Source organism: Dactylosporangium sp. NPDC000555 (genome assembly GCF_040300025.1).
Taxonomy (GTDB): domain Bacteria; phylum Actinomycetota; class Actinomycetes; order Mycobacteriales; family Micromonosporaceae; genus Dactylosporangium.
The window spans coordinates 1-55,697 of record NZ_JBEPDB010000027.1; the positions used below are offsets into that span (position 1 = coordinate 1).

General features: G+C 72.4%; 57 protein-coding genes and 1 riboswitch (1 of these 58 running past the window's edge). Of the genes, 16 read left to right on the plus strand and 41 right to left on the minus strand.

Annotation, left to right across the window (positions count from 1 at the left end; all coding sequences use genetic code 11):
* Window positions 1–631: 631 nt before the first annotated feature.
* On the minus strand, window positions 632–1,900 hold the full coding sequence (gene tyrS, locus ABT297_RS18210) for a tyrosine--tRNA ligase (RefSeq protein WP_350550585.1): 1,269 nt from the start codon (window positions 1,898–1,900) through the stop codon (window positions 632–634).
* Between the two features lie 96 nt (window positions 1,901–1,996).
* Between tyrS and ABT297_RS18215 the strand changes: the two genes are divergently transcribed.
* Both ABT297_RS18215 and ABT297_RS18220 read left to right on the plus strand, forming a co-directional pair.
* Window positions 1,997–2,305 (plus strand): antibiotic biosynthesis monooxygenase family protein, encoded by a 309-nt coding sequence (locus tag ABT297_RS18215; protein ID WP_350550588.1) that lies wholly within the window; start codon window positions 1,997–1,999, stop codon window positions 2,303–2,305.
* 248 nt (window positions 2,306–2,553) lie between these two features.
* Window positions 2,554–3,459, plus strand: coding sequence for an NADP-dependent oxidoreductase (locus tag ABT297_RS18220; RefSeq protein WP_350550591.1), 906 nt, complete (start codon window positions 2,554–2,556; stop codon window positions 3,457–3,459).
* A 41-nt stretch (window positions 3,460–3,500) separates the two neighbouring features.
* Here the strand turns inward: ABT297_RS18220 and ABT297_RS18225 are convergent, their stop codons facing one another.
* Complete coding sequence (locus tag ABT297_RS18225) at window positions 3,501–4,289, minus strand: SGNH/GDSL hydrolase family protein (protein ID WP_350550594.1); 789 nt, start codon at window positions 4,287–4,289, stop codon at window positions 3,501–3,503.
* Entirely contained in the window at window positions 4,286–4,657 is a 372-nt protein-coding gene (locus ABT297_RS18230; protein ID WP_350550597.1) for a winged helix-turn-helix transcriptional regulator, read from the minus strand. Before ABT297_RS18230 ends, ABT297_RS18225 begins: the two co-directional genes overlap by 4 nt.
* Window positions 4,658–4,724: 67 nt before the next feature.
* Between ABT297_RS18230 and ABT297_RS18235 the strand changes: the two genes are divergently transcribed.
* The gene (locus ABT297_RS18235; RefSeq protein ID WP_350550599.1) at window positions 4,725–5,336 is read left to right on the plus strand and encodes an NAD(P)-dependent oxidoreductase; all 612 of its coding nucleotides are present in this window, start codon (window positions 4,725–4,727) and stop codon (window positions 5,334–5,336) included.
* Window positions 5,337–5,362: 26 nt separating this feature from the next.
* On the opposite strand, the gene ABT297_RS18240 is transcribed toward ABT297_RS18235, so the two are convergent.
* The 5 genes from ABT297_RS18240 to ABT297_RS18260 form a co-directional block, all read right to left on the minus strand.
* Window positions 5,363–6,118, minus strand: a complete 756-nt coding sequence (locus ABT297_RS18240; RefSeq protein WP_350550601.1) for an ABC transporter permease — start codon at window positions 6,116–6,118, stop codon at window positions 5,363–5,365.
* Entirely contained in the window at window positions 6,115–7,059 is a 945-nt protein-coding gene (locus ABT297_RS18245) for an ABC transporter ATP-binding protein (RefSeq protein ID WP_350550604.1), read from the minus strand. Before ABT297_RS18245 ends, ABT297_RS18240 begins: the two co-directional genes overlap by 4 nt.
* Before the next feature lie 156 nt (window positions 7,060–7,215).
* Window positions 7,216–7,833 (minus strand): PadR family transcriptional regulator, encoded by a 618-nt coding sequence (locus ABT297_RS18250; RefSeq protein WP_350550607.1) that lies wholly within the window; start codon window positions 7,831–7,833, stop codon window positions 7,216–7,218.
* Window positions 7,834–7,895: 62 nt separating this feature from the next.
* Complete coding sequence (locus tag ABT297_RS18255; protein ID WP_350550609.1) at window positions 7,896–8,516, minus strand: hypothetical protein; 621 nt, start codon at window positions 8,514–8,516, stop codon at window positions 7,896–7,898.
* Window positions 8,517–8,596: 80 nt separating this feature from the next.
* On the minus strand, window positions 8,597–9,160 hold the full coding sequence (locus tag ABT297_RS18260) for a hypothetical protein (RefSeq protein WP_350550612.1): 564 nt from the start codon (window positions 9,158–9,160) through the stop codon (window positions 8,597–8,599).
* Between the two features lie 420 nt (window positions 9,161–9,580).
* On the opposite strand from ABT297_RS18260, the gene ABT297_RS18265 reads away from it, so the two are divergent.
* From ABT297_RS18265 to recQ, 3 genes are all read left to right on the plus strand, one after another.
* Complete coding sequence (locus ABT297_RS18265) at window positions 9,581–10,390, plus strand: hypothetical protein (protein WP_350550614.1); 810 nt, start codon at window positions 9,581–9,583, stop codon at window positions 10,388–10,390.
* Window positions 10,391–10,422: 32 nt separating this feature from the next.
* Window positions 10,423–10,614, plus strand: a complete 192-nt coding sequence (locus tag ABT297_RS18270) for a YciI family protein (RefSeq protein ID WP_350550616.1) — start codon at window positions 10,423–10,425, stop codon at window positions 10,612–10,614.
* 98 nt (window positions 10,615–10,712) lie between these two features.
* Window positions 10,713–12,596 (plus strand): DNA helicase RecQ, encoded by a 1,884-nt coding sequence (gene recQ, locus ABT297_RS18275; RefSeq protein WP_350550799.1) that lies wholly within the window; start codon window positions 10,713–10,715, stop codon window positions 12,594–12,596.
* A 32-nt stretch (window positions 12,597–12,628) separates the two neighbouring features.
* Here recQ and asnB read toward each other — a convergent pair whose 3' ends face one another.
* Window positions 12,629–14,551, minus strand: a complete 1,923-nt coding sequence (gene asnB, locus ABT297_RS18280; protein ID WP_350550619.1) for an asparagine synthase (glutamine-hydrolyzing) — start codon at window positions 14,549–14,551, stop codon at window positions 12,629–12,631.
* A 216-nt stretch (window positions 14,552–14,767) separates the two neighbouring features.
* Between asnB and ABT297_RS18285 the strand changes: the two genes are divergently transcribed.
* Window positions 14,768–16,900 (plus strand): transglycosylase domain-containing protein, encoded by a 2,133-nt coding sequence (locus ABT297_RS18285; protein ID WP_350550621.1) that lies wholly within the window; start codon window positions 14,768–14,770, stop codon window positions 16,898–16,900.
* Window positions 16,901–16,960: 60 nt separating this feature from the next.
* Here the strand turns inward: ABT297_RS18285 and ABT297_RS18290 are convergent, their stop codons facing one another.
* The gene (locus tag ABT297_RS18290; protein ID WP_350550624.1) at window positions 16,961–17,839 is read right to left on the minus strand and encodes a C39 family peptidase; all 879 of its coding nucleotides are present in this window, start codon (window positions 17,837–17,839) and stop codon (window positions 16,961–16,963) included.
* Between the two features lie 29 nt (window positions 17,840–17,868).
* Window positions 17,869–18,015: riboswitch (cyclic di-AMP (ydaO/yuaA leader) on the minus strand.
* A 198-nt stretch (window positions 18,016–18,213) separates the two neighbouring features.
* Here ABT297_RS18290 and ABT297_RS18295 point away from each other — a divergent pair.
* The 3 genes from ABT297_RS18295 to ABT297_RS18305 all read left to right on the plus strand — a co-directional run bounded on the left by ABT297_RS18295 (window position 18,214) and on the right by ABT297_RS18305 (window position 21,067).
* A complete protein-coding gene (locus ABT297_RS18295) occupies window positions 18,214–19,311 on the plus strand; it encodes a hypothetical protein (protein WP_350550627.1) in 1,098 nt (365 codons plus the stop codon).
* A gap of 119 nt (window positions 19,312–19,430) precedes the next feature.
* Window positions 19,431–20,582: a L,D-transpeptidase gene (locus tag ABT297_RS18300; protein WP_350550629.1), complete on the plus strand. Its 1,152-nt coding sequence runs from the start codon at window positions 19,431–19,433 to the stop codon at window positions 20,580–20,582.
* Between the two features lie 23 nt (window positions 20,583–20,605).
* On the plus strand, window positions 20,606–21,067 hold the full coding sequence (locus ABT297_RS18305) for a cupin domain-containing protein (protein WP_350550631.1): 462 nt from the start codon (window positions 20,606–20,608) through the stop codon (window positions 21,065–21,067).
* 65 nt (window positions 21,068–21,132) lie between these two features.
* Here the strand turns inward: ABT297_RS18305 and ABT297_RS18310 are convergent, their stop codons facing one another.
* The 6 genes from ABT297_RS18310 to ABT297_RS18335 are packed head-to-tail and all read right to left on the minus strand — an operon-like array spanning window position 21,133 to window position 27,175.
* Window positions 21,133–21,720: a DNA-3-methyladenine glycosylase gene (locus ABT297_RS18310; protein ID WP_350550633.1), complete on the minus strand. Its 588-nt coding sequence runs from the start codon at window positions 21,718–21,720 to the stop codon at window positions 21,133–21,135.
* Entirely contained in the window at window positions 21,717–22,391 is a 675-nt protein-coding gene (locus ABT297_RS18315; protein WP_350550635.1) for a TetR/AcrR family transcriptional regulator, read from the minus strand. The genes ABT297_RS18310 and ABT297_RS18315 overlap by 4 nt, the downstream gene beginning before the upstream one ends.
* Before the next feature lie 7 nt (window positions 22,392–22,398).
* On the minus strand, window positions 22,399–23,952 hold the full coding sequence (locus ABT297_RS18320) for an MFS transporter (protein ID WP_350550638.1): 1,554 nt from the start codon (window positions 23,950–23,952) through the stop codon (window positions 22,399–22,401).
* A 48-nt stretch (window positions 23,953–24,000) separates the two neighbouring features.
* Window positions 24,001–25,170 carry an o-succinylbenzoate synthase gene (gene menC, locus ABT297_RS18325; RefSeq protein WP_502885585.1) on the minus strand — a complete coding sequence of 390 codons (1,170 nt, stop codon included), beginning with the start codon at window positions 25,168–25,170 and terminating at the stop codon, window positions 24,001–24,003.
* Window positions 25,167–26,036 (minus strand): GNAT family N-acetyltransferase, encoded by an 870-nt coding sequence (locus tag ABT297_RS18330; RefSeq protein ID WP_350550641.1) that lies wholly within the window; start codon window positions 26,034–26,036, stop codon window positions 25,167–25,169. The genes menC and ABT297_RS18330 overlap by 4 nt, the downstream gene beginning before the upstream one ends.
* Window positions 26,036–27,175, minus strand: coding sequence for a M20 family metallopeptidase (locus ABT297_RS18335; protein WP_350550644.1), 1,140 nt, complete (start codon window positions 27,173–27,175; stop codon window positions 26,036–26,038). The genes ABT297_RS18330 and ABT297_RS18335 overlap by 1 nt, the downstream gene beginning before the upstream one ends.
* Window positions 27,176–27,260: 85 nt before the next feature.
* Between ABT297_RS18335 and ABT297_RS18340 the strand changes: the two genes are divergently transcribed.
* Window positions 27,261–27,629: a PH domain-containing protein gene (locus tag ABT297_RS18340; protein ID WP_350550647.1), complete on the plus strand. Its 369-nt coding sequence runs from the start codon at window positions 27,261–27,263 to the stop codon at window positions 27,627–27,629.
* A gap of 30 nt (window positions 27,630–27,659) precedes the next feature.
* Here ABT297_RS18340 and ABT297_RS18345 read toward each other — a convergent pair whose 3' ends face one another.
* Complete coding sequence (locus tag ABT297_RS18345; protein ID WP_350550650.1) at window positions 27,660–28,103, minus strand: hypothetical protein; 444 nt, start codon at window positions 28,101–28,103, stop codon at window positions 27,660–27,662.
* Between the two features lie 85 nt (window positions 28,104–28,188).
* Here ABT297_RS18345 and ABT297_RS18350 point away from each other — a divergent pair, with 85 nt between their 5' ends.
* Genes ABT297_RS18350 through ABT297_RS18360 form a run of 3 tightly spaced genes read left to right on the plus strand, consistent with a single transcriptional unit; the run spans window position 28,189 to window position 30,145 of the window.
* Window positions 28,189–28,548 (plus strand): GntR family transcriptional regulator, encoded by a 360-nt coding sequence (locus tag ABT297_RS18350; protein ID WP_350550653.1) that lies wholly within the window; start codon window positions 28,189–28,191, stop codon window positions 28,546–28,548.
* The gene (locus ABT297_RS18355; protein ID WP_350550655.1) at window positions 28,545–29,453 is read left to right on the plus strand and encodes an ABC transporter ATP-binding protein; all 909 of its coding nucleotides are present in this window, start codon (window positions 28,545–28,547) and stop codon (window positions 29,451–29,453) included. Before ABT297_RS18350 ends, ABT297_RS18355 begins: the two co-directional genes overlap by 4 nt.
* Entirely contained in the window at window positions 29,450–30,145 is a 696-nt protein-coding gene (locus ABT297_RS18360) for an ABC transporter permease (RefSeq protein WP_350550658.1), read from the plus strand. Before ABT297_RS18355 ends, ABT297_RS18360 begins: the two co-directional genes overlap by 4 nt.
* 137 nt (window positions 30,146–30,282) lie before the next feature.
* Here ABT297_RS18360 and argH read toward each other — a convergent pair whose 3' ends face one another.
* The 11 genes from argH to ABT297_RS18415 all read right to left on the minus strand — a co-directional run bounded on the left by argH (window position 30,283) and on the right by ABT297_RS18415 (window position 43,896).
* On the minus strand, window positions 30,283–31,746 hold the full coding sequence (gene argH / locus ABT297_RS18365) for an argininosuccinate lyase (protein WP_502885587.1): 1,464 nt from the start codon (window positions 31,744–31,746) through the stop codon (window positions 30,283–30,285).
* Between the two features lie 59 nt (window positions 31,747–31,805).
* Window positions 31,806–32,312, minus strand: a complete 507-nt coding sequence (argR, locus tag ABT297_RS18370; RefSeq protein WP_350550663.1) for an arginine repressor — start codon at window positions 32,310–32,312, stop codon at window positions 31,806–31,808.
* Window positions 32,313–32,325: 13 nt separating this feature from the next.
* Window positions 32,326–33,243 (minus strand): ornithine carbamoyltransferase, encoded by a 918-nt coding sequence (gene argF, locus ABT297_RS18375; protein WP_350550665.1) that lies wholly within the window; start codon window positions 33,241–33,243, stop codon window positions 32,326–32,328.
* A gap of 86 nt (window positions 33,244–33,329) precedes the next feature.
* Window positions 33,330–34,505 carry an acetylornithine transaminase gene (locus tag ABT297_RS18380; RefSeq protein WP_350550668.1) on the minus strand — a complete coding sequence of 392 codons (1,176 nt, stop codon included), beginning with the start codon at window positions 34,503–34,505 and terminating at the stop codon, window positions 33,330–33,332.
* Window positions 34,502–35,386: an acetylglutamate kinase gene (argB, locus tag ABT297_RS18385; RefSeq protein ID WP_350550670.1), complete on the minus strand. Its 885-nt coding sequence runs from the start codon at window positions 35,384–35,386 to the stop codon at window positions 34,502–34,504. Before argB ends, ABT297_RS18380 begins: the two co-directional genes overlap by 4 nt.
* A 27-nt stretch (window positions 35,387–35,413) precedes the next feature.
* Complete coding sequence (argJ, locus tag ABT297_RS18390; protein ID WP_350550673.1) at window positions 35,414–36,589, minus strand: bifunctional glutamate N-acetyltransferase/amino-acid acetyltransferase ArgJ; 1,176 nt, start codon at window positions 36,587–36,589, stop codon at window positions 35,414–35,416.
* 29 nt (window positions 36,590–36,618) lie between these two features.
* On the minus strand, window positions 36,619–37,623 hold the full coding sequence (gene argC / locus ABT297_RS18395; RefSeq protein WP_350550676.1) for an N-acetyl-gamma-glutamyl-phosphate reductase: 1,005 nt from the start codon (window positions 37,621–37,623) through the stop codon (window positions 36,619–36,621).
* Window positions 37,624–37,756: 133 nt separating this feature from the next.
* Complete coding sequence (locus ABT297_RS18400; RefSeq protein ID WP_350550679.1) at window positions 37,757–40,474, minus strand: AAA family ATPase; 2,718 nt, start codon at window positions 40,472–40,474, stop codon at window positions 37,757–37,759.
* Window positions 40,475–40,855: 381 nt separating this feature from the next.
* Entirely contained in the window at window positions 40,856–41,881 is a 1,026-nt protein-coding gene (locus ABT297_RS18405; RefSeq protein ID WP_350550682.1) for an NAD-dependent epimerase/dehydratase family protein, read from the minus strand.
* Window positions 41,882–41,908: 27 nt separating this feature from the next.
* Window positions 41,909–42,688 carry a glycosyltransferase family 2 protein gene (locus tag ABT297_RS18410; protein WP_350550685.1) on the minus strand — a complete coding sequence of 260 codons (780 nt, stop codon included), beginning with the start codon at window positions 42,686–42,688 and terminating at the stop codon, window positions 41,909–41,911.
* The gene (locus ABT297_RS18415; protein ID WP_350550687.1) at window positions 42,685–43,896 is read right to left on the minus strand and encodes a nucleotide sugar dehydrogenase; all 1,212 of its coding nucleotides are present in this window, start codon (window positions 43,894–43,896) and stop codon (window positions 42,685–42,687) included. The genes ABT297_RS18410 and ABT297_RS18415 overlap by 4 nt, the downstream gene beginning before the upstream one ends.
* A gap of 293 nt (window positions 43,897–44,189) precedes the next feature.
* Between ABT297_RS18415 and ABT297_RS18420 the strand changes: the two genes are divergently transcribed.
* Window positions 44,190–44,492 carry a hypothetical protein gene (locus tag ABT297_RS18420; RefSeq protein ID WP_350550690.1) on the plus strand — a complete coding sequence of 101 codons (303 nt, stop codon included), beginning with the start codon at window positions 44,190–44,192 and terminating at the stop codon, window positions 44,490–44,492.
* 52 nt (window positions 44,493–44,544) lie between these two features.
* Here ABT297_RS18420 and pheT read toward each other — a convergent pair whose 3' ends face one another.
* From pheT to ABT297_RS18465, 9 genes are all read right to left on the minus strand, one after another.
* Complete coding sequence (gene pheT, locus ABT297_RS18425; RefSeq protein ID WP_350550692.1) at window positions 44,545–47,019, minus strand: phenylalanine--tRNA ligase subunit beta; 2,475 nt, start codon at window positions 47,017–47,019, stop codon at window positions 44,545–44,547.
* Window position 47,020: 1 nt separating this feature from the next.
* Window positions 47,021–48,115 carry a phenylalanine--tRNA ligase subunit alpha gene (gene pheS / locus ABT297_RS18430; RefSeq protein WP_350550694.1) on the minus strand — a complete coding sequence of 365 codons (1,095 nt, stop codon included), beginning with the start codon at window positions 48,113–48,115 and terminating at the stop codon, window positions 47,021–47,023.
* A gap of 137 nt (window positions 48,116–48,252) precedes the next feature.
* Window positions 48,253–49,017, minus strand: coding sequence for a TrmH family RNA methyltransferase (locus tag ABT297_RS18435; protein WP_350550697.1), 765 nt, complete (start codon window positions 49,015–49,017; stop codon window positions 48,253–48,255).
* 28 nt (window positions 49,018–49,045) lie between these two features.
* The gene (gene rplT, locus ABT297_RS18440; protein ID WP_350550700.1) at window positions 49,046–49,408 is read right to left on the minus strand and encodes a 50S ribosomal protein L20; all 363 of its coding nucleotides are present in this window, start codon (window positions 49,406–49,408) and stop codon (window positions 49,046–49,048) included.
* Window positions 49,409–49,491: 83 nt separating this feature from the next.
* Window positions 49,492–49,686 carry a 50S ribosomal protein L35 gene (gene rpmI / locus ABT297_RS18445; RefSeq protein WP_350550703.1) on the minus strand — a complete coding sequence of 65 codons (195 nt, stop codon included), beginning with the start codon at window positions 49,684–49,686 and terminating at the stop codon, window positions 49,492–49,494.
* A gap of 180 nt (window positions 49,687–49,866) precedes the next feature.
* A complete protein-coding gene (infC, locus tag ABT297_RS18450; RefSeq protein ID WP_350550804.1) occupies window positions 49,867–50,484 on the minus strand; it encodes a translation initiation factor IF-3 in 618 nt (205 codons plus the stop codon).
* A gap of 274 nt (window positions 50,485–50,758) precedes the next feature.
* On the minus strand, window positions 50,759–51,220 hold the full coding sequence (locus tag ABT297_RS18455) for a PH domain-containing protein (RefSeq protein WP_350550706.1): 462 nt from the start codon (window positions 51,218–51,220) through the stop codon (window positions 50,759–50,761).
* 15 nt (window positions 51,221–51,235) lie between these two features.
* Window positions 51,236–52,087, minus strand: coding sequence for an ATP phosphoribosyltransferase (gene hisG, locus ABT297_RS18460; RefSeq protein WP_350550709.1), 852 nt, complete (start codon window positions 52,085–52,087; stop codon window positions 51,236–51,238).
* Window positions 52,088–52,138: 51 nt separating this feature from the next.
* Window positions 52,139–52,402 (minus strand): phosphoribosyl-ATP diphosphatase, encoded by a 264-nt coding sequence (locus tag ABT297_RS18465; protein ID WP_350550712.1) that lies wholly within the window; start codon window positions 52,400–52,402, stop codon window positions 52,139–52,141.
* A 142-nt stretch (window positions 52,403–52,544) separates the two neighbouring features.
* On the opposite strand from ABT297_RS18465, the gene ABT297_RS18470 reads away from it, so the two are divergent.
* Entirely contained in the window at window positions 52,545–53,033 is a 489-nt protein-coding gene (locus ABT297_RS18470; RefSeq protein ID WP_350550714.1) for a hypothetical protein, read from the plus strand.
* A gap of 282 nt (window positions 53,034–53,315) precedes the next feature.
* On the opposite strand, the gene ribH is transcribed toward ABT297_RS18470, so the two are convergent.
* The 4 genes in view from ribH to ribD are tightly spaced (at most 3 nt apart) and all read right to left on the minus strand, a layout consistent with a single transcriptional unit that may run on beyond the window.
* Window positions 53,316–53,792 carry a 6,7-dimethyl-8-ribityllumazine synthase gene (gene ribH / locus ABT297_RS18475; RefSeq protein ID WP_350550717.1) on the minus strand — a complete coding sequence of 159 codons (477 nt, stop codon included), beginning with the start codon at window positions 53,790–53,792 and terminating at the stop codon, window positions 53,316–53,318.
* Window positions 53,792–55,063, minus strand: a complete 1,272-nt coding sequence (locus tag ABT297_RS18480; protein WP_350550719.1) for a bifunctional 3,4-dihydroxy-2-butanone-4-phosphate synthase/GTP cyclohydrolase II — start codon at window positions 55,061–55,063, stop codon at window positions 53,792–53,794. Before ABT297_RS18480 ends, ribH begins: the two co-directional genes overlap by 1 nt.
* A complete protein-coding gene (locus ABT297_RS18485) occupies window positions 55,060–55,659 on the minus strand; it encodes a riboflavin synthase (protein WP_350550722.1) in 600 nt (199 codons plus the stop codon). The genes ABT297_RS18480 and ABT297_RS18485 overlap by 4 nt, the downstream gene beginning before the upstream one ends.
* Window positions 55,660–55,662: 3 nt before the next feature.
* Window positions 55,663–55,697 carry the end of a bifunctional diaminohydroxyphosphoribosylaminopyrimidine deaminase/5-amino-6-(5-phosphoribosylamino)uracil reductase RibD gene (gene ribD / locus ABT297_RS18490; protein WP_350550724.1) on the minus strand. 1,000 nt of this gene lie beyond the right edge of the window, so the window shows 35 of its 1,035 coding nt (coding positions 1,001–1,035); the start codon falls outside the window, past its right edge — the gene reads right to left on this strand; its stop codon occupies window positions 55,663–55,665.

Here is a 55,697-nt window from a genome sequence, read left to right on the forward strand (position 1 = left end):
ACAAACCTCCAAGAGGCCCATGCCACGGGGTAATAATCATTTGGCACTGGCTTAACAAGCACCCTGTTGAGTTCTCAAACAACCAACACACACCGCCGAACTTCACCGTTTCCGGCTTGGCCCGTCCGGGGCATTTCGTTCTGATTCAGTCTAGCAGGTCCGTTTTGCGAGTCAAGTCCGGCTTGCCGCACCTTGTCCCGTTTTGCGGACACACAACAACTCTTCCGGAACCCCGGTCGAGTGTCGTATTCTGTCGGCAGGACGTCCGCTGCGGCTCGCTTCGCGACCCGCGTGCTTCGTCCGTGGTCCCTGCCGGTTGTCTAGCCTACCTGGTGTTCGCCCGGCGTCCAAATCGCGTTCGCCATACGTTTCCCCAGGCACGATCACTACCCGGTCACCCGGCTCGCAATCGATTTGGCCTCGGCAGGCCGTCCGCCGCGGCGCGTCTCGCGCTCCGCTGTCTCGTCCGTTTCCCTGCCGACCGTCTACTTTACTCGGCTTCCCGGTCGCCACCAAATCGATCACTCTCTTCGGCGGCACCCGGCCGAAGCCGGGTGTTGCACGGGCGCGCCGGGCGCCGCAGCGAGGTCAGAAGTTACACGGCGCCCGGCGGCTGCGCCAAATCAAGAGGTCACGCGGGGACGAGCTCGACCCCCGCGAACGTGCGCTTTCCCTTGCGCAGCACCAGGAGTCCACCGGCCAGGGCACGGTCGGCGGGCACGATCTCCTCGGCGTCGGACACCCGCTCGTTGTTCACGTACGCACCGCCCTCGGCCACCGTCCGCCGCGCGTCGTTGCGGCCGGAGGCCAGGCCGGCGGCGATGAACAGGTCGGCGACCGTCGAGCCCGCAGGTGCCGCCACGAGGCCCGCCTCGCTGAGCGCGGCACGTAGCGTCGACGCCGAGAGCTCGCCGAGTGAACCCCGGCCGAACAGCGCCTGGCTCGCCGCGATCACCTGCGCGGTCTCCCCCGGCCCGTGTACGAGCGTGGTCATCTCCTCCGCGAGCCGCCGCTGGCCGATCCGGGCCGCGGGCCGCTCGGCGGTCTCCTTCTCGATCGCCTCGATCTCCTCACGCCCGAGGAACGTGAGCTTGCGCAGCAGCCCGCCGACGAGCGCGTCCTCGAGGTTCACGAAGTACTGGTACAGCGCGTACGGGCTGGTCATCTCCGCGTCCATCCACAGGCTGCCGCCGCCGGTGGACTTGCCGAGTTTCTCCCCCGCCGAGTTCACCAGCAGCGGCGTCGCCAGGAGGTGTACCGAAGCGCCCTCCACCCGATGGATCAGGTCCGTGCCGGCCGTGAGGTTGCCCCACTGGTCGCTGCCGCCCGTCTGCAGCTTGCAGCCGTAACGGCGGTACAGCTCCAGAAAGTCCATGCCCTGCAGGATCTGGTAGCTGAACTCCGTGTAGCTGATACCGGCGTCCGAGTTCAACCGGGCGCTCACCGCGTCCTTGGTGAGCATCTTGTTGACCCGGAAATGCTTGCCGATCTCGCGCAGGAAGTCGATCGCCGACATCGGCGCCGTCCAGTCGTAGTTGTTCACCATCCGGGCGGCGTTGTCGCCGGTGAAGTCGAGGTACGGCTCGATCTGGCCCTTGATCCGTTCGACCCATTCGGCCACCGTGTCCGTCGAGTTGAGCTGGCGCTCCGAGGAGGGCCTGGGGTCGCCGATCAGCCCGGTCGCGCCGCCGACCAGGGCGAGCGGCCGGTGCCCGGCCAGCTGCAGGCGTCGGACGGTAAGCACCTGCAGGAGGTTGCCGATGTGCAGGCTCGGCGCCGTCGGGTCGAAGCCGCAGTAGTAGGTGATCGGCCCCTTCGCCATCTCCGCGCGGAGTTCGTCGAGGTCGGTCGAGAGCGCGATCAGGCCGCGCCACTGCAGATCGTCGAGCACATCGGTCATGGCGCGATTGTCCCACCCTCCCCGGGTCGTCCCCCACCGCGTTACCGGGCCGGAGGGCGACGGGGTTTTGTCATACCCGGCCGCTACGGTTGAGCCATGGCAGTCGTGAAGATCAACGCGATCGAGGTCCCCGAGGGCGCGGGGCCTGAGCTGGAGCGCCGGTTCGCCGCGCGGCAAGGGGCCGTCGAGGGCGCGCCGGGCTTCCTGGGCTTCGAGTTGCTGCGCCCGACCGCGGGTGAGACGCGGTATTTCGTCTACACCAAGTGGGAGTCCGAGGAGCATTTCCAGGCGTGGTCCACCGGACCGGCCCGCGAAGCTCACTCCGGCGAGCGGGCGAAACCGGTGGCGACCGGCTCGAGCCTGCTGGAGTTCGAGGTCGTCCAGCAGGCGGACCCGCGAGCCTGACACCTGGCCGGGGCAAACCCGGAGGTCGTACGGCGGGAGGGGCGCCCTGTGCCTGACCTCCCGGCAACTGGCTGTCGCAGATCCGGCTGACCGACGGCGGCTTCGAGGTCGACGCCCTCCCGTGCGCCTGGCGCGACGACTGGATCGCCGATTACCGCATCCAGTCCTTCGCCGGCTGTCCACGGTGGACGGCCACCGCACGGCGCGCGGGACCGAGCACGAAGCACACACGCGATCCGGGAGCAGATGTGAAGGCGTTGCGGTATTCCGAGTACGGGCCGTCGAGCGTGCTGCGGGTCGTCGACGTGCCCGAGCCGCAGCCGGAGGCCGGGCGTGTCCGTATCGCGGTGCGGGCGGTGGGCGTCAACCCGTACGACTGGAAGGTGCGCAGCGGCCTCTTCGGGGACACGACCCCCAGCCGGCTGCCTGTCGTGCCGCACTCCGACGTGGCCGGGGTGGTCGACGCGATCGGCGAGGGGGTCGAGGGCGTCGCGGTCGGCGACGAGGTGTTCGGGGTCGCCCCGGGCGGGGCCGCGGCCGAGCTCGCGGTGCTGCGGGTGTGGGCGCCCAAGCCCGCGGCGATGCCGTTCGAGGAGGCGGCTGGGCTGCCCAACGTGGTCGAGACGGCCGGGCGCGGGCTCGACCTGCTCGGTCTGCGGAAGGGTCAGACCCTGCTGGTCAACGGCGCTGCCGGCGGTGTCGGCATCGCGGCCGTGCAGCTGGCCGTCGGGCGGGGCGCCACGGTGATCGGCACGGCGAGCGAGCGCAACCATGAGTTCCTGCGCGGGCTGGGCGCTGTTCCGGTCGCGTACGGCGCGGGGCTGCCCGGCCGCGTCCGCGCCGTCGCGGCGGGCGGCGTCGACCTGGCGCTCGACACGGCGGGCCGGGGTGCCGTCGCGGACCTGGTCGCGCTGACGCCGACGCCCGGCGACGTGGTGAGCATCGCCGACTTCGACGCGCCGCGCCTCGGCGCCCGGGTCACGGACGGCTCGGAGGGGCGCGCGTGGCAGACGCTGGCCGAGGTCGCCACCCTCTTCGCCGAGGGTCGCTTCACCATGCCCGTCGAGCGCACGTTCCCGCTGTCCGAGGCCGCGGCCGCCCACGACCTGAGCGAGTCGGGCCACGTGCGCGGCAAGGTCGTGCTGACCCTCTGAGTCCCGCGCCGCGGCAAGGCGGCAGGAGAGCACAGTGCGCGTCAGGCGTCGAGCAGGACCGGGGTCGCGGTGGCGCGCTTGCAGACGCGGTCGTCGCCCGAGGAGCGTCCCAGCAGGTGGCGGCCCGCCCACGGCAGCATGTGGCGGCGCATCCAGGCGAGCTCCGCGCAGACCGTCTCGTGCCGCCGGCGCGGCGGGGCCGCCGGGAGCGGGGCGGTCCAGGCGTCGTCGGTGCCGGGCAGGCCCAGGGAGAAGGCCAGGGCCGCGCCGATGCGCTCGTGCCCGGCGCTGTTGGCGTGCAGGCGGTCGTCGCTCCAGAGGCGCGGGTCGGAGGCGACCGGATACGCGCCGAGGTCGAGCAGGATCGCGCCGCTGTCGGCGGTGGCCTTGCGGATCTGCGCGTTGAGGGCGAGCACCCGGCCCCGCAGCGGCCGGGCCAGCGGCATCACCGGCGTCGGGTCGGGCAGCGTAAAGGTCAGCACGGTCGCGCCCCGCATGACGAGGGCGAGCTGCATCGCGTGGATGTCGCGGGCGACCTCGGCCACGTCGAACGAGCCCCGCATGATGTCGTTCATGCCGGCGACCACGGTGGCCAGGTCGGGCTCGAGGTCGAGGGCGGGCGCCAGCTGCTCGGCCCGGATCCGGGCGGTGGTGCGCCCGCGGATGGCGAGGTTGGCGTACTCCAGGCCGTCCGGCGCCTGCGCGCGGGCGACGTGCTCAGCGAAGCGGTCGGCCCAGCCGCGGTACCCGCCGTCGCCGTCGGGGTCGTCCATGCCCTCCGTGGTGCTGTCGCCGATGGCGACGTAGCGGCGGTACACGCGGGCGTTCATGCGCCGCGCAGCGCGTAGGCGGCGCGGGCCGACTCGACGGCGGCCAGGTGCTCGGCGGCCCAGGCGCGGCAGGCGTCCATCGCCGGGAACAGGGTGCGGCCAAGGTCGGTGATGGCGTACTCGACCCGGGGCGGGATCTCGTCGTACGTCGTGCGGGTGATCATGCCGTCGCGCTCCAGGGCGCGCAGGGTCTCGGCCAGGACCTTGGCCGAGACACGGCGCAGCGGGACGCGCAGGTCGCCGAAGCGGCGCGGGCCGTCCCGCAGGCAGATCAGCACCATGCCCGCCCACTTGTCGCCGATCCGAAACGGCGTCACGGCCGATGGGCAGGCCGGGTCGAACAGGTCCGGCGGGAGGGGGTCGCGCATCGCCCCACCGTAACGCGTGCTTCGGTTACCTTGCAGTTACCGAGGTATCGCGTTCTACGGTCCTGGCATGACTTCAGTGGTGGTGTTCGGGGCGGGCGGACGGGCCGGGCGGCAGATCCTGGCCGAGGCCGGGAGACGGTCGATCGAGGCGACGGCGGTCGTGCGCGACCCGGCGAAATATCCGGATGTCTCCGGTGCGGTCGCCGGTGACGCGACGGACGCCGGGCTCGTGGCGACGGCGGCGCGCGGGCACGACGTGGCGATCTCGGCCGTGTACGGCGCGGACCTCGATCCGGCGGCGTACGGCGAGGCGATGGCGGCGCTGCTGCGCGGCCTGGAGCGCGCCGAGGTGCGACGGCTGCTGCTGATCGGCGTCGCGACGACGCTGCCGGGCGACGGCGGCGTTCGGAGGTTCGAAGAGCCCGGCTTCCCGGCCGAGTGGCGGCCGTTCTCGCAGGCGCGCGCCGACGAGCTGACGGTGCTCGAGCGCTACGACGGCGCCGTGGACTGGGTGGTGTTGACGCCGGCGGCGGAGCTGATCGAGGACGAGGGCAGTTCGGGGTACCGAATCCGGAATTCCGGAACCGCCCTGAGCTACACGGCGCTGGCGAACGCGCTGCTGGACGAGGTGGCGGCCGATCGCCACCACCGCACCCAGCTCGCCATTTCCGGCAGCTAACCGATAATCATAGATCCGAAAGACTCCTACACCGACCGTTGATACGCGCGGAATGTCCGGCCCGACAAGTACACCAGCGCCGCCGCCAGCACCAGCAGCCCGCCACCGTAGGTCAGCGACCGCGGCCAGTCCACCGCGCCGGCCAGCGCCGAGCGGCAGGTCTCCAGCGCCCAGTTCACCGGGTTTCCCCGCGCGACCGCCTGCATCCACCCCGGCATCAGGCCCGGCGCGATGAACGCCGAGGACAGGAACGTCAGCGGCAGCAACAGCAGCGTGTTGAGGCCGATGATCGTCTCGCGCTGGCGGACCAGCATGCCGGCGGTGTTGGACAGGGCGCTGAAGACGACGCCGAGCAGCGCCGAGGAGGCGATGAGCAGCAGGACGCCGCCGATCGGGTAACGCGCGCCGGCGGCCAGGCCGAGCAGCACGATGATGATCGACTGGATGGTGACGCTGAGGGTCTGCTCGACGACCACGGCGTCGAGGATCGCGCCGCGGCGGGCGGGCGTGCTGAGGAAGCGGTTCATCGTGCCACGGTCAATCTCCTCGAGCACGCCCATGCCGGACCACATGCTCGACGAGACCGCGCTCATCACGACGACGCCGGGCACCAGGTACGTGAGGTAGCTCCCGCCGCCGAAGCCGGGCAGGTCCACAACCCGGCGGAAGAGGTTGCCGAACAGGAACAGCCAGATCGCGGGCTGGATGAGCGTCACGAACAGGAACGCGGGCTGCTGGACGAACACCTTGAGCCGGCGCCCGGTCAGGTAGATGAGGTTCACGCCGCCACCTCCATCCGGCGGCCGGCGTGCTTGAGGTACACGTCGTCCAGGCTCGGCCGGGCGACGGTGACCGTGGCGACCCGGATCCCGGCGGCGTCCAGTGCGGCGAGCGCGGCGGGGACGGCGGCCGCACCGTCGTCGGAGCGCGCGGAGAGGCGGTTGCCGTCGAGCGCGACCTCGCGCAGCCCGGGGAGCCCGGTCAGCGCCGTCCGAGCCTGCGGCCCGTCCGGAGTTTCCAGGATTTCGATGTGTACCGCATCCCCGCGCAGCTCCCCCTTGAGCCGGTCGGGCGTCCCCTCGGCGACCACGCGCCCGCCGTCGACGATGACCAGCCGGTCGGCGAGGCGGTCGGCCTCGTCCAGATAGTGCGTGGTGAGCAGGATGGCCATGCCGTCCAGCCGGCGGATCTCGTGCCAGAGCGCGGCCCGGCCCTCGGGGTCCAGGCCGGTGGTCGGCTCGTCGAGGAACAGCACGGCGGGGCGGTGGACGAGCCCCATGGCCACGTCGAGGCGCCGCTGCATGCCACCGGACCAGTCCCGGGTACGCCGGCCGGCGGCCCCGCCGAGGTCGAAGCGCTCGAGCAGCTCGTCGACCCGGCGGCGCAGTTCGGCGCCGCGCAGGCCGAACAGGTGGCCCTGCAGGGTGAGGTTCTCGCGGCCGGTCGCTGCCGGGTCGAGGCCGCAGCGCTGGGCGACGACGCCGATGGCGGCGCGGACCCGCCCCGGGTGCCGGGCCACGTCGTGGCCCATGACCTCGGCGTGGCCGGCGTCGGCGCGGGCCAGGGTGGTGAGGATTTTGACGGTGGTGGACTTGCCGGCGCCGTTGGGGCCGAGCAGCCCGACGATCTCGCCGGGCTCGACGACAAGCGAGAGGTGGTCGAGGGCGCGTACGCCCCGGGGATAGATCTTGACGAGGTCGCGCGCCAGTACGGCAGCGGGCATGACGGTCTCCGTTGATCGGGACCGATCCCACGCAGTTCGCTATCCTGGCGGTTGCAGACAGCCAAGGCCGGCTCGTTCCCGCGGGATCGGTCGAGGTCGTTTTCCCCGGGCCGTGGTGTTCCCGCACCGCGGCCCGGGGTTCTTGCTGTTCGGTTCTTACTGTTCGTGGTGTTCGCGCCAGAGGTCGATCCCCGACAGCGTGCCGGCCTGGATCTCCTCCAGCAGTCCCCGCAGCCAGTCCGCCTCGGCGCGCAGCAGTGCCAGGCCGTACTCCGCCTCGACGGTGAACAGCCGGGGCACCGTCTCGGCGCTCGCCTCCAGCGCGGCCTTCTCGGTCGCGATCTGGAAGTCGAGCATCTCGAGCCGCTTGCGCATCAGGTAGACGGCCTCGTCGGGCGGGAGGATGCCGAGCACGGACAGCCCGGCCCGCAGCCGCGGATACTCCCGCTCGGGGGCGCCGACGATCTCCCGCAGCCAGTCGACGGTCTCCTCGCGACCGGCCTCGGTGATCTGATACACGGTCCGCTCGGGGCGCCGGCCTTCCCGGGCCGTGCGCATCGCCTCGACGAAGCCGTGCTTCTCGAGGTTCTGCACCACGGTGTAGAGCGAACCCCACTGGATCTTGAAGTCCTGCTCCTTGCCGCGGCCCCGCATCTCCGCGGCGATCTCGTAGGGGTGCATCGGGCGGTCGTACAGCGTCGCCAGCACGTGCAGGCCGAGCAGGTTGCCCACCTTGCGGCGCTTCGCCATCGCACCCCCGACATGCTCGCACACGTTTACTCGTGGACGAATATACGCAATACTCGTCCACGAGTAAACACCCGCGAGTGATCCGGTCAGGACTCGGCGGCGAAGGCCTCGAAGCGCTCGGCGACGCCGGTCAGGTCCTCCCGCTCCGACTCCGCGCTGGTCTCGTCGTCGACCGTGGTGGACACCCGCCACCGGCGCTGGGCGGGCACGAACGCGACCCGGATCGAGGCGCCGTCCTCGCGCCAGAGCACCGCCGTGGCGTTGTCCTCGTCGAGCCGGCCGATGAAGTCGCGGATGTCGTCGCCGGTCGGGTGGTGCGCGAGCGAGCCGTCCTCGGTCGTCATGCGCGGCACCGGAAGGCGTAGCAGCCGCCGCGGCTGCCACAGCGCCGCCGGGCGGTGGCGCCCGGGCCGCTGGAAGCACAGCAGCTCGCACTCGCCGGCGAGCTTGTGGATGAGGCGAAGGGTCTCCCCCGGCGCATCGCCATGCAGGGTGAGCAGCACGTGCGTGTCGGTGACGACCACCGGATCGGCCCACAACGCCGGATCGACGCCGGCACGCACCTCGCGGCTGAAGCGTTCCACGCCGGGATCGGCGCCGGCCCATCCGGTGTCGCCCCGCCGCAGCGCCTCGTATCGGTCGACGCCCTGGTCAACCGTGATCGGCCGGGACTCGTACCAGACACCGACCTCGATCAACTCCGTCATGGAAGAACACCGTACGGAACCCCCGGAAACAGGCGCAACTCAGCCACGCATCGTGCCTGGTCCATCACCCGTCCGGCGTTTCATCCACGATCCCCCATCGACTCGGCCATCTTGCGCGCCTCGACCGTTTCGATGAGCCCGGCGGCGTCGTGCGTCGTCACGACGAGCGCGCCGCCCGGGTCGCCGGGCAGGTCGAGCGTGACGACGGTCAGTGGCAGCACCGCGACCCGGCCCCATTCGGTGAAGCGCCCGGCCGGGGCGGCGCGCGCGGCGGCAATGTCGCACCACAGCACGGTCACCGGCGGGTGGCGGCGGGAGGCGGGGCGACGCACACTCAGCGTGAGCCCGTCGGAGCCGGTCGTGACGCGAACCGGCACGCCACCGCCGAACAGCAGCGCGAAGCCGGCCCCGAGCTCCCAGATCACCGCGGCGCGGTGCAGCGGCACATGCCCGAACCAGTGCTCGGCGCCGGCCGCGTGCGCGGCACGCTGACGCCGCCGCGCCCACCACTGGGCGAGGAAGAGGGGTCCGATCGCGGCCGCGGCGAGTCCGGTGAAGGCCAGACCGGCCCGCCACCGCGCGAGCAGCGGCAGCCCGACCGGCACCGCGGCGGCGAGGAACAGCCACCAGCCGCGCCCCCGCACCGGATCCAGCCTACGCGGGCGGACACGTCACATCGGCGGCCCGAACGACGCCGCCGGCCGCGTCCGCAGTGCTCGCCGTGCCCCTCGGCAAGCTGCCCGCGGGCCACATGATCCGCGCGCACATCGGCACCTTCCTCGACACCCGCGCAGGGCGAATATGCGGGCGCGCCGTGACGACGGCCACGAGCGATGGTGGGTTTGGCAGGGTTTCTCCCCGGCCCGTCCGCCGGGTATGGATGGGGGATGCCCTCCGCGACCCCCGTCCGGCTCCTCATGGTGGTCACGTCCGTTGCCGCCGTCCTCGCCACCGCCGGCTGCGGCGCGAATGCGAACCAGCCGGGAGCCAGGCCGCTGTTCGCGTCGCCGCCGCCGTCCAGTGCCGCACCGTCTCCGGCGGCATCAGTGGCATCGGTCGCATCGGTGGCATCGGTACCCGTACCGGCCGGCGTGACCGCGGGCATCGTGATCTACGACCGGCACGACGGCGCGTACGTGCTGCAGCAGAAGGCGAGCTGGCGTTTCCGGTCGGCGTCGCTGGTCAAGCTGCTCATCGCGCTGGACTACTTCTGGGACAAGGGCCCGTCGTACTCCGTGCCGGCCACCGACAGGCCGCAGCTGGAGGTCATGCTGCGCAGCAGCGACGACGAAGCCGCGACCGCGTTCTGGCAGGCGGGTGGGCAGCGCGAGGTGGTGACCCGGATGGTCCAGCGGCTCGGGTTGCGCGACACCGACCCGCCGCCGGCGAGCGAGTCCGGCTACTGGGGTTTCACCGCGACCAGCGCCGGCGACCTGGTCCGTGTCTACCGGTACATCCTCGACCATGCGCCGCGGCCGGTGCGCGAGTTCATCATGAGCGACCTGCACGCCACCACGAACTGCGGCACCGATGGCTACGACCAGTCCTTCGGCATCCCGAGCGCGTTCAAACAGCCGCGCGCCGCGAAGCAGGGCTGGTCGGGCTTCGACGACGACCCCGCCACCCCGTGCGTGGCGAACGCCGAGCCGGCCGGGCTGGCCAAACCCGGCGGCGCCGCGTTCACACCGGCCGCCGAGCCGAACCAGCCCGACATGGGCCAGGTGCTGCACACCACCGGCACCGTCGGCGCCGGCGACCGCTACATCGTCGCGGTGCTGAGCGCCCACCCGGACGGCACGCAGTTCGCGCAGGCCGCCGCCGCCCTGACGAAGATCACCGCAGCCCTGCCGTTGCCGAAGTCGGCGAAGCTCTGACACCCGGGCGAGTCGTGTAGAGATGGGCCGGGGTGGTGCGCGTCCGAGCCGGCGCGCAGACGGTGACCGACGGGCCGTACGTCGAGGCCAAGGAGTTCCTCGCGGGGTTCTACCTGGTCGAGTGCGCCTCGAAGGAGCGCGCGGTCGAGCTCGCGGCCATGATCCCCGACGCGAAGTGGAACGCGATCGAGGTATGCCCGATCGTGTACACCCAGGAGGCATGACGCAGCGTGCCGGCGCGATGGCCGGTCCGTCACCGCGCGGATCGGCCGTCCGTTTCTTGTCGGTGCCGGTCCGTAGAATCGCCGGCGTGGACAGCGAGATGAGTGCGCTCGATGTGTTACGCAGGGTGTTCGGCTACGACGAGTTCCGGGGCAGTCAGCAGGAGATCATCGAGCATGTGATCGGCGGCGGCGACGCGCTGGTGCTCATGCCCACCGGCGGCGGCAAGTCGCTGTGCTACCAGATCCCGGCGCTGGTCCGGCCGGGCACCGCGGTGGTGATCTCGCCGCTCATCGCCCTCATGCACAACCAGGTCGACGCCCTGCGGGAGCTGGGCGTGCGGGCCGGGTTCATCAACTCGACGCTCGACTTCGACCTGCGCCGCACCGTCGAGGCGCAGTTCGCCGGCGGCGAGCTGGACCTGCTGTATCTCGCGCCGGAGGCGCTGGCCTCGCCCGGCACCATGCGGCTGCTCGAGCGCGGCCGGATCGCCCTGTTCGCCATCGACGAGGCGCACTGCGTCTCGCAGTGGGGCCACGACTTCCGCCCCGACTACCTCAACCTGTCGATGCTGCACGAGCGCTGGCCGGACGTGCCGCGCATCGCGCTCACCGCGACGGCGACGACCGCCACCCACCGCGAGATCGCCACGCGGCTCGGGCTGAGCGGCGCCCGGCACTTCGTGTCCAGCTTCGACCGCCCCAACATTCAATATCGCATCGTCGGCAAGCAGGACCCGCGCCGTCAGCTGCTGGAGTTCCTGCGCGGCGAGCACCGCGGCGAGGCCGGCATCGTCTACTGCCTCAGCCGCAACTCGGTGGAGAAGATCGCCGAGTTCCTCAAGGACAACGGCATCGCGGCGCTGCCCTACCACGCCGGGCTCGACGCGCGGACCAGGGCCGACAACCAGGACCGCTTCCTGCGCGAGGACGGCCTCGTCATGGTCGCCACGATCGCGTTCGGCATGGGCATCGACAAGCCCGACGTCCGCTTCGTCGCCCACTTCGACCTGCCGAAGTCGATCGAGGGCTATTACCAGGAGACGGGTCGCGCCGGCCGCGACGGGGAGCCGTCGGTGGCGTGGCTGGCCTACGGGCTGCAGGACGTCGTGCAGCAACGCAAGATGATCGAGACCTCCGAGGGCGACGCCGCTCACCGCCGCAACCTCTCCCAGCACCTCGATGCGATGTTGGCCCTCTGCGAGACGGTCGAGTGCCGGCGCTCGCAACTACTGGCGTACTTCGGCCAGGAGCTCGGCGGCTCGTGCGACAACTGCGACACGTGCCTGGCCCCGCCGGAATCCTGGGACGGCACGATCGCCGCACAGAAGCTGCTCTCGACGGTGTATCGCCTGCATCGCGAGCGCAACCAGAAGTTCGGCGCCGGCCAGTGCATCGACATCCTGCTGGGCAAGAAGACCGACAAGGTCGTGCAGTGGCACCACGACGAGCTGACCGTCTTCGGCATCGGCGCGGACCTGCGCGAGGCCGAGTGGCGCGCGGTCATCCGCCAGCTGCTCGCCCAGGGCCTGCTCGCGGTGGAGGGCGACTACGGCACCCTCGTCCTCACCGACGCCAGCGCCGAGGTTCTCGGCCGCCGCCGCGAGGTCATGCTGCGCCGCGAACCCGAGCGCCCGATCTCCGCCGCGAAGGCCGCGAAGAGCGCGAAGACCGCCCGCCGCGACGCCACCGCGGCCGCCGACCTCCCCGCCGAGGCGACCCCGGTCTTCGAACATCTCCGCGCGTGGCGCGCCGCCACGGCGAAGGCCCAGTCCGTCCCCGCCTACGTCATCTTCCACGACGCGACGCTGCGCCAGATCGCCGCCGAACGCCCCGGCACCCTGTCCGAGCTGTCGACCGTCAACGGCGTGGGCGAGAACAAGCTGGCCAAGTTCGGCCAGCAGATCCTCGACGCCCTGGCCGAACTCGACCCGTCCCCCGACGCCACCCACGACACCCCCGAACCCCCGGACGACGAGCCGTAACCGGCCCGCTGCCGGGCGCGCAGCGGGGCGGGTCAGCCGGTGACCACCGGGCGGGCGGCGGTTTCGGGCAGGGGCACGGTGATCGAGCCGTCGACGAAGATGCCGTACCACAGGCAGAACGACAGCAGGATCCACAGCTTCCGGGCGTGGTCGGCCTCGCCTCGTTCGTGGTCGTTGAGCAGGGTGTGGGCGTAGTCCAGGTCGATCAGCCCGCCGGCGCCCGACGTGGACAGGACGTGGTGTGCCCACTCGGCCAGGTCCGTGCGCAGCCAGCGGCGGGCCGGGGTCGGGAAGCCCAGTTTCGGGCGGTCCGTGATGAAGTCCGGGACGATGCCCTCCATCGCGCGGCGCAGGGCGTACTTGGTGGTGCGGCCCCGGCCGGGCACCTTCAGATGGGCGGGCAGGCGCGACAGCACGTCGAAGACGCGCCGGTCCAGGAACGGCACGCGCAGCTCCAGGGAGTGGGCCATCGACATGCGGTCGGCCTTGGTGAGGATGTCGCCGGTCAGCCACGTGTTGATGTCGATGTGCTGCATCGTGGCCACCGGGTCGAGGCCGGCCGCCTCGGCGTAGAGGGCCGCGGTCACGTGCGGGTGCCCGACGCCGGCGGCGTCGCCGCGCAGGATGCGGGCCTTCTCGTCGTCGGTGAGGATGCGGGCGTTGCCGAAGTACCGCAGCTCCATCGGCGTCGTCGCGCGCTGCAGATAGCTCTTGCCCCGCAGGCCGTCCGGCAGGTGGCGGGCCAGCGCCCGCAGGCCGCGCTGCAGCGGCTCGCCGAGACGGGCGACCGGGGCCAGCGAGCGGGGCTCGCGGTAGATGGTGTAGCCGCCGGCCAGCTCGTCCGCGCCCTCGCCGGACAGCACGACGGTGACGTGTTCGGACGCGGTGCGGGCCAGGAAGTACAGGGGCACGATCGACGGGTCGGCGACCGGGTCGCCGAGGTGCCAGATGATGCGGGGCAGCGCCTCCATGACCTGCTCGGGGCGCACGATGGTCGGGATGAGCTCGACGCCGAGGTGGCGGGCCGAGCGCTCGGCGATCTCGATCTCGGAGAACGCGGTGGACGTGTCGAAGCCGGCGGTGAAGGCGCGCAGCCGCGGATGGTGCTCGGCGGCCAGCGCGACGATCGCGGTCGAGTCGATGCCGCTGGACAGGAACGCGCCGACCGGCACGTCCGCGCGCATGTGGGCGCGGACGCTGTCGCGCAGCGCGGCGCGCAGCTCGCCCACCACGGCCGCCTCGTTCGCCGCCGGGTCGGGGCGGAAGGTGGGCCGCGCGTAGCGGCGGATCGTCGACACGCCGGCGAACTTGCGGGTGAGCAGGCCGCCGGCGGGCAGCCGGGCCACGTCGCTGTGCAGCGTGTACGGCTCCGGCACGTACTGCATCGTGAGGTACAGCGACAGGGCGGTCCGGTCCAGCTCGGCCTTGGCGTGCTCGAGCAGCGGCGGCTTCTCGCTGGACAGCCACAGCCCCTCGGGGGTCTCGAGGTAGTACAGCGGCTTGATCCCGAAGGGATCGCGCGCGGCGTACACGATCTCGGTCGCGTCGTCCCACAGCGCGAACGCGAACATCCCGCGCAGCCGGTCGAGGGCGGCCTCCCCCCAGTGGTGGAAGGCCGCGGCGAGCACCTCGGAGTCGCCGTCGGTGGCGAAGACGGCGCCGTGGGCGCGGGTCAGCTCCTCGCGCAGCTCCTTGTAGTTGTAGATCTCGCCGTTGAAGACGAGCGTCCAGCGGCCCGCCTCGGGGCCGGCCGGCGGGTACCGCAGTGGCTGCCGGCTGCCCTGCCGATCGATAATCGCGAGGCGCTTGAAGCCGGCCGCGGTGCCGGCCCCGATCCGCTCCAGGGCCATGTCGTCGGGGCCCCGATGGTCCAGCAGCGCGAGCTGCCGTTCCATGGCGCCGAGAAGTTCCGGGGAGATGATGGCGTTTCCGGTGTACATCAGGAAGCCGCACATAGCGTCGTTTCCCTTCGGTCGAACGGCCACGATTCGCCGCGCCATCCAGCCGATCAGAGGCCGCGCACCGGGGCGGACCGTTGTGCGGGCGCCCATCCGATCGCTCGCCCACGCCGGCACCCGGGTGATGTTCCGGCCGCGGCGGTTAGGGGTGGATCGTGCGGGGTAGCCGCGCGCCGCCAAGCGAACCGCCCACAGTCGTCGGGAGACCGGAACATGCGCCGACACCGCCAGCGAGCGAAGCGACAACGCCCACGTACGAAGCTCGCCCGCGTGCTGCTCGGCATGCTGCGGCTGGCGTTGAGCGGGGTGCTGGCGGGCCTGGTGGTCGCGGCCGCGGCGCTGCCGCTGGCGCTCGCCGGCGGCGGGATGGCGAAGGCGGCCGGCGACACATGGGAGAACCTGCCGACCAACCTGGCCACGCCGCGGCCCGCGGAGACGACCTACGTGTACGCCAGCGACGCCAAGACGCTGATCACCACGTTCTACGACGAGAACCGCCGCGACGTGCAGCTGGACCAGGTCGCGAAGACGCTGCAGCAGGCCGTCGTCGCCGCCGAGGACGCCCGCTTCTACGAGCACCGCGGCGTCGACGCGCGGGGCGTGCTGCGCGCGTTCGTCTCCAACAGCCGCGGCGGGGCGCAGCAGGGCGCCTCGACACTGACCATGCAGTACGTCCGCAACGTGCTCAAGAACGACGCGAGCCTCACCCCGCAGCAGCACCTGGAGGCGCTCGCCGACTCCCCGGCGCGCAAGCTGCGCGAGATGCGCTACGCCGGGGCGCTGGAGAAGCGGATGAGCAAGGCCGAGATCCTGCGGCGGTACCTCAACATCGCCTACTTCGGCTCCGGCGCCTACGGCATCTACGCCGCCAGCCAGACGTACTTCGGCAAGGTCCCGGCCGAGCTCACGCTCCCGGAGGCGGCGACGCTGGCCGGCCTGCTGCAGTCCCCGGACGCGGACAACCCGCTCACCGGCGACCGCGAGACGGCCCTGAAGCGGCGCGCGTACACGCTCGAGTCGATGGCGAAGATGCACGTGATCACGCCGGCGGAGGCGACCGCGGCGAAGGGCACGCAGCTGAAGCTAACCGAGCGCCGGCTGCCCAACGACTGCACGTCGGTGGCGCGGGAGCACAACGACTGGGGCTTCTTCTGCGACTACTTCCGCCAGTGGTGGAACAGCCAGCCCGAGTTCGGCGTGACGGCGATGGACCGCGACGAGAAGCTGCGCACCGGCGGCTACACGGTGGTCACCTCGCTGGACCCGAACGTGCAGGCGACCGCGCTCGCCCAGTCGCTGGGCGTCTACGGCTACGGCAGCGCGCGTTCGGTGCCGCTCGCCGTGGTCCAGCCCGGCAGCGGCCGGGTGCTGGCGATGGCTGTCAACCGCCACTTCAGCCTCGTGGCCAACCCGCCGGAGCACCCGCAGTACCCCAACACCGTCAATCAGCTCATCTCGGGCGGCTCCGGCGTGGACGGCTACCAGGCCGGCTCGACGTTCAAGATGTTCACGATGCTCGCCGCGCTGGAGGCCGGCCTGCCGCTGAGCACCCAGTTCAACGCGCCGGCCCGGATCGTGACCAACTGGCCGGGCAGCGCCGCGGCCAGCTGCGGCGGGCACTGGTGCCCGGCCAACGACAGCCCGAGCTGGATGGACGGCCCACGCACGATGTGGAACGGGTTCGGCCGCTCGGTCAACACCTACTTCGTGTGGCTGGAGCAGCGCATCGGCGCGCAGCGCGTGGTGGAGATGGCGCAGCGGCTCGGCATCGTGTTCCGCGGCGACCTGGACATCTCGCTGGCGGCGAAGGCGGAAGGCTGGGGCTCGTTCACCCTCGGTACCGCCCTGACCACCCCGCTGGACCTCGCCAACGCCTACGCGGCCGTCGCCGCCGGCGGGTTGTACTGCCAGCCGCTGCCGGTGCTGTCGATCACGGACCCGGACGGCCGGGCGGTCGACGCCGCCGGTCCGAAGTGCAAGCAGGCGGTCGACCCCGACGTGGCGGCCGCGGCCACCGACGCGGCGCGGTGCCCGGTCGGCAAGGGCTCGTCGTACGGCAGGTGCGACGGCGGCACGGCCGAGGCCGTGTCCGGCATCCTGAGCGGGCGGCCGGTCGCGGGCAAGACGGGAAGCTCGGAGAACAACGCGACCGAGACGTTCGTGGGGTTCACGCCGCAGCTCGCGGCGGCCGGCATCGCGGTGAACGTGGACAACCCGAACGACTACGTCGGCGGCGGGGTCTCCAGCTCGGTCAACGGGGCCGTGGCGCAGACCATGGCGGTGACGCTGCACGGCCAGCCGGTGCAGGCCTTCCCGGCCCCGAGCCGGACACGCGCACTGGGCTGACGGGGCCGATCCGGCGCGCCGCCCGCGGTGGACGGCGCGCCGGATCGGGGAGGGCCGGGATCAGGCCGAGTAGCCGCGCTGGGCGATCCAGTCGGCCATCTTGTCCAGGGACAGCATGTACGAGCCGGCACCCTGGGCGTCGGCCGGATCCGCGATCTTCACGGTCTGGCCGCCGTCGCGGTACCCGACGATCGTCAGGTAGTGCCCGCCGGGGTAGGAGTGGCCGTGCCCGGCGTCGTCCACCGTGGACCCGGCGATGTTGGCGACCACCGCGTACCCGTGGCTGATCGCGTTGAGCACCGATGCCTTGAGCTGGTCGACGTCGGCCTGGGTGGCCGTCTGCCCGGTGATGAAGTGCGACTTGTAGAAGGACGTCCCGGTGTACGAGTTGAGCGCCCGGGTGGTGTCGTCGGCCGAGTTGGTGCCGTTGACGGTGGTGCCGAGGTGCTGCGCGACCTGGGACTGCGACGCGAAGATCCCCCGCGCGGTGAGGGCGATGCGCGTGGCGGCCGGGCCGCAGAAGTAGTAGTTCTCCTGCCAGGCGAACTGGTAGGAGAGCTCCTTCTGCTGCGGGGGTGCGGTGGTGGTGGCCGCCGACGGCGACGGCGGCGCGGTGGTGGTGGCCGCGGCGGTGGTCCCGGCGCCGGCCTGTGCGGCGGCGGTCGGCTTGGCCGCGCCCGCCTTGGGTGTGCTCGCCGCGCCGGGCACCGCCTGGTCGCGCTGCTGCTCGCGGGCGGCCGGGGCGCCGTCGACGGTGACCGTGGATTCGGCGCCGGTCAGGGTCTGGGCGCCGGCGGCGCTGGCCGGTGTCGAGGACTGCTGCAGGGCGGCGACGCCGATGCCGGCCGCGGCGGCCAGGCCCGCCGCGGCGGCCAGGACGCGGATGCGCCGAAGCGGGGAGGTCCGTCCCGAGTGGCGAGGCTTGTAGAGGTACGTCACGGGTACCTCGGTTCGTGGGGCAACACGCGAGCTCCTTCCGGTGCCGCCTACCGGGTTAGCTGACGGGTTCGGACGGGAAGCTCGCCCTTCCGGGGGCCGTGGGGCCCCGCGGATTCACCCCGGGTGGTGCATGGTTCCCCGGCTCGTGCGCGCGCACGACTCAGCGGATCCGCAGCGGGGTCACCCGAGTGGGTGAACGGAGGCCACAGCGGATTCGGAAACCGTAAACACGCCGGTCAGAGGCCGTTTCACCCCCCGCCGATTCGGCCACTGGGCGCGGCGCCGCCGTGACGGGCGACCGGGCGCACACGGCCCTGGCGCCGTTTCTCATCCCCAAAATCACCCTCGCGCGACACCGGTCCTAGTCTCGCCGGATGCTCGCCGGTGATGACGAAAACCCGCAGCTCAGCGACGTGGCCGAACACGGCCGGCGCCATCTGCGGTCTCGCCGCGGCCGTCATGCCGCATACCTCCGCAACCTCGTGCCCGAACCCGAGCGCCTGCTCGCGTCCGGGCCGGTACGCGTGCTCGCCTCCGGGTCCGCACGCGTGCTCGCCTCCGGACCGGCCCGGGCGCTCGCCGCCGGGTCCGCTCGTGTGCTCGCCTCCGGGCCGGCCCGCACGCTCGCCGCCGGGTCCGCTCGCGCGTATGCGGCCGGGCGCACGCGCCTGCTCGCATCCGGTCCCGGGCGCTTCGCCGCGGCCATGCCGGCGGGGGCGCGCCGCACCGCCGTGGCCGCGACGATCGTCGCCGTGGCGGCGTTCGGGCTGGCCCCGGCGCTGACGTCCTCGGACCCTCCGGCCGCATCGGGCGTGAGCCTGAACGCACAGGAGGAGGCCGGCGCGGCCCAGGCCGAGGCGCCGCGCGACGACGAGCGCGCGGGGCGCTCGTCGGGACGCTCGAAGGGCACCGACCCCAAGGCCGGCGACCCGAAGGCTGCCCCGAAGGCCGCTGACCCCAAGGCCACCGGACAGGGGTCCACCGGCAAGAAGGCCACCGGCCAGGGTGGCACGCCACCGGCGGCCGCGCCGTCGCCGACCAGGCTGGCGCCCGTCGGCGGGCTGAGCCAGGCCGAGATGGACAACGCGGTCGCGATCGTCGACGTGGCCAAGCGGGAGAACCTGCCCAAGCGCGCCGTCGTCGTGGCGCTCGCCACCGCCCTGCAGGAGAGCCACCTGCGCAACCTGGCCAACCCCAACCTGCCGCAGTCACTGCACCAGCCGAACGAGGGCGTCGGATACGACTACGACTCGGTCGGACTGTTCCAGCAGCGGCCGAACTGGGGCACGGTCGAGGAGCTGATGAACCCGCACGAGTCGGCCCGCCGGTTCTACGCGGCGCTGCTGGCGATCCCGGGCTGGGGCGACTACGCGGTCACGGTCGCGGCGCAGATGGTGCAGCGCTCGGCCTTCCCGAACGCCTACGCGAAGTGGGAGGGGCTGGCGACGCGGATCGCCGACGCCACCATGTAACGCCGGGCGACTAAAGCCGGGCGACGATCCGGTATCGCACCCGTTGTCACTCGTTTGCCGGCCCGGCCTCGCCCGGGTCGGCACGACGATGCCCCCATGTGCAGACAACGGCAGAGAACATGAGGCGCCCAGGCCGGTCCGTCACCGCGCTGCTCATCCTCGCGGTGACGGCACAGCCGGCGCTGTCCGGGTGCGACCTCTTGTCGCATCGCAAACACACGGCGACGAAGTCCACCGCACCACCGACGGTGCCGGTGGGACTCTCCCTCACGCCGGCGGCGGGCGACGCCGCGGTGCCGATCAGCGCCGAGATCGGCACCAAGGTCAAGGACGGGCGGGTCACCGACGTGTCCCTCCTCGACGCGACCGGTCAGAAGATCTCCGGCGCTTCGCGGGCGGACGGGTCGTCCTGGGTGCCCGACACCGCACTGCGCTACGGCGCCACGTATACGGCGAAGGTGACCGCCATCGGCGCCGACGGCAAGCCGGTGACCAGACAGACGACCTTCACCACGGCGGCGAAGCCGACCGGTCCGTCGATCAACACGGACCTGAACGTCATCAACGGCGGGACCTACGGCGTCGCGATGCCGATCGTCGTGGAGTTCGCCACCGAGGTGCCGCCGGAGAACCGGGCCGCCGTGCAACAGCGGCTGTTCGTGACGAGCGACCCGCCCCAGCCCGGGGTGTGGCACTGGTTCAACGGCAAGCAGGTGATGTACCGGCCGGAGCACTACTGGCAGCCGGGCACGAAGATCACCGCTCGCAAGGCACTCAACGGCGTGCGGATCGGCGACGGCCACGCCGACGAGGACGCCTCCGCGACGATCACGATCGGCCGCAAGCTCACGATCGACATCGACAACGCCACCAAACAGCTGAGCGTGTACCACAACGACGCGCTCGTGAAGACCATGCCCGTCAGCCTGGGCAAGTCGTCCACGCCGAGCTCGAGCGGCACCACCGTGATCATGTCGCGGGAGCCGACGTCGTTGTTCAAGACGCCGGAGTACACCACCACCGTCGAGTACGCCATGCGCCTGACCTGGGGCGGGCAGTACATCCACGCGGCGCCGTGGTCGGTCGGCGACCAGGGCGTGCGCAACGTCTCGCACGGCTGCACCAACGTCTCCACGGGCAACGCGCGGTGGCTGTACGAGTCGGTGCTGGTCGGCGACCCGGTGACCACGCGCAACACCGAGGTGCCGCTGGACGCGGGCGACGGCTGGACGGCGTGGGACATGTCGTGGGCGGACTACACCAAGGCCTAGAGGGCCCGAAGGAGGACACCGATATGGAGGTCATTCGCGTCCCGAGCACCAGCCGGCCGGCGCCGCAACAGCGGTACTCCGGCGTGGCCTGGATCGGCAAGGACGTCACCGCGATGGAACCGTCGCGCCTGGCGACGTTCCATGCCCAGTTCAACCCCGGCGCGCGCACGGCGTGGCATCGCTGCCCGTACGGCCGGGTGCTGCACATCCTGCACGGCGTTGGCCGGGTGCAGCGCCGGGGCGGGCCCGTCCACGAGGTGCGGGCCGGCGACACGGTCGTCGTGGCGGCCGACGAGTGGCACTGGCACGGCGCCAGCCCGAGCACGTTCGTGGCGGTGGTGTCGACCCAGGAGACCGACCCCGACGGCCGTGACACGGAATGGGGGGAGCAGGTGACCGAGTCGGAGTACCTGCGCCCGCCACAGTCCGCGACGATTCGCCTGCCGGACGAGGACCGCGTCCCGCACCGCGAGGCCACCTGGTAGCCGGTTGCGAGCAGTAGGGTCCGTCCGAGGCCCCGCCGCACCCGCGGCGGGGCCTGGCCGCCGGCTCAGACCTTGCGCGATCGCGGGACGTGGCGGCGGTACTCGCTGACCGTCGGATCGCCCTCCAGCCAGAAGCGCCACGGCTTGTCGTGCGCGCCCGTCACGCCGACCCGGGGGCCGACCGCGATCACACCGGGCGGCTCGGTGGGCTCGACGAGGTGCCCGCCGAGCAGGTACGTCCCGTAGAAGGTGCGGTCGATCGCCAGCGCGCTGCACAGCCGGGCGGGGCCGCGGGCCAGCTCGGCGTCGCGGCGCGCGGCCGGCCGGCGCGAGCGCGCCGTGTCGATGCCGCCGACCACCTCCGCGGCCCGCAGCAGCACGGCCGAGGCGGTCCCGTCGATGCCACTGACGACATTGAGGCAGTAGTGCATGCCGTAGGTGAAGTAGACGTACGCGTAGCCGGCTGGCCCGAACATGATGGCGTTGCGCGGGGTACGGCCGCGGTGCGCGTGGGAGGCGGGGTCCTCGCCGGTGCCGGAGTACGCCTCGACCTCCGTGAGCCGCACCGTGACCCCGCCGGCGGTGAGGCGGCAGCCGAGCAGCGCCCGGGCCGCCTCCTCGACCGGACCCCGCAGCCGCTCGAGCAGCGTCACGAGCGGATCAGCGCGATGCGCCGCACCAGGTCGTCGACGGTCGCGCCCAGCGGCGGCAACGGGAAGCCGGGGATGAACTGGCGCATCGTCACCGCGCCGTGCAGCGACGTCCACACGGCGGTGGCGTCGGCGAACGGGTCGGTGCTGCCCGACCGGCCCGCCTTGACGCACTCGGCCAGCGCGTCGACGAGCACCATGAACGAGTCGAGCCGGTGCCGCCACACCTCGGGCAGCTCGCCGATGTCCTTCGGCGACCCGATCGCCGGGCGGTCGGCCCGCTGCCGGCCGAAGAGGACGCGGTACCGCGCGGGGTCGTCCATCCCGAAGTTCGCGTACGCGTGACAGCCGGCCAGCAGCCGCTGGACCGGGTCCTCGACGCTCCCCACGGCGTCGAGGACCAGCAGGCGCAGCCGCTCGAAGGCGATGTCGAGCACGGCCTCGACGATGGCGTCACGGTCGGCGAAGTGGGTGTAGATCGACGGGGCGGAGATGCCCGCCTCCCGGGCCACCGAGCGCAGGGTGAGCGCCTCCTCGTTGCCCTCGCGCTCCAGCAGCCGCTCCGCCGCGGCCACGATCTCGTCGCGCAGCAGGGCGCCCTCGCCGCGCCGGTTGCGGGTGCGGCCACCCTGCGAGGTGGCCGCGCCCGCCGGACCTGTCGGTTCCGCCTTCATGCCTTCATCATGCCGTCTGCAGGGCGGGCCGCGGCTCGGGGACCTCGGCCGCGGGTGCCTCGGCGACGGGCTCACCGGCGGGCCGCCGGGCGGGCCGGACCACCAGGACCGCGAGCGCCATCAGGAAGGCGATCCCGGCCGCGATGAGCGCGCCGCGGTCCATCGCGTCGGTGAAGGCGCGGTCGGCGACCTCGATGACGTGCTGCGCGGCGGGCGCCGGGAGGCTCGCCGCCACCCCGTGCGCGGTGGGCAGGTCGGTGCCGGCGGGGCCGGGCAGGGAGCTGCCGACGGAGGAACGGTAGGCCGAGGAGACCACGGTGCCGAGGACCGCGATGCCCAGCACGCCGCCCAGCTCACGGATCACGCTGTTGAGCGCGCTCGCCATCGAGACGTACCCCGCCGGGACCGAGCCGCTGATCTGCAGGCTGGCCGGGGCCATCATCATGCCCATGCCGAGGCCGATGACCGCGGTGCCGACGGCGATCCGCCAGAACTCGGTGTGCACGCCGGTGGTGGCGAGGGACAGCAGGCCGGCGGTGGCCAGCAGCAGGCCCAGCGCCAGGGTGCCGCGCACGCCGAGGCGGCGGGCGATGATCGGCGACGTGGCCGAGGTCAGCGCCATGGCCACGGCGAACGGCATCGCGCCCAGCCCGGCCACGAGCGGTGTGTAGCCGTGCACCAGCTGCAGGTACTGCGAGAGCTCGAACAGCGTCCCGAAGAGCACGAAGAACACCACGGCGAGGCTCAGCGCGGCGATGACGAAGGTGCGGTTGGCGAAGAGGTCGAGCCGGACCAGCGGGGACCCCGCCCGGGCGGCCAGGCGGCGCTGCCAGAGCACGAACGCGGCCACGAGGACGGCCGACGCGCCGAGCTCGGCGAGGGTCACGGCGTCGGCCCAGCCCCGCGACGGGGCCTGGATGACGGCGTCGACCAGGGCGGCGACGGCGGCGGTGGACAGCAGCGCGCCGAGGATGTCGAGGCGGCCGCCGCGCACGGCCGGGACCGGGGGGACGAGGACCAGCACGGCGACGACGGCGAACGCGACCAGCGGGACGTTGATCCAGAAGGCGCTGCTCCACGAGAAGTGCTCCAGCAGGGCGCCGCCGGTGACGGGGCCGATGAGCACGCCGACGCCGGCCGCGGCGGACCAGGCGCCGAACGCCTTCGGGCGCTCGGCCGGCGGGAAGATCCGGGTGATGATGGCCAGCGTCGCGGGCATGACGAACGCGGCGCCGAGGCCCATCACGGCCCGCCAGGCGATGAGCTCTCCGGGCGTGTCGGACAGCGCGGCGACCGCCGAGCCGCCGCCGAAGATGACCAGGCCGCCCAGCAGGGCGTTGCGGGAGCCGAGCCGGGCGCCGAGGGTGCCGGCCAGGATCAGCGCCGAGGCGAAGACCAGGGTGTACGCGTCGGTGATCCACTGCAGGTCGGAGGTGTCCGCGCGCAGCGCGTGCGCCAGCGACGGCAGTGCGGTGTTGAGCACGGAGTTGTCGAGAGTGACGGCGACGAGCGTCAGGCTGAGCACCGCGAGAGCGGCCCAGCGACGCGGGTACTCGGACATGCACAGGCTCCTTACGGTCGTTTACTAACGACCGTAAGCTTAAACACGTCAACTAACGCTTGTAAACTTAATCCACTCTGTCTCGGTCGTCACACTGTCCAGGACGTCCCGCAGCGGGGAGACGCCGATGCCGGGGCCGGCCGGGACGGCCACATGCCCGTCCTCGAGCTTGAACGGCTCGGTGATGTCCTGCGCGTAGTAGCGGTCCGACGCCGACGTGTCGCCGGGCAGCGTGAAGCCGGGCAGCGCGGCGAGCGCGACGTTCGCGGCGCGGCCGAGACCGGTCTCGAGCATGCCGCCGGCCCAGACCGCGATGCCGTTGGCGGCGCACACGTCGTGGACGCGCCGCGCCTCCAGGTAGCCGCCGACCCGGCCGGGCTTGATGTTGACGATCCGGCACGCGCCGAGGGCGATCGCGTCGGCGGCGGCCCGCGCGCTGACGATCGACTCGTCGAGGCAGATCGGGGTGCGGATCATGGAGGCCAGCCGGGCGTGGCCGCGCACGTCGTCCTCGGGCAGCGGCTGCTCGATGAGCAGCAGGCCGAACGGATCGAGGCGGGCGAGGTGGGCGGCGTCGGTCAGGGTGTACGCCGCGTTGGCGTCGACCTGCAGCAGCACCTCGTCGCCGAAGCGCTCGCGGACGGCGCGGACCGGCTCGACGTCCCAGCCGGGCTCGATCTTGAGCTTGATCCGCAGGTATCCGGCCGCCAGGTAGCCCTCGACGGCATCGAGCAGCAGCGGGATCGAGTCCATGATCCCGACGGAGACGCCGGCGGGCACCCGGTCCCGCACCGCGCCCAGGAACGCCCCGAGCGGCATGCCCGCGGCGCGCAGGTGCGCGTCGAGGACGGCGGTCTGCACCGCGGCCTTCGCCATCGGGTGCCCCTTGAGCGGCTCGAAGAGCGGCTCGAGCGCGTAGACCCCGGCCGGGCTCGAGCCGTTGCAACGCCGCAGGATCGGCACGATGTACCGCTTGATGAACGCCTGGGCCCCGTCGACGTACTCGGCGGAGTACAGCGGCGCGCTCAGCGCCACGCATTCGCCCCAGCCCTCGGCCTCGGCCGTGACGGCCCGCACGAGCAGCACGTCGCGGGCGTGCTCGGTGCCGAAGGACGTGCGAAACGGCGCGACCAGCGGCATCGCCACCCGGCGCAGCTCGATCCCCTCCAGGCGCAGGCCGCCGCTTCGCCGATCCCCGCCCCGTCGCGAGGCGTTCACCGGTCACGCACCAGCAGGTAGCGGCCGTCGGGAGCCATGCCGGCGAGGCGGTGGCCGGCGGCGAGGCGGCCCATGAGCGCGTCCCGCACGGCGTGCCGCCAGCGCAGCGCCGCGCCCGGGTCGCGCCGGCGCAGCTCCTCGACATCGGGCGGGACCGCCACCGTGAGTACCGCCGCCGCGTCCTCCGGATCGTGCACGAGCGGCTCGTCGCCGGCCCCGGCCGCCACGGAGCGGGAGACCAGCGGCACCGCGCCGGTGAGGTCGAGGCCGGCCGCGACACCCCGGGCCGCGTCCGCCACGCCCGGGTCGTCCAGCCGCCACACGACCAGGATCCGGTCGGACAGGTCGCCGCTGTTGATGCCGTCGGTCATCGGCCCGTAGAACTCGGGCAGGTACTCGACCGCGTCGACGCGCAGCTTGCGCAGGTTGAAGTACGCGTTGCGCTGGATGAGCGGGTCGTACGTCCAGTGCACCTCGGCCACGCCCCGGGCGAGGGTCCAGGCGCGCTGGTGCAGCTTGAGGGCGAAGCCGACGCCGAGTCCGTGCCCGTCGCGCTCGACGCCGGCGAGGTGCGAGTGCAGGTGCGGCCCGCCGTGCCCGTCGTGCGGGGCGAGGCCGAAGAACCCCACCGCGGCGCCGACGAGCACCCCGCCGCGGTAGGCGCCCGCGACGTAGTTGCCGGAATGGGCGTACGTGCGCAGCATCGACGGCGCCGCGATCTCGCTGGGGTGCTCCGCCCGCCACACGCGCTGCAGCAGCGCGGAGCAGTCGTCCAGCTCCGCGATCGTGGACAGCTCGACCACCTTGACCCCGATGCCGTCCGCGGCCACCGCCGCGCAGGCCCAAGCGTCGGCGACCAGGTCCATCACTCCGCCCGCCCGATCGTCGCGGCGAGCGTGCCGACCAGGGCCGCCCGCTCCGGCAGGCTGGACAATTCGATCCACTCCCCCTCCGCGTGCGCGTTGCCGCCGATCGCGCCGAGCCCGTCGAGGGTCCGCACGCCGATGCCGGCGGTGATATTGCCGTCCGAGCCGCCGCCGACCGCCTCCCCGGTCACCGGGCGCCCGCCGAACCGCTCGGCCAGCCGCTGCGCCAGCGCGAACAGCTCGGCCGAGGCCGTCTCCGGCATCGCCGGGCGGGCCGGGCCGAGCTCGACCTCCACCGCGGCGCCGGGCAGCACCGGCGCCAGCGCGCGCAGGGCCTCGTCGACCCGGCGCAGCTCGAGCGGGTCGAACGAGCGCACGTCGACGCTGACCCGCGCGGCGGCCGGCACGGTGTTGGCGGTGGTGCCGGCCACGGCATCGGTGGGCGTGACGCTGGTGCCCCGCCCGGCGTCGCCGAGTGCGGCGATGCGCAGCACCTGGTGGGCGAGCTCCACGCCGGCGTTGATGCCGCGGTGCGGCGCGTTGCCCGCGTGCGAGGCGCGTCCGGTGACCCGCACCGAGTAGTGCGCGATGCCCTTGCGGGCGACCTTCAGCCGCCCGCCGGCGCTGCCCTCCAGCACCAGCGCGCCGGCCGCGCCCCGGGCGGTGTCCTCGATGAGCGCGGCCGAGGTCGGCGAGCCGATCTCCTCGTCGGCGTTGACCAGCACCGCGACGCCGTCGAGGTCGTCCAGCGCGGCCAGCGCCCCGAGCGCGTGGAACAGCACGACCAGGCCGCCCTTCATATCCACCACGCCCGGGCCGGTGGCGCGGTCGCCGTCGACGGAGAACGGCCAGCGGGCCAGGGTGCCGCGCGGCCAGACGGTGTCGTAGTGCCCGATGAGCACGACCCTCGGTGGCCCGGCGCCGAAGCGCCAGCGCAGGTGCGGCCGGTCACCGACGACGATCCGCTCCGGCGACTGGCCGGTGCGGCGCACGCCGAGGGCGGTCACGACGTCGGCGCACCGGGCAAGGGCATCGGGGTCGGACGACGGGGACTCCACGCCGACCAGGTCGGCGAGATCGTCCAGCATCTGCGGGGCCGCGGCCGGCAGCCCGGCCCATACCGTGTCCAGCGCCGTCATCCCCTCACGGTAGCCGCCGGCCCCGCCGAACCGGCGGGTAGCTTGGCGCGCCGCGGAGGTTGAAAGCGGTGGCTACGTTGAACGCATGGCGCAGCAGGCGAAGTACGACCGGCGGGATCAGTACGAACAGATCGTCTCGGGGCTGTTGGCGGGCGAGAACATCATCGCCGTCTACGACGCCGTCGGCGTCGGCACCGGGTTCATCGGCCTCACCGACCGCCGTGTGATCCTGCAGGACCGCTCCTTCGTCGGCAAGCGGGTCGCGATCACCTCGATCCCCTACGGCAAGGTCACCGCCGTGTCGGTGGTCAGCAACAAGTCGTGGGCGGGCAGCTTCTTCAGCAGCGGCACCGTGGCCGTGCATGTCGGCACGCACACCTACGAGGTCGACGTGCGCGGAGTCGAGAAGACCCAGCACATCCACAACGTGATCCTGCACTACGCCGGCCGGTAGGGCCGTCCACGAACATCTCCGCGCGGAAGATCACTCGTGAACCGGTACCGCCGCGATACGTAGCGACATCACGGGCAGCACGCGCGGGTCGACGCTCCACTCGGCCGCGGTGCGGAAGACGTCGTTCTCGTCGACGAGCGCCTCCTCGTCGGACACGAACACATCCGCGCCGCGGGCCCGCGCCCAGCGGTGCATGACGAGGCTGCGGTCGGTGGCGAAATACTGCGCCTCGGCCCCGGTCCGCATCGACAGCGCGGCGATGCCGTTCCACCGGAACAGCCACTTCCCCGCGACCAGGGTCCACTTGTCCACGGTCGCGACGACCACCCGGTCGTCGGTGAAGTGCGCCAGGTCGAGCCCCGTGCGCGGCTCCACGTCGCCCAGGTCGCGCAGCCCGAGCGCCTCCATCACCGGATCCGGCTCGGCCCGCACGGCCAGCCACGCCATCTTGGGCCCGAACCCCACGCTCACCATGCCTCGAAGATAGCCCTTGACACCGCCGGTTCATCGGTTGCATGGTTAGTTACATGAGTAACGAACCAAACAACCAGGACGAGTGATGGACGACGGGCGGCCGATCTTCCTGCAGATCGCGGAGCAGATCGAAAACTCGGTCATCGACGGGAGCCTGCCGGAGGAGACCCAGGTGCCGTCGACGAACGAGCTCGCCGCCTTCCACCGGATCAATCCCGCCACCGCCGCGAAGGGCGTCAACCAGCTCGTCGACGACGGGATCCTCTACAAGAAGCGAGGCATCGGCATGTTCGTCTCCCCCGGCGCGCAGGCCAAGCTCCGGCAGCGCCGGCGCGACCAGTTCGCGAAGCAGTATCTCCAGCCGCTGCTCGCCGAGGCGGCGAAGCTCGGCATCCAACCCTCCGAGCTGAAGTCGATGATCGAACACTACGAGGAGCACAGATGAGCGGCACGCAGCGAAGCGAAGGTGCCGGAACGGGCGCGATCGTGAGCGCGCGCGGCGTGACGAAGCGATTCGGGGGCGTCACCGCCCTCGACGGCGTGACGTTCGACCTGCGGCGCAACGGCATCTACGGCCTGCTCGGGCGCAACGGCGCCGGCAAGACCACCCTCATGCAGGTGCTGACCGGCCAGCAGATCGCCTCGGCCGGCACGGTGGAGACGTTCGGCGGCCACCCGTACGAGAACGAGCAGGTGCTGCGGCAGGTCTCCTTCATCAAGGAGAGCCAGCGGTATCCGGATGCCTTCCGCGTCCGCGACGCGCTGTTGGCCGCCCGCCTGCTGTTCCCGAACTGGGACGAGGCGTTCGCCCGCGAGCTCGTCCACGACTTCGGGCTGCCCGTGAAGCGAGACGTCAAGAAGCTGTCGCGGGGCATGCTGTCCGCGCTCGGCGTGACCCTCGGCCTCGCCGCGCGCGCCCCGCTCACGTTCTTCGACGAGCCGTATCTCGGCCTGGACGCCGTCGCCCGCCAGCTCTTCTACGACCGGCTGCTGGCCGACTACGCCGAGTTCCCGCGCACCGTGGTGCTGTCCACCCACCTCATCGACGAGGTCAGCGACCTGATCGAGCACGTGCTGCTCATCGAGCGCGGCCGGCTCGTGCTCGACGAGAGCGCCGATACGCTGCGCGGCCAGGTGGTCACGCTCGTCGGCCCGGCGAACGCGGTCGACGCCCTCACCGTCAACGTCGACGAGCTGCACCGCGAGCGCCTCGGCCCGCTGACTCGCGCCACGATCCGCGGCCGCGTCGAGCTGGGCGAGGCCCGCGCCGCCGGGGTCGAGCTGCAGCCGGTGACCCTGCAGCAACTGGTCGTCCGCATCACCACCGCAGACCTGAAGGGGCTGTCATGAACCGCATCGTCGCGATCGCCCGGCTGCAGGCCCTCGGCCGCCACGGCGCGCTCGTCTGGCCGATCACGATCCTGGCGATCGCCTTCGCCGTCAACCTGGTGGTGTTCGCCTCCATCTCCGACACCACCACCGACGACCCGGTCACCGCCGCGCTGGCGAGCATCTACATCACGGCGCTGGCCTTCGGCGCCATGGCGGTGTCGCAGCACTTCCCCTTCGCGCTGGGCATGAGCGTCACGCGCCGCGAGTTCTCGGCGGGCCTGGGCCTCTTCGTGCTCGTGCAGGCCATCGCCTACTCGGCGCTGCTCGTCGTGCTGCAGTCGATCGAGGACTACACGAACGGCTGGGGCCTGCGGCTGCGCTTCTTCGGCCTGGGCTTCATCAACCACTACGCCCCGCCGGTGCAGTTCCTGATGTACGCCGTCCCGATGCTGCTCATGACCCTGGTCGGCGTCGCGGCGGGCGTCGTGTACATCCGCTGGCGCGTCAACGGCGTCCTCACCGCGACGGCCGCGCTGCTGCTGCTCCTGGGCGCGACGGCGGCCCTGCTCGGCGTCTTCGACCGCTGGCCGGCGGTGGGCCACTGGCTGACCCACACGAGCCCGGTCGCCCTCTTCGCCGGCTGGCCCCTGCTTCTGGTGGCGGCCCTCGGTGCCGGCTCCTGGCTGGCGCTGCGCCGCGCGACCGCCTGACCGACTCCACCGCGCACCAGCCGTGCACCACACGAAAAGTCCGGCGCCTTCGACACCGGACTTTTCGGACTTATCATCATTTCCCGGGGCGCCGAGCGTTCGGCGTCATCTGCCGGCATGCCGGCGCCCCCGCGAGCTCAATCGCGCGGGATCACCTGCTCCGCCGACCAGTCGCGCCAGCGGTCGAGCTTGTCGGCGGCCGTGGCGAGCTGGTCGGCGACCGGGCCGGGACCGGTCGAGCCGGGGGTGGTACGCGCCGCGAGCGCGCCCGGGACGGAGAACACCTCGCGGACCGCGGGGGTCAGGTGCGGGCTCACAGCGGCGAGGTCCTCGTCGGTCACCTCGTCCAGGCCGATGTCGCGGGCGGCGCAGATGACCACGAGCTTGCCGGTGATCTCGTGCGCCTCCCGGAACGCGACGCCCTGCCGGACCAGCCACTCGGCGACCTCGGTCGCGAGCGTGTACCCGACCGGCGCCTGCGCGGCGAGCCGATCGACCCGCACGGTCATCGTGGAGATCATCCCGGCCAGCGCGGGCAGGACGAGCTCGAGCGTGTCGACGGCGTCGAAGACCGGCTCCTTGTCCTCCTGCAGGTCCCGGTCGTAGGCCAGCGCGAGGCCCTTGAGCATCGTGAGCACCCCGGTGAGGTGACCGACGAGCCGGCCGGACTTGCCACGGGCGAGCTCGGCGATGTCCGGGTTCTTCTTCTGCGGCATGATCGACGAGCCGGTGGCGAAGGCGTCGTCGAGCTGCACCCAGCCGAAGGCGGGCGTGGTCCACAGCACCACCTCCTCGCCGAGCCGGGACAGGTGCACGCCGGTGAGCGCGGCCACGAACAGGAACTCGGCGACGAAGTCCCGGTCGGCGACGGCGTCGATCGAGTTGGGCGCGGCGGCGGCGAACCCGAGCTCCTTGGCGACCTGGGTCGGGTCCAGCGGCAGCGACGAGCCGGCGAGCGCCCCGGCGCCGAGCGGGCTCACCGCGGCGCGGGCGTCCCAGTCGCGCAGCCGGTCCAGGTCACGCAGCAGCGCCTGGACGTGCGCGAGCAGCTGGTGGCCGAACGCGATCGGCTGGGCCGGCTGCAGGTGGGTGAAGCCGGGCGCCGGCGTGTCGACGTGCCGGGCGGCCTGCTCCATGAGGGCGTCGGCGAGCTCGACGATGCGCGACGCGACGCCGCGGGCGTGGTCGCGCAGGTAGAGCCGCAGGTCGGTGGCGACCTGGTCGTTGCGGGACCGGCCGGCGCGCAGCTTCCCGCCGAGCGCGCCGAGCCGCTCGAGCAGGCCGCGCTCCAGCGCGGTGTGCACGTCCTCGTCGTCGACGGTCGGGCGGAAGTCACCGGCGGCGCAGGCGGACTCGAGGTCGTCGAGGGCGGCGAGCATCCGGCCGAGCTCATCGGCGTCCAGCAGCCCGGCGCGGGCCAGGACCCGGGCGTGGGCACGGGAGCCGGCGATGTCGTACGGGGCGAGCCGCCAGTCGAACTGCACGCTCACGGACAGCCGGGCGAGCGCCTCGGCGGGGCCGCCGGCGAAGCGGCCGCCCCACAGGCGGGTCGGGGTCTCAGAAGCCACGGGACGATCCTTCCACAACACGTAATACAAGATCGCCGCGGCACAGGGCCGCGGCGGGACGGACAGGACGGGACCGCGGGAATCCGCGGCGTTCAGGCGCTGTCGTCGCCGGGCTGGCTCCACGCGGTCAGCTTGGAGGCCAGCAGCTCCCCGGCCGACGGCGGCCGGGACGGATCCGGTGCCTCCCGGGCGACGACCAGGATCGTGTCGTCCCCGGCGATCGTGCCGACGATGTCGGGCAGCCCGGTCCGGTCGATCGCGCTGGCCAGGAACTGCGCCGCACCCGGCGGGGTGCGCAGCACGACCAGGTTGCCCGAGTAGTCCACGCCCGTGAGCAGCTCGCGCAGCAGCCGGATGAGCCGCGTCGGCGCCTGCTCCGCGGGGCGCAGCGCCCGCTCGCCGTCCTCCGGGATGAGGTACGCCCCGCGCACCTTCACCGCCCGCAGCTCCTCCAGGTCCCGCGACAGCGTCGCCTGCGTGACCTGGATGCCGTCGCCGGCCAGCAGCTCCGCGAGCTCGGTCTGCGAGTGCACCGCCGCGCCGCGGATCAGCGCCGAGATCCGATCCAGCCGCGCCGCCTTCGTCGTCGGCGCGCTCATGCCGCGCACCCGCTCATCGTCGCTCTCGGCCTTCCAGAAGGAACGCCAGCAGCGCCTTCTGGGCGTGCAGGCGGTTCTCCGCCTCGTCCCAGATCGCGGCCTGCGGCCCGTCCATGACCTCGTCGGTGATCTCGTCGCCGCGGTGGGCGGGCAGGCAGTGCAGCACGATCGCACCCGGCTTGGCGCTCAGGAGCAAAGAGGCGTTGATCTGGTATGGCACGAAGGGCGTCCGCCGATCCAGCCCGTCGTTCTCCTGTCCCATCGACGTCCACGTGTCGGTGACGAGCACATCGGCGCCCTTGACCGCCTCGACCGGGTCGCCGATCACCTCGACCACGCCCCGCTCCCGCGCCGCGGCGAGCACCGCCGGATCGGGGTCGAACCCGGCCGGCCCGGACAGCCGCACCCGCATCCCGGCGATCGCGCCCGCGAGGGCGTAGGAGTGCGCCATGTTGTTGGCGGTGTCGCCGAGGTACGCGATGGTCCGCCCCTGCGTCCCGCCGAGCCGCTCCCGCACGGTCTGCAGGTCGGCGAGTAGCTGGCACGGGTGGAACCCGTCGGTGAGGGCGTTGACGACCGGCACCGTCGCGCCGGCGGCGAGCTGCGCCACCCGCTCGTCGGAGGTGGACCGGATCACGATCGCGTCGACGTAGCGCGAGAGCACCTTCGCCGCGTCGGCGACGGTCTCGCCCCGGCCGAAGTGCGTGGTGAGCGCGTCGATGATGATCGGCGTGCCGCCGAGCTGGGTGATGCCGACCTCGAACGAGACGCGGGTGCGCAGCGACGACTTCTCGAAGATGACCGCGACGGACCTGCCCTCGAGGGGCCGGAACCCGGTCCGGTCGGCCTTCATCGCCGTCGCGAGCTCGAGCACCCGCAGCTGCTCCGCGGCCGTCATGTCGTCGTCGCGCAAAAAGTGTCGCAGTGTCATGCCGGAACCTCCGCTTCGCTCCGGCTGCGGCATGACTGGCACCTGAGCCCCATGATGACCAGCCCCTCCGCTTCGCTCCAGACTGGTCATGCCGGCTGCACCGCCGTGAGCGCCGGGCCGAGCGCGGCGACGAACGCGTCGGCCTGCTCGTCGGTGAGGATCAGCGGCGGGGCGATGCGCAGCACGTCCGGCTGCGCCGCCTGGGCCAGGAAGCCCTTGTCGCGCAGCACCGCGGCGAGCGCGCCGGCGGCCGGGCCGCGCAGCGCGACGCCGAGCAGCAGCCCGGCCCCGCGCACGCCGGTCACGAGCGGGTGGCCGAGCGCCTCGACGCCGCGGCGGATCCGCTCGCCGAGCCGCTTGGCGGCGTCGAGCAGGTGCTCCGACTCGATGGTGTCCAGCACGGCGAGGGCCGCGGCGCAGCAGACCGGGTTGCCGCCGAACGTCGAGGCGTGCGTGCCCGGGCCGAGCAGCGTCGCCGCGTCGTCGAACGCGATCATCGCGCCGAGCGGCAGGCCGCCGCCGAGACCCTTGGCGAGCGTGACGACGTCGGGGCGCACCCCCTCGGCCTGGTGGGCGAACCAGTACCCGGTGCGCCCGACGCCGGTCTGCACCTCGTCGAGGGCGAGCAGGGCACCGTGTCGCGCGGTGATCTCCCGGGCCGCGGTCAGGTAACCGGCCGGCGGTACCACCACCCCCGACTCGCCCTGGATCGGCTCCAGCAGCACCATCGCGGTCGCGTCGTCCACGGCGGCGGCGAGGGCCTCCACGTCGCCGTACGGCACGTGTACGACCTCGCCCGGCAGCGGCAGGAACGGCTGCTGCTTGGCCGGCTGCCCGGTCAGCGCCAGCGCGCCCATGGTGCGGCCGTGGAACGCGGCCTCCGCCGCGACGATCTTCGTGCGGCCGGTGCGCCGGGACAGCTTGAACGCCGCCTCGTTCGCCTCCGCGCCGGAGTTGGCGAAGAACACCGCGCCCGGCCGGCCCGCGAGGGTCAGCAGCCGCTCGGCGAGGGCCACCACCGGCGGCGAGGCGAACAGGTTGGACACGTGGCCGAGCGTGGAGATCTGCGCGGTGACGGCGGCGACGACCGCCGGGTGGCCGTGGCCGAGCAGGTTGACGGCGATACCGCCGAGGAAGTCCACGTAGGAGCGCCCGGACTCGTCGACGACGACCGCGCCGCTGCCGCTGACCAGCCCCAGCGACGGCGGGCCGTAGGTGTTCATCACCGACGCCTCGAAGCGAGAGGTCAGAGAGCCCGTCATTGCGCCACCACCATTGTCCCGAACCCCTCCGACGTGAAAACTTCCAGCAACAGCGAGTGCGGCACCCGCCCGTCGACGACGTGCGCGGCCGGCACCCCGCCCTTGACCGCCCGCAGGCAGGCCTCCATCTTCGGCACCATCCCGGACTCGAGCCCCGGCAGGAGCTCGGCGAGCTCGTCGGTGGTCAGCTGCGAGATCAGCGAGGACGGGTCCGGGTAGTCGCGGTACAACCCCTCGACGTCGGTGAGCACGACGAGCTTGCGCGCCTGCAGCGCCACGGCCAGGGCTCCGGCCGCGGTGTCGGCGTTGAGGTTGTGCAGCACGCCGTCGGCGTCGGGCGCGACCGTCGACACGACCGGGATCCGCCCGGCCGCGATGAGGTCCGCGACCGCGGAGACGTTGACCCGCTCGACGTCGCCGACCTGGCCGATGTCGACCGGTGCGCCGTCGACGATGGCGGGCCGGCGCACCGCGGTGAACAGGCCGGCGTCCTCCCCCGACATGCCGACCGCGTGCGGGCCGTGCTCGTTGATGAGCCCGACGAGCTCGCGGCCGACCTGCCCGACGAGGACCATCCGCACCACGTCGGCCGTCTCCGGGGTGGTGACCCGCAGGCCGCCCTTGAACTCGCTGGCGATCCCGAGGCGCTTGAGCATCGCCGAGATCTGCGGCCCGCCACCGTGCACGACGACTGGCTTGATCCCGACGTGGCGCAGGAACACCATGTCGGCCGCGAACGCGCGCTTGAGCTCGTTGTCGACCATCGCGTTGCCGCCGTACTTGACGACGACCGTCGAGCCGGAGAACCGCTCCAGCCACGGCAGCGCCTCGATGAGCGTGTTGGCCTTGCCAAGTGCGATCCCCAGGTCACGCCCGTTCACGCGAACCTCCGCTCCGCTCCGGACCGTTCACGAGCTGTACGCCGAGTTCTCGTGCACGTACCCCATCGAGAGGTCGTTCGTCCAGATCGTCGCGCGCTCGTCGCCGGCGTGCAGGTCCACGGTCACGGTCACCGCCCGGCCGCTGAGGTCCACCTTCGAGCGCTCCTCGCCGGCGGCGCCGCCCTTGCAGATCCACACCCCGTTGATGGCCACGTCGACCTCGTCCGGCTCGAACGCGGCCGCGGTCGTGCCGATCGCCGCCAGGATGCGCCCCCAGTTGGGGTCGTTGCCGAAGAACGCGGTCTTCACCAGGTTGTTGCGGGCGATCGAGCGGCCCACCTCGACCGCGTCGGGCGTCGAGGCCGCGCCGGTCACCTCGATCGCGATCTCCTTCGTGGCGCCCTCGGCGTCGGCGATGAGCTGCCGGGCCAGGTCGGCGCAGACGGCGGTGACCGCCTCGGCCAGCTCCTGCGCCGTCGGCTCGATCCGCGAGGCGCCGCTGGCCATGATCAGGACGGTGTCGTTGGTCGACATGCAGCCGTCGGAGTCGACCCGGTCGAAGGTGACCGAGGTCGCCTCGCGCAGCACGGTGTCCAGCGTGGACGCGTCGGCGACGGCGTCGGTGGTGAGCACCACGAGCATGGTCGCCAGGCCCGGCGCGAGCATCCCGGCGCCCTTGGCCATGCCGCCGACGGTGAAGCCCTGGCCGGCGTGGACGGCGGTCTTCGGCACGGTGTCGGTGGTCATGATGGCCTCCGCCGCCTCCGGCCCGCCGTCGCGGGCGAGCGCGCGGCCGGCCGCGTCGACGCCGGACAGGAGCTTCGGCAGCGGCAGGCGCTCACCGATCAGCCCCGTCGAGCAGACCACGACGTCGCCGGCCCCGACCGGGAACCGCGACGCCCGCCTGGACAGCACGGCCGCGGTGTGCTCGGCGGTGGCGTGGGTGTCCTGGAAGCCGGCCGGCCCGGTGCACGCGTTGGCGCCGCCGGAGTTGAGGATGACGGCGCGCGCGATGCCGGCCCGCAACACCTGCTGGCTCCACAGCACCGGCGCCGCCTTGATGCGGTTGCTCGTGAACACGGCCGCGGCGGTGAAGTCGGGCCCGTCGTTGACCACGAGCGCCACGTCGAGCGCCCCGGCCGCGGCCTTGATCCCGGCCGCGACCCCCGCCGCCCGAAAGCCCTTCGGTGCCGTCACGCTCATGCCGTCACCTCCGCTTCGCTCCGGACCGCTCATGGTGCGATCCCGTCCACGCTCAGGCCCGTGGTCTCCGGCAGGCCCAGCATGATGTTCGCGTTCTGCACGGCCTGGCCGGCCGCGCCCTTGACCAGGTTGTCGATGGCGGAGACGACGACGATCCGCCCGCTGTCGATGTCGATGGTCGCCTGCAGGTGCACCGCGTTGGAGCCGAACGTCGCGCCCGTCTGCGGCCACTGTCCCTCCGGCAGCACGTGCACGAACGGCTCGGCGTCGTACGCCGCGCCCAGCACCGCCCGCGGGTCGGCGTGCCCCAGCGGCTTCGCCGTGACCGTCGCCAGGATGCCCCGCGGCATCGGCGCCAGCGCCGGCGTCATGGACAGCGTCCGCGCGCCGCTGGCCTGCTTGATCTCGGCGACGTGCTGGTGCGCGCCGACCTTGTACGGCGACATCGACCCCATCACCTCGGAGGCGAGCAGGTGTTGCTTCGCCGACCGGCCCGCGCCCGAGGTGCCGGAGGAGGCGACCACCACCACGTCGTCGGGGTCGGCGACACCCGCCGCGATCAGCGGGGCCAGCGCCAGGATCGTCGCGACCGCGTAGCAGCCGGTGTTGGCGACCCGGGTCGACGCCCTGATCAGGTCCCGCTGGCCGGGCAACTCCGGCAGCCCGTACGTCCAGGTGCCGGCGTGCGGCCCCGGGTAGTACCGCTGCCAGTCCCCGGGGTCCTTGAGCCGGAAGTCGGCGCCGATGTCGACGATGCGCACGGACTCCGGCAACCGCGCCGCGACGGCCGCGGACTCGCCGTGCGGCAGCGCCAGGAACACCAGGTCGGCATCGGCGAGCACGGCCGGCTCGGTCTTGGCGAGCACGACGTCGCGGAAGGATCGCACGTGCGGGTGCACGCTCCCGATCGTCGATCCGGCCTGCGCGAACCCGGTGGCCACGGCAAGCTCGAGATTCGGGTGGCCGGCGATGAGCCGCAACAGCTCACCGCCGGCGTACCCGGACGCTCCCGCGACGGCGACACGTATTCCCATGCGCTCGACTGTATCGCTATGCAACCCCCCGTTTCAAGGAGGTTGCGTCACCCCTCACTCTTCCAACCTTCCTAGGAGGCTAGCTCGGATGGGTCGCCAGCGACGAGAGCAGAAACCGGCGGGAGCCGGTGTCCTACTCGGGGTCCAGGAACCGGGCCAGCTGTGAACGGTTGCGGACGTTCAGGCGACGGTACAGCCGGGTCAGATTCGCCTCGACGGCCTTGATGGACAGGAACAGCGCCCGGGCGATCTCGCGGTTGGTGGCGCCGGCCCGCACGAGCTCGACGATGCGCCGCTCGGTCTCCGACAGGCCCGCGCCCCGGCCGCCGTCGAGGCGGGACAGGTCGGCCGCGGCGACCTCGCGCCACGGGTGCGCGTCGGCCATGCCGTAGCGGCGGACCGCCTCGGACAGGGCCGCGCGGGCGGCGCCCCGGCGGTGGGCGCGCCGTTCCAGGCCGCCGAGCGTGTAGTAGGCGCGGGCCATCTCGAGCGGGTACGGGTGGTCCGGCCACTCCTCGATCGCCCGGTGCAGCGCCTCCGCGCCCTCGCGCGCCTCGCCGGTCGCGGCGGTGAGCACGGCGCGGGCCCGGGCCAGCCCGAGCAGCACCACCCGCCGGTCGAGATGCCGGGCACGCTGCTCGACCTCCTCGAGGACCTCGGCGGCCTCGGCGCGGGCGCCGGCCCCGACGAGGGCCTCGACGAAGTCGGCGTGCCAGGGCAGCACGCCCGGGTCGAGCCGGCCGAGGCGCTGATCGAGGTTGTAGGCCTCGCGCATCGCGTCGGCGGCGGCGATCGGGTCGCCGCGCAGGACGTGAACCAGGCCGCTGGTCGCGTACGCCAGCTTGATCCAGTCCTCGTCGCCGGCGGCGAGGCAGGCGGCGACGCCGCGCTCGGCGTGCTCGGCCGCGGCCGTGGCCGTTCCGCCCGCGTACTCCACGAGCGCCGCCACCAGGTATCCGGGGCCGGGGGTGGTCTCGACGTCGACGTAGAGGCGCACGCAGTCGCGGCCGGCGGCGAGGGCGTCGGCGCAGCGGCCGGAGCGCCAGTAGACGCCGGCCACGGAGACCAGCACCGCGGCGAGGTCGCGCACGGTCCCGGACCGCTCGACCGCGATCCGCAGCGCCTCGATGCGCCGCACCGCCTCGGCGGTCTCGCCCTTGAACAGCCGGCTCATCGCGGCGACCTGCCGGGCGGCGACGGTGGCCGGGGTGAGCGACAGGCCGCGGGCGAGCTTGCCGGCGCGCTCCAGGTATTCGTCGCCCTCGGTGCCGAGCAGGATGTTGCCCCGCCAGCTGAGCACCTCGACGAGCCGCTCCATGTCGCCGCACAGCTCGGCGGCCTCCTCGGCCCGCTTGAGCTCGGCGAGGGCCGCCTCGCTGTCGCCGTCCCAGTACGCCTTGACCGCCTTGTACAGCCGGACGTGGGCGAGCAGGTCCGGGGTGTCGGCCGCCTCGACGAACGCCGCGTCGAGCAGCGGGCCGGAGTTGGAGTGGTCCTCTCCGGACATCTCCACCAGCAGCAGCCGCGCCCCGACCCGGGTGCGCCGGTCGGCGGCGTCGCGCAGGGCGGCCGCGGCGTGGCGGCGGGCGTCCACCGGCGAGCCGGCCGAGTACGCGTACTGGGCGGCGCTCAACCGGCGTACCGCGGCCACTCCCGGCGTGTCGCGCGGGGTGCGCTCCGCCGCGAGCGCGGCCAGGTCGGCGGCCATGGCCGGCGCGCCGCGCAGTCGGGCGGCGGACGCGGCGCCGGCGAGGCACTCGGCGAGGGCCTCGTCGGGCTCGGGCCGGGCGGCGGCGAGGTGCCGGGCCCGATCGACGGGGTCGGTGACCGTCTCGGCGAGCCGCTCGTGGGTCTCGCGGCGGGCCGGGGCGGTGGCGTCGGCGTAGACCATCTCGCGCAGCAGCGGATGGGAGAACCGGATCGCGCCGTCGGGCTCGACGTGCAGTACACCCGCGGCTATGGCGGCCTCGACCAGCCCCTCGGCGAGCCCGCACGCGGCCAGCAGGGTCAGGCTGGGGCGGGCCGCCGCGGCGACGACCAGCAGCGCCGGCCGGTCGGCGGCGGGCAGCGTGGCCAGGCGGGCGGCGAGCAGCTCGCGCAGGCGCTCGGGGACGGGCAGCGGGTCGGTGACCGGGAACGAGCTGTTGCCGATGGCCCGCCCGAGCTCGACCGCGTACAGCGGGTTACCCGCGCTGGCCTCGTAGATGCGCCGCACGTGCGCCCGGCCGGCCTCGGCGCCGAAGCGGGCCCGCAGCAGGTCGGCCACGTCGCTCTGGGGCAGCGGCGGCACCGGCAGGGTGACGCTCGGCGGCGGGCACAGGTCCAGCCGGCTGGGCGCGCCGCCGTCGGGCACCCGTTCGGCGGCGAGGACCCGCACCGGCACCTCCCCGAGGCGGCGGGCGACGAACCGCAGCACCCCGGCGCTGGGCTCGTCGATCCACTGCACGTCGTCGAGGATCAGCAGCACCGGCCGCTCGGCGGCGAGAGCCCGGAACAGCTCGAGCACGGCCAGGCGCACCGCGAGCTGGTCGTGCGGCGTGGCCGGCAGCGCGCTGCGCAGCAGGGCGCCGTCCAGCGCCGCGCGCAGGTGGGCCGGGAGCAGGTCGAAGGCGTCCGGCGCGCGGTCGAAGAGATCGACGAGCGCCAGGTACGGCAGGTCGGCCTCGGCCTCCGCGGCGGCGGCGCGCAGCACCAGCGCCTCGGCCTCCGCGGCGGCGAGGGCGTCGAGGATGGTGGACTTGCCGATCCCCGCGGGTCCGCAGAGCACGACGCTGCCGCCCGCCGCGAGCCGCTCCCGGGCGTGATTCAGGAGATCGGCTCGGCCGATGGGCGCCGACGAGGTGCTCACCACGACGCCGAGTCTCTAACGAACCACCGTTCGTCGCAACGGCCGGAGAACGGCGCGAGACTATCTCGTGAAGCCCGGCCGAGCGCGGATCATCGCAGCCGGGCGCAGGGCAGGACCGCTTCCCGGCCGAGCACGGGCCACTGCGCGATGTGGACGGTCACCCGCGTCAAACCGGACTGTACAAGGCATTCCGCCCGAGCCTGGGCGACTGCGGCACCCCGGCGCGGCGCGCCGTCGCGGGCCCGGCAGGCCGCGGGCTCGCGGCCGCGACGACCGTCAGAAGTGTCGCGAATACGACAAGTGGTATTCGACCAACGAAGCAACCCTAAGGGCCATTCGACCGTTGCTGACCGGCCGGCGGCCGGGCCTTTCTCCGCGCCGGGTCTACAGACGCCCGCCCTTGACCGCCTCGGTCACCCACGGGATGACCACGTCGAGCATCTCGTCCAGCGACGTGGCCGCCTCGAAGCCGAGCACCTCCCGCGCCTTGGCGCAGTCGGGCACACGCATCTGCACATCGTGCTCGTACGGGTCGTCGGACACTACGCGCAGCGGCACGTCGGGGCCCTTGATCTTGCGCCAGATGACCTCGGCGAGCTTCATGACCGTGGTCGACTCGGCGGTGGAGATGTTGAAGTCCTCGTTGCGGGCCCGCTCGGACTCCATCGCGGTGACGATGCCCTTGGCCAGGTCGCCGCCGTACGTGTAGTGGCGCACCTGCTCGCCGGAGCCGAGGATGTGCAGCGGGTCCTGCCCCTTGACGATCTTCTGCACCAGGTCGGGCACGACGTGCGACATGGCCAGCTTGACGTTGCCGGAGAGCACCTCGACCTCGCCGAGCGCCCGGCCCTCGCCGACGCCGACGCAGTTGAACGGGCGCACGATCGTGTACGGCAGCCGGTACTGGTCCCAGGCGGCCTTCGCGAAGTACTCCACGGCCAGCTTCTGGAAGCCGTAGGACGACAGCGGCGGCGGGACGGCGCGCTCGTCGCCCTCCTTCGACGGCCAGCGCGTCGTCGACTCGAAGACCATGGACGAGGACATGTACGTCATCTTCCGCAGCGTGCCGGCCCGGTGCGCCTTGATCGCGGCGTCGCAGGAGGAGGCCATGATCCGCTCGTTGGTGGCGAGCAGGTCGTAGGCGTACGCGTGGAAGTAGGAGATGCCGCCGATGAGCGCCGCGCCGGCGATGAAGTGCTCGCAGCCCTCCAGCAGCTCGCAGACCAGGTCCGCGTCGCGGGCGTCACCCTCGACGAAGCGGTAGCCGGGGTGGGAGTCGTAGCCGCGGGTGACCGGACCGTACTTCGAGTAGTTGTCCAGGCCGACGACCTGGTAGCCGCGAGACAGCAGCTCCTCGACGACATATCCACCGATGAAGCCGGCCGAGCCGGTGACCAGGACCTTTGCCACAAACGCTCCTTGAGCTCGAGTTGCGGATCAGCTCGCGCGGGCGGCCTGCGCGTCGTCGCGGGCCACGGATGAGGCCGGACGCTTCGCCAACTGTTCCATCGTCAGCCTGCGACCGAACGCGAATCGGTACCACTTGAGATAACTCGGCATGAAACGGCCCACGTCGAAGCGCGACTCCCCGAGCTGCCGGTCGAGCCAGATCGTCGGGATCTCCGCCACCGGCAGCCGCAGCCGGGTGGCCTTCGCGGTCAGCTCGATGCCGATCTCGAAGCCGGTCTTCGACTCGATGCCGACCCCGCGCACGAACTGCGTCGAATACGCCTTGAAGCTGTTCGTCGCGTCCTGGGTGCCGACCCGGGCGAACCAGTGCAGCGTGCGGCCGGCGGTGCGGGACAGCAACCGCTTGAACCGGGGCCCGCCCACCTGCTGGCCGCCGGGCATGTACCGCGACGCGGCGGCGACGACGACGCCCCGGTCCACGAGCCGCGCCAGGTCCTCGATCTGGCACGGGTCGTCGGAGCCGTCGGCCATGGTGACCACGGCGACCGGGGCCTGGGCCATGTCGATGCCGAAGCGGATCGCGTTGGCCGGGCCGCGGCCGTAGGTGTTGAGCACCGGACGGACCCGCGAATCATGACCCTGCACCCGCAGGGTGTGCGGCACGGTCGTGTCCTCGGGCATGTCGTGCACCACGAGGATCTCGGCCGGCACTATCACCTCACGGAGGATGCGGTCGAGGCAGCGGACGATCGCCGCGCCCTCGTTGTAGACCGGGATGACCACAGAGATCTGTGGCGCCGGACTCATATTCGGACGCCCTTGTGCGTCACGCCCCACATGTCCGCGACCGGGATGTCGGTTTCCAGGTCCCGGTACTCAGGGTGAGGAGCGGCGACGATGAGCAGGTCGGCGCGGGTGAGGACCTCGTCGAGCGGCACGAGACGGTCGTCCTCGACGTGCGGGTCGGTGCAGAGCGTCTCCTTCGCCCGCAGCGTGACGACCTTGCGCAGCTTGTAGGCCAGCGACTCGCGGATGTCGTCGCTGCCGCCCTTGAACGCCATGCCGAGGATGCCGACCGTCAGCTCCGACAGGTCGAAGCGCTCCTGCAGCTTCGACACGACGTAGAGCGGCAGGCCCTCGTTGATGAGCATGGCGCTGTGGCCGAGGACGAAGTTGTTGTTGTTGAACGCCGCGAGCTGCATGGTGTCCTTGAGCAGGCACGGCCCGGCGGCGAAGCCGGCGCCCGGCATGTCGGCCGCGCGCGGATACTGGAACCGGATCGCGTGATGGATCCGCTCGAAGTCCAGGCCGAAGTCGTTGGACATCATCCAGAACTGGTTGGCCGCGGCGAACTTGATGTATCGCCAGGTGTTGGTGAACAGCTTCGCGAGCTCCGCCTCCTCCGGGTCCAGGATCACGATCTGGCCGGCCAGGTTGCGGAAGAGCTTCTCGGCCCGCTCGGTGGCCTCCGGCGTGCGGGCCGCGACGATCTGCGGCAGCTCGAACAGCTCGGTCATCGCCTTGCCCTCGGCGATGCGCTCCGGGCAGAACGCCACGTCCGCGTTCACCCCGAGCTTCCTGATGAGCTTCTCCGTGAGCGCGGTCACCCCCGGGTGAACCGTGCTGCGCAGCACGATGAGCTGGCCGTCGCGCAGGTATTCGGCGCAGCGCTCGATCGCCTTCGGCACGGCCGCGATGTTCGGGTTGAGGTGCTCGTCGACCGGGGTCCCCACGATCACGACCAGGTGCTCGGCCGTGGCGACCGTGGCCGGGTCGGTACTGGCCTTGAGCCGGCCCTCGGCGACGGCGCTCGCGAGCGGCGCCGCGGCACCCTCCTCGTCGAACGGCGGCCGACCGCTGTTGACCACGGCGACGGCGGCCTCGTTGATGTCGTACAGGGTCACCTGCAGGCCGCGGGAGGCCAAGGCGATGCCGAGCGGGAGCCCCACCCGGCCGCAGCCACCAATCACCACGACGTCCGTGGTGAACGCCGCCGATGCACTGACGTCTGACACGCGCTACCCCTTCAGGAAGATCGTGATCGATACCGGCGCCCGCGCGGCCATGCGTGGGCCGATGGTCCGAGATCGGATGCACGTGACGGCGGCCACGCTGTTTCCAGCCTGGCCCGCGCCTCGCGCGGACGCAGCCGAAGGGGTCGTTCCCACCCCGAAGCCCCCCATGCCCCCGCGCTGTTCCTAACCTGGCGCGCGCTCCGCGCGGACGCGGTGTTTCCAGTGCCGTGGGACCGGGGACGGGCGACCGGACGCGCTCCTCCGATGGTGGACGCCTTGATCACGGAGTGTTCGTGTACCAGGGAGTACACGAACACTCCGTGATCAAGGCGAACCGCACGAGGCGGGTCGCTCTCGCTGGGGCCGCGCGGTGGGCGGCGGCCGAGGCCGCCCGGCGCGGGGCGCCGCCGCGGATCGTGATGGCGCCGCGCGGCGGGCTCGCCGACACCGGGCGCCACCTGGCGGAGATGCTCGTGGCGGACGTGGTCCGCGACGTGGAGGCCGTAGCGCCCGGGTCCGCTCCGAGCGGCAACGCCGCTGGGGTCAGACCACCGCTCGCGCGGCGGCCTGACCAACCCGGCCAACGTTTCCGGTGACAGCCACCCCGGACATCATGCCCGCTCCGCGCGGGCACTCTTGCGGGTGGCGTTACGCTCCGCGCAGGACCGCGCCGAGCCGGGAGGCCGCGACCGCCACCGCCGAGTCGCGGGCGGCGAGCGCCTCGTCGCCGGTGAGCGTGCGGTCCGGCGCCCGGAAGGTGAGCTTGTACCCCAGGGACTTGCGCCCCTCGCCGAGCTGCGCCCCGGAGTACACGTCGAACAGCCGCACCGATTCCAGCAGCGGCCCTGCGCCCTCGGCCAGTGCCGCCTCGACCTCGCCGGCCGGGGTGGCCGCGTCGACCACGAGCGCCACATCGATCAGGGCGGTCGGGAAGCTCGACAGCCGCGGCGCGATCGACACGCCCGGGATCGGCAGCGCGTCCAGGTCGAGCTCCATCGCCACGGTACGGCGGGGCAGGTCCAGGTCGGCGCAGACCGCCGGGTGCAGCTCGCCGGCGTGCCCGACGACGGTGTCGCCGACGAGCAGCGCGGCACAGCGGCCCGGGTGCCATGGCGCCTCCGCCGCGGCGCGGACCGTCAGCTCGACGCCGGCGGCCGCGGCGACGGTCCGGGCGGCCTCGACCGCGTCGGCCCAGTCGGCCGGGCGCCCGCCGCCCCACCAGCCGGCCGGCTCGGCGTCGCCGGCGATGACGGCGGCCACGTGCCACGGCTGACGCGGCAGCAGCTCGTCGACCGCGGCGAACTCCTCGGCGCTCGGCGGCCCGTCGACCCCGGCGGCCGGTGCGACCCCCAGCGGCCCGGCGGGCAGGAAGACGAGCCCGATCTCGAACAGCGCCAGGTCGCGCAGTCCCCGGCCGAGGTTGCGGCGAAGCGTCGCGAGCAGCGGCGGCAGCAGCGTGGTGCGCAGCGCCGGCTCCTCGTCGGACAGCGGGTTGCGCAGCAGCACCGTGTCGCGGCGGGGGTCGTCGGCCGGGATGCGCATCGCGTCGATCGTGGGCGTGCCCACGAACGGGTAGCACAGCGTCTCGACGTAGCCCGCGTCGACCAGCGCCCGCCCGACGGTGCGCCGGCGGCGCTGCGTCGCGGTGAGCCCCCGGCCGGGCGGCGCGATCGGCAGCACGCTGGGGATCCGGTCGTACCCGTCGAGGCGCAGCACCTCCTCGGCGAGGTCGGCCGGGTCGTTGAGGTCGTGCCGCCAGCTCGGCGGGGTGACGGTGAGCAGGTCGCCGTCGGCCACCACCTCCGTGCCGATCATCGCGAGGATCTCGAGGACGCGCTCCGGCGAGTACTCGACGCCGGCCAGCTCCGACGGGCGCGTCACGGACATCGTGACCGGCTCCGGGGCTGCCACCGCGGAGACGTCGGTGACGCCGGCCGACACGGTGCCGCCACCGTACTCGGCCAGCAGCGCCGCCGCCCGCGCGCAGGCCACCGCGGTGATCTGCGGGTCGACGCCGCGCTCGTAGCGCTTGCCGGCCTCGCTGGGCAGCCTGTGCCGGCGGATCGTGCGGGCCACCGAGCGCGGGTCCCAGTGCGCGGCCTCGAACAGCACGTCGACGGTGGCCGCGGAGACCTCCGTGGTGGCGCCGCCCATGACCGCGGCGAGCGAGACGACGCCGGTGTCGTCGGCGATGACGATGTCCTCCGGGTCGAGCGCCCGGGTGACCCCGTCCAGCGTGGTGAGCTTCTCGCCGGCCTGCGCGCGCCGCACCACCAGCGGGCCGGTGAGCCGCCCGAGGTCCCAGGCGTGCATCGGCTGGCCCATCTCGATCATCACGTAGTTGGTGATGTCGACCGGCAGCGAGATCGAGCGGATGCCGGCCGTGGCGAGCCGGTTGCGCATCCACTGCGGCGTCGGCGCGGCGGGGTCGGCGCCGCGCACGGCGACGGCGGTGAACCGGTCGCAGGCGACGCTGTCGAGGACCTCGATCGGGTACGCCGGGGCGCCGTCGCCCTTCAGCGGGACGACCGCCGCGACCGGGTCGCGGTAGGCGCCGCCGAGGGAGTGCGACAGCTCGCGGGCGATGCCGCGGACCGAGAAGCAGTACCCGCGGTCCGGGGTGACGTTGACCTCGACCACGATGTCGTCGAGCCCGACCAGCGGGCGGGCCTCGTCGCCGGGCTTCGCCGTCTTGGGGGGCAGCACGATGATGCCCTCGTGGTCGTCGCTCACCCCGAGCTCCTGGCCCGAGCAGATCATGCCGTTGGAGACGCGCCCGTAGGTCTTGCGGGCCGAGATCGCGAACCCGCCGGGCAGGACGGCGCCCGGCAGCGCGACGATCACCGTGTCGCCCTCGGCGAAGTTGCGGGCGCCGCAGATGATGCCCTGCGGCTGTTCCCCGCCGACGTCGACGAGGCAGTACCGGATCGGCTTCTTGAGCCCTTGCAGCTCCTCGATCGACTCGACGCGGCCCACGACGAGCGGCCCGGAGACGGTGGCGCCGGTGTCGGTCATCGTCTCGACCTCGAGGCCGACCTTGACGAGGGCCTTCTCCAGCCCGTCGGCGTCGAGACCGGCCGGCAGGTCGACGTGCTCACGCAGCCAGGACAGCGTTACGCGCACCTCAGGCCTCCCATCCGAACGCCCGCGCGTACCGCACGTCGCCCTCCACCATGTCACGCATGTCGCTCGCCTCGTTGCGGAACATCAGGGCCCGCTCGATGCCCATGCCGAACGCGAAGCCGGAGTACTCCTCCGGGTCGATCCCGCACGCGCGCAGCACCCGTGGGTTGACCATGCCGCAGCCGCCCCACTCGACCCAGCGCGGGCCGTCGCGGTGCTGCGGGAACCAGAAGTCGATCTCGGCGCCCGGCTCGACGAACGGGAAGTACGCCGGCCGGAGCCGGGTCTTCGCCTGCGGCCCGAACATGCCCTTGACGAAGTTGTCCAGCGTGCCCTTGAGGTGGCCCATCGTGATGCCCTTGTCCACGACCAGGCCCTCGACCTGGTGGAAGACGGGGGTGTGGGTCGCGTCGAGCTCGTCGGTGCGGTACACCCGGCCGGGGCAGACGATGTAGATGGGCGGCTTGCGGGTCGTCATCGTGCGCGCCTGCACCGGCGAGGTGTGGGTGCGCAGCACGACGCGCGAGTCCTCGTCGCGGGCCGGCGCACCGGCGCCCCCGGCGGCGACGAAGAACGTGTCCATCATCGAGCGCGCCGGGTGGTCGGGGTGCATGTTGAGGGCGTCGAAGTTGTACCACTCCCACTCGACCTCGGGCCCCTCGGCGACCTCGTAACCCATGCTCACGAACAGGTCGCCGACCCGCTCCATGATCTTGGTCAGCGGATGCTGGGCGCCCACCGGCCGCCGGTCGGTCGGGAGGGTGACGTCCACCGCCTCCTCGACGAGCACCCGCTCCTCACGCTCGGCGGCGAGCGCCGCCAGGCGGGCGTCGTAGGCGCCTTGGACCGCGACGCGGGCGAGGTTGACGCGCTTGCCGGCGTCGGCCTTGGCGGCCGGGGGCAGCGAGCCGATCTCGCGGCGGGCCAGGGACACCGGGGCCCGGTCGCCGAGGTGCTGGTGCTTCAGCGCGGCGAGCGCGTCGAGGTCGCCGGCGCCGGAGAACGCCTTGTCGGCCGCGGCGACCGCGTCGTCGAGCGCGCTCTGGTCGAGCAGCGCAGCCTGCTTCGGATCGTACGGATCATTGCGGTACGTCATCGGACTCTTCCCACGGGAGATTGGCCTCGGACAGTGTAGTGAGGTCCGCCCGCCGGTCGTGGGAAGGTGTCAGGAGGGGTGAGGTCCCAGTCGCCCATCCATCAGCCCACCGTCACCGGCGGGCTGGATAAACAGGTTCACGACTGCCTCCTCAGGGCTTTCGCCGAAGTGTACAGGCAGACGGCCGCGGCCGCCGCGAGGTTCAGGCTCTCGGCCCCGCCGTAGAGCGGCACCCGCACCCGCCGGTCGGCCTCGAGATCCTTCGGCAGTCCGTGCGCCTCGGAGCCGAACAGCCAGGCGGTCGGCCGGTCGAGGGTGGCGAGGTCGAACAGGTCGGTCTCGCCGTAGCCGTCGGCGGCGAGCACCTGGATGCCGGCCTCGCGCAGCACGGCGACGGTGGCCACGGCGTCGCGGGTGCGCACGACGTCGACGTGGAACAGGCTGCCGGCGGAGGAGCGCACGGCCTTGCCGTTGTACGGGTCGACGGAGTCGCCGGCGAAGACGACGGCGGTGGCGCCGGCCGCGTCGGCGGTGCGCAGGACGGTGCCGGCGTTGCCGGGGTCGCGGATGTCGACGCAGACGGCGAGCAGGCGCGGGCCGCGCTCAAGGGCGGCGGCGAGCGGGACGTCGCGCTGCTCGCAGACGGCGACGAGGCCCTGCGGCTGCACGGTCTCGGCGAGCGCCTGGATGGCGGCGTCGTCGACGAGGGAGGCGCCGGTGGTCAGCTCCGGGTAGCGGGCCACCGCGTCGGCGGTGGCGAAGACCTCGGCGACGGCGCCGGTCCGCAGCGCCTCCCGGACGGCCTGCGGGCCCTCGGCCAGGAAGCGGCCGGTCTCGTCGCGGTCGCGGCGCCGGCGCAGGCGCCGGGCGGCCACGACCCGGGGCGTCCGAACGGTGAACACTCCGGGTCGTGACCGCTGTGCGTGCGGATCAGGCTGCGGCAACGGCCGACTTCGCCACCTGAACCAGGCCGCTGAACGCCTTCGCGTCGCTGACTGCGAGCTCGGCGAGGATCTTCCGGTCCACCTCGACGCCGGCGAGGCGCAGGCCCTGGATGAGGCGGTTGTACGTCAGGCCGTTCGCGCGGGCCGCGGCGTTGATGCGGGTGATCCACAGCTGGCGGAAGTCACCCTTGCGGTCGCGACGGTCGCGGTAGGCGTACTGCATCGAGTGCAGCACCTGCTCCTTGGCCTTGCGGTACAGGCGCGAGCGCTGCCCGCGGTAGCCGCTGGCGGTCTCCAGGACGGTGCGGCGCTTCTTCTGGGCATTCACTGCCCGCTTCACGCGTGCCACGGTTCGTTACTCCTCATGCGAGACCGGCCCGGGGCCTGGGCCGATCGAAAAGTCAAGGAAGGTCGGGGGGAGAGCGCCGCTGGTTATCGGCCGAGGAGCTTGTTGACCTTGCGGGTCTCCGACTGGCCGAGCTCGACGTTGCCGCTCAGGCGCCGGGTCCGCCGGCTGGACTTGACCTCGAGCAGGTGCCGCTTGCCCGCCGGCTCGCTGAGGATCTTGCCGCGACCGGTGATCTTCACGCGCTTCTTCATCCCGGAGTGCGGTTTGAACTTCGGCATGCTTGTGTTGCCCTTCATTCATCGGGTGCGCCGGCACCCTGCCGTCGACATAGCGTCAGGGTGCCGTGGCAATCCGGCGCGCAGCCGGAAACTCCGCGTTGTGCGGGGCCCGCCCGCACGACGCGGTGGTTGATATGACGATGCTGTGCGTGCCTTGTCGGCGGCGCCGCCCCGGCGTGCTTACGCCTGGTCGGCGGTGACGACCTCGGGCAGCTCGGCGACTGTTTCGCCCTCCGAGCCAACGCCGCCGTCCGCCTTCTCGCGGCTTTGCGTCGCCGCGGCCTTCACGTTGCGGTGAGGTGCCAAGACCATGATCATGTTGCGGCCGTCCTGCTTGGGCGCGGCCTCGACGAAGCCCAGCTCCGAGATCTCCTCCGAGAGCTTGCGCAGCAGCCGGAAACCTAGCTCCGGGCGGCTTTGCTCGCGGCCACGGAACATGATCGTTACCTTGACCTTGTCGCCCGCCTTCAGGAACCGCACCACGTGACCCTTTTTGGTCTCGTAGTCGTGCGGATCGATCTTCGGGCGGAGCTTCATCTCCTTGATGACGGTCTGCTGCTGGTTACGCCGGGCTTCCCGGGCCTTGAGCGCGCTCTCGTACTTGAACTTGCCGAAGTCCATGAGCTTGCAGACGGGCGGGCGTGCCATGGGCGCAACTTCGACCAGGTCCAGGTCCACGTCGGCGGCCAGCTGGAGTGCGCGCTCGAGCGGGACGATGCCCACCTGCTCGCCCTCCGGGCCGACCAGCCGGACCTCACGTGCCCGGATCTGCTCGTTGACGCGTGGCTCGACGCTGATGTGGCCTCCTCAATAGGTGTTTCAACTCATGTGGTCAACGCATCCGTTGTTCCCGGCATTTCCGGCCCCGCCCGCCAGCACCCGGCCCCTTCGAGCCGGCGCTGCGGCAATGCCAAAAACCCCCGCCGCGCGAACGCAGGCGAGGGCCGCTCGACCAGTCCGCACGAGGCGGATCGGCCGGACCGGACCCGGCCGCTTGCGAGCCGCGCGGGTGGGGACCTCAGCGGTCCCGCTTCGAACACCCCGTTTTGGGGACGGGATGCGGTCGACACGACTACTCTACCACGGTCGGTGTCCGGCTCGCGGTGTGCAGGGCGCGCAGCCTGCGGGCGGCCTGCACGGCGTAGTCCTTGTCGGCGATCTGCACCGCCATGACCGCGACCCGCTCGTCGTCGTGCAGGTCGAGAGTGAGCCACGGGGCACCGCGACCGAAGGTGACCGCCCGCACCACGTCCCAGGGCAGGTCGTAGGCGCCGATGACGTTGCGGACCCGCACGCCGTGCTCGTCGGCCACGACCCGCGGCCGGGTCATCAGCAGGATGCCGGCCGCGGCGCACAGGCCCAGGCCGATCATCGCCGCCTGGTCGCCGCGCTGGAAGAACCCGGGCCCGTCACCCGTCTTGCCGTGCAGCCCGAACGCGATCAGCGTGAAGACCACGACGACGACGAGCGCGAGGACATAGGCGATGATCCGGGCCCGCTGGGGCCGCGCGGTGACCGAAAAAGGCGTGCTCACGGCCCCAGTCTGCCACTACAGCCGGCAGGCGTGGATTCCGGTCACCAGGATGGCGCGGGCGCCCACCTCGTAGAGCTCGTCCATGATCCGGTGCACATCGGCCCGCGGCACCATCGCCTGGACCGCCACCCAGCCCTCGCGGTGCAGCGGCGAGATGGTCGGCGACTCGATGCCGGGGGTCAGCGCGACCGCGGCGTCGAGCGAGTCGGCCCGCACGTCGTAGGCGAGCATGACGTACTGCCGGGCGACGAGCACGCCCTGCAGGCGGCGCAGCAGCTGCGATACACCCGCGGGAAGCTCCTCACCCGCCCGGCGGATCAGCACCGCCGAGGACTTGAGGATCGGATCGCCGATCGTGTCCAGCCCGGCCTGCCGGAGGGTCTTGCCGGTCTCGACCACGTCGGCGATGACGTCGGCGACGCCGAGGCGGATCGCGTTCTCCACGGCGCCGTCGAGCCGGATGACCTCGGTGCGCACGCCGTGCTCGGCGAAGTAGCGCTCCATGACGCCGGGGTAGGCGGTGGCCACGCGCAGCCCCTCGAGGTCGGCGGGGCTCGAGCCCTTCACCGAGCCGGGCACGGCGGCGAACCGGATGGTGGCCCTGCCGAAGTTGAGGTCGAGCACCTCGGCGGCCGGGCTGCCCGCGTCGACGAGCAGGTCACGGCCGGTGATGCCGAGGTCGAGGTCGCCGGAGCCGACGTACGTGGCGATGTCACGCGGGCGCAGGTAGAAGAACTCGACGCCGTTGGGCTCGTCCCGGTAGAGCAGGTCCTTGGGGTCGGAGCGCTGGCGGTAGCCGGCCTCCTGCAGCATCTGGGCGGCGGGCACGGCGAGGGTGCCCTTGTTGGGCACGGCGATGCGAAGCATTCGGTTGTCTCCAGACGGATGGCGGGGGTTTCGGGGAAGGACGGGACCGAACTACAGATGTCGGTAGACGTCCTCCAGCGAAAGCCCAGTCGCCAGCATCAGGCACTGCACCTGGTACAGCAGCTGCGAGAGCTCCTCCGCGGTGCGCTCCGGCCCCTCGTGCTCGGCCGCCATCCAGCTCTCGGCGGCCTCCTCGACGACCTTCTTGCCGATGAAATGCACGCCTTTCTCCAGCGCCGCCACAGTGCCGGATCCGGGTGCGCCCGCCGCCGCCTTGGCGCTCAGCTCGGCGAACAGCTCGTCGAAGGTCTTCACGAGCTCGAATTCTCGCAGGCCTGCGCACCGAAACGGAATCCGGTTACTGACAGGCGTGTCGCGCCTCACCTCACCACACGCTGACGACGCGCGGATACGCCCTTCGGTTTAGCGCTCCGATCGCATGGTTACCCTGTCGATCGTGGATACGGAGCCGAAGTACACCGACGAAGAGTGGGGCCTGCTCGTCGGCCTCCCGCAGTCCGTCCTGATCGCCGCGTCCCAGGCCGAGCCCGACGGCAGCCGGCGCACCCGCGAGGAGTGGACGGCCGGCATGACCGCCATCGCGGACGGCCGCGGCTCGTCCAGCCCCCTGGTCACGTCCGTCGCGTCGGAGGTCGTCTCCCGCCAGGGCGACGTCACCCATGGCGACGAGCCGCCGATCATCGAGTTCCCGGACCGCGACGCCGGCCTGGCCGACGTGATCTCCCGCGCCCGCGCCGCGCACGAGCTCCTCGTCGCGAAGGCCGAGCCGGGCGACGCCCAGGCGTACCGCTACTGGGTCGTCACCGTGGCCGACCAGGTGGTCGGCGCCGCCCGCAGCGGCGGGGTGCTGGGCCTGGGCGGCGAGCAGGTGACGCAGGCGGAGCGCACCTTCCGCGACGACCTGGCGACCGTCCTCGAGATCTGAGCCCCCGGCGGCGCTGTCAGCCGCCTGGCGGCGCCTCCGGCACGGCACGGCACGGCACGGCGATCGCGACGGGCCGGTCATATCCGGACTTATCCGACATTTCCGGAAGGGCCGCGCCAACCCGGCACGACCCGTCGCGCTGGAACGGCACATCGCACGGCGCACGGCCCGTCACGCAAGGCCACACCGTTCCGGCACGACCCGTCGCGCTGGAACGGCACATCGCACGGCGCACGGCCCGTCACGCCTCGAGGTGGGGGGGGTGACGGGCCGCGCCCGCGTTCAGGACTTCGCGACCAGGCGCAGCGCGACCGCCGCATCCAGCGCGGCCAGGGTCGCCCCGTAGCCCTTGTCCTCCGCGGAGTCCGCGAACCCGGCCCGCGTCCGGGCCTGCTCGTAGTTGTCCACCGTCAGCACGCCGTGCGCCACCGGCGTCGACTCGTCCAGGGCGACCCGCGTGAGGCCGTCGGTCACGGACTGGCAGACGTACTCGAAATGGGCCGTGTCCCCCCGGATCACCACGCCCAGGGCGACCACCGCGTCGAAGCGATGCGCCAGCGCCTGCGCCAGGACCGGCAGCTCGACCGCCCCGTCGACCCGGGCGACCGTGATGTGGTCGACGTTGGACGCCTCGCCGGCCTCGATCGCCCGGCGCAGCATGTGGTCGACCAGCTCCGCGTGCCACCGGGTGGCCACGATCCCCAGGGTCAGTCCCGTGCCGTCCACCCGTTGCAGGACGGGTGCTCCACTACCAGCCATTACGCAAGTCCCTCCGCGACCTCGTCCAGCTCGTCCAGCAGGTGCCCCATCCGGTCCCGCTTGGTGCGCAGGTAGCGCACGTTCTCCGGGTGCGGCCGGGTCGGCAGGGAGACGCGATGCAGCACGGACAGACCGTACCCCTCCAGGCCCGCCCGCTTTGCCGGGTTGTTCGTGAGCAGTCGCATCGTTTTGATGCCGAGGTCGACGAGGATCTGCGCGCCGACCCCGTAGTCGCGGGCGTCGGCGGGCAGGCCGAGGTCGAGGTTGGCGTCCACGGTGTCGCGGCCGAGGTCCTGCAGCTGATACGCCTGCAGCTTGTGGATCAGGCCGATCCCCCGGCCCTCGTGCCCGCGCATGTAGAGGACCACGCCGCGGCCCTCGGCGGCGACCATCTTCATGGACGCCTCCAGCTGGGGACCGCAGTCGCAGCGCACCGAGCTGAACACGTCGCCGGTGAGGCACTCGGAGTGGACCCGCACGAGCACGTCCTCGCCGTCGCCGAGGTCGCCGTAGACGAGGGCGATGTGCTCGCCGTTGCCGAAGTGCTGGGTGTACCCGACCGCGCGAAACACCCCGTGCTCGGTCGGCAGCCGGGTCTCGGCCACGCGCTCGACCTGCTTCTCGTTGTGCCGGCGATACGCGATGAGGTCGGCGATACTGATCAGCGCCAGGTCGTGCTCGACGGCGAACTTGCGCAGGTCCGGCAGGCGCATCATGGTGCCGTCGTCGTTGACCATCTCGCACAGCACGCCGGCCGGGCGCAGGCCGGCCATGGTGGCCAGGTCGACGGCCGCCTCCGTGTGCCCGGCCCGGCGCAGCACGCCGCCGTCCTTGGCGCGCAGCGGCACGATGTGCCCGGGGCGGGACAGGTCGTGCGGCTGGGTGTCGGCCGAGGCGAGCAGCTTGATGGTGCGGGCGCGGTCGGCGGCGGAGATCCCGGTCGTACCGCCGAAGCGCGCGTCGACGGTCACCGTGTACGCGGTGCCGCGGCGGTCCTGGTTCGTGCGGTACATCGGCGGGAGGTCCAGGCGGTCGGCCTCTTCCTCGGTGATCGGCACGCAGATGTACCCGGAGGTGTAGCGCACCATGAACGCGACCAGCTCGGGGGTGGCGAACTCGGCCGCGAAGATCAGGTCGCCCTCGTTCTCGCGGTCCTCATCGTCGACGACGATGACGGGACGGCCGGCGGCGATGTCCTTGACGGCCCGCTCGATCGGATCGAGGTCGGTGACCGGCCCGTCCGGAACGCCGCCGCGCTCCGGGGCGCTCATGACTGCCGCGCCTTCCCGAGGAGCTTCTCCACGTACTTCGCCATGATGTCGACCTCCAGGTTGACCCGCTCGCCGACGCCCTTGGCGCCGAGCGTCGTGAGTTTGAGCGTGGTCGGGATCAGCCCGACCGAGAACGTGTCGTCGGTGACGGCGGTGACGGTGAGCGAGATCCCGTCGACGGTGATGGAGCCCTTCTCCACCACGTATCGGCTCAGCCCCTCGGGCAGCGAGAACGTGACCGTCTCCCACTGGTCGCCGGCCTCGCGCGACAGGACCGAGCCGACCCCGTCGACGTGGCCCTGCACGATGTGCCCGCCGAGGCGGGTGGCGACGGTCGCGGCCCGCTCCAGGTTGACGGCCGCTCCGGCGCGCAGCGACCCGAGCGTCGAGCGCTTGAGCGTCTCGCCCATCACGTCCGCGGTGAAGACCCCGTCGGCGTTGTCGACCACGGTCAGACAGACCCCGTTGACGGATATCGAGTCGCCGTGGGCGGCGTCGGAGGCGACGATCGCGCCGCGGATCGCGAGCCGGGCGGAGTCGCCCAGCTCGTCGATCCCGACGACCGTGCCGAGCTCTTCGATGATGCCGGTGAACACTGCTCACGCACCTTTCACTGTTGCCGTCAGGCGCACGT

Excerpts from the sequence above, each read along its gene's own strand:
- tyrS (WP_350550585.1), bottom strand. The coding sequence starts at position 1,900 with ATGACCGATGTGCTCGACGATCTGCAGTGGCGCGGCCTGATCGCGCTC.
- ABT297_RS18215 (WP_350550588.1), top strand. The coding sequence starts at position 1,997 with ATGGCAGTCGTGAAGATCAACGCGATCGAGGTCCCCGAGGGCGCGGGG.
- ABT297_RS18225 (WP_350550594.1), bottom strand. The coding sequence starts at position 4,289 with ATGAACGCCCGCGTGTACCGCCGCTACGTCGCCATCGGCGACAGCACC.
- ABT297_RS18230 (WP_350550597.1), bottom strand. The coding sequence starts at position 4,657 with ATGCGCGACCCCCTCCCGCCGGACCTGTTCGACCCGGCCTGCCCATCG.
- ABT297_RS18235 (WP_350550599.1), top strand. The coding sequence starts at position 4,725 with ATGACTTCAGTGGTGGTGTTCGGGGCGGGCGGACGGGCCGGGCGGCAG.
- ABT297_RS18245 (WP_350550604.1), bottom strand. The coding sequence starts at position 7,059 with ATGCCCGCTGCCGTACTGGCGCGCGACCTCGTCAAGATCTATCCCCGG.
- ABT297_RS18255 (WP_350550609.1), bottom strand. The coding sequence starts at position 8,516 with ATGACGGAGTTGATCGAGGTCGGTGTCTGGTACGAGTCCCGGCCGATC.
- recQ (WP_350550799.1), top strand. The coding sequence starts at position 10,713 with ATGAGTGCGCTCGATGTGTTACGCAGGGTGTTCGGCTACGACGAGTTC.
- asnB (WP_350550619.1), bottom strand. The coding sequence starts at position 14,551 with ATGTGCGGCTTCCTGATGTACACCGGAAACGCCATCATCTCCCCGGAA.
- ABT297_RS18285 (WP_350550621.1), top strand. The coding sequence starts at position 14,768 with ATGCGCCGACACCGCCAGCGAGCGAAGCGACAACGCCCACGTACGAAG.
- ABT297_RS18295 (WP_350550627.1), top strand. The coding sequence starts at position 18,214 with ATGCTCGCCGGTGATGACGAAAACCCGCAGCTCAGCGACGTGGCCGAA.
- ABT297_RS18300 (WP_350550629.1), top strand. The coding sequence starts at position 19,431 with ATGAGGCGCCCAGGCCGGTCCGTCACCGCGCTGCTCATCCTCGCGGTG.
- ABT297_RS18305 (WP_350550631.1), top strand. The coding sequence starts at position 20,606 with ATGGAGGTCATTCGCGTCCCGAGCACCAGCCGGCCGGCGCCGCAACAG.
- ABT297_RS18315 (WP_350550635.1), bottom strand. The coding sequence starts at position 22,391 with ATGAAGGCGGAACCGACAGGTCCGGCGGGCGCGGCCACCTCGCAGGGT.
- ABT297_RS18320 (WP_350550638.1), bottom strand. The coding sequence starts at position 23,952 with ATGTCCGAGTACCCGCGTCGCTGGGCCGCTCTCGCGGTGCTCAGCCTG.
- ABT297_RS18330 (WP_350550641.1), bottom strand. The coding sequence starts at position 26,036 with ATGGACCTGGTCGCCGACGCTTGGGCCTGCGCGGCGGTGGCCGCGGAC.
- ABT297_RS18335 (WP_350550644.1), bottom strand. The coding sequence starts at position 27,175 with ATGACGGCGCTGGACACGGTATGGGCCGGGCTGCCGGCCGCGGCCCCG.
- ABT297_RS18340 (WP_350550647.1), top strand. The coding sequence starts at position 27,261 with ATGGCGCAGCAGGCGAAGTACGACCGGCGGGATCAGTACGAACAGATC.
- ABT297_RS18345 (WP_350550650.1), bottom strand. The coding sequence starts at position 28,103 with ATGGTGAGCGTGGGGTTCGGGCCCAAGATGGCGTGGCTGGCCGTGCGG.
- ABT297_RS18350 (WP_350550653.1), top strand. The coding sequence starts at position 28,189 with ATGGACGACGGGCGGCCGATCTTCCTGCAGATCGCGGAGCAGATCGAA.
- ABT297_RS18355 (WP_350550655.1), top strand. The coding sequence starts at position 28,545 with ATGAGCGGCACGCAGCGAAGCGAAGGTGCCGGAACGGGCGCGATCGTG.
- ABT297_RS18360 (WP_350550658.1), top strand. The coding sequence starts at position 29,450 with ATGAACCGCATCGTCGCGATCGCCCGGCTGCAGGCCCTCGGCCGCCAC.
- argR (WP_350550663.1), bottom strand. The coding sequence starts at position 32,312 with ATGAGCGCGCCGACGACGAAGGCGGCGCGGCTGGATCGGATCTCGGCG.
- argF (WP_350550665.1), bottom strand. The coding sequence starts at position 33,243 with ATGACACTGCGACACTTTTTGCGCGACGACGACATGACGGCCGCGGAG.
- ABT297_RS18380 (WP_350550668.1), bottom strand. The coding sequence starts at position 34,505 with ATGACGGGCTCTCTGACCTCTCGCTTCGAGGCGTCGGTGATGAACACC.
- argJ (WP_350550673.1), bottom strand. The coding sequence starts at position 36,589 with ATGAGCGTGACGGCACCGAAGGGCTTTCGGGCGGCGGGGGTCGCGGCC.
- argC (WP_350550676.1), bottom strand. The coding sequence starts at position 37,623 with ATGGGAATACGTGTCGCCGTCGCGGGAGCGTCCGGGTACGCCGGCGGT.
- ABT297_RS18410 (WP_350550685.1), bottom strand. The coding sequence starts at position 42,688 with ATGAGTCCGGCGCCACAGATCTCTGTGGTCATCCCGGTCTACAACGAG.
- pheS (WP_350550694.1), bottom strand. The coding sequence starts at position 48,115 with ATGACGTACCGCAATGATCCGTACGATCCGAAGCAGGCTGCGCTGCTC.
- rpmI (WP_350550703.1), bottom strand. The coding sequence starts at position 49,686 with ATGCCGAAGTTCAAACCGCACTCCGGGATGAAGAAGCGCGTGAAGATC.
- hisG (WP_350550709.1), bottom strand. The coding sequence starts at position 52,087 with ATGCTTCGCATCGCCGTGCCCAACAAGGGCACCCTCGCCGTGCCCGCC.
- ribH (WP_350550717.1), bottom strand. The coding sequence starts at position 53,792 with ATGGCTGGTAGTGGAGCACCCGTCCTGCAACGGGTGGACGGCACGGGA.
- ABT297_RS18480 (WP_350550719.1), bottom strand. The coding sequence starts at position 55,063 with ATGAGCGCCCCGGAGCGCGGCGGCGTTCCGGACGGGCCGGTCACCGAC.